Below are 57,671 nucleotides of genomic sequence, written 5' to 3' on the forward strand. Positions count from 1 at the left end.
CCCGAGGGCTGGCTCGCCGCGGCGCAGGCCTCCGACGACGCGGCCTGGGCCGCCGAGGTCGGCGTCGGGCACGACAGGTCGGGCCTGCGCGTGGAGGAGAACACCTTCCGCTACCGCCCGATCGAGCGGCTCACCGTCCGCGTCGGCGAGGGCGCCCTCCCGATCGAGGTGCGGCGCGTGCTCGCGGCGGCGACGCGCGCGGGCGTGCCCGCCGTCGTCGTCCCGGACTCCGACTCCGGCTGGGGCGTGCCGCACGAGGCGCCGATGTCCCACGAGGACTTCGCCGCCGCCGTCGCGGCGGGCCGTGTCGCCGGCCGCGTCCGCGTCGTCGGCCGCGCGCCGGGCCTGCACGAGGCCGCGGCGACCCGCCTCGGCACCGTGACGGTCCTCGACGCGCCGGTGGTCGCCAGCGGCCGCCGCGAGCTGCTCGCGATGGTCCGCGAGCAGGCCGTCAGCCGCACCCGCCACCGGTACGGTCACGTGCACGCCTGACCCGTCGCTGGCATCGAGCGTGCTGACATGATCCTCGAACTCGCCGTGTGAGGATCACGTCAGCACGCTCGATGTCGTTTCGGCAGGAGGTGCGCGGCCTGCCGTGGCACGATCGCGCCCATGACGGTGGCGTTCGTGCTCGGCGGGGGCGGGGTGCGCGGCGCCGTCCAGGTCGGGATGCTGCAGGCCCTGTTCGAGGCGGGGGTGGTCCCCGACCTCGTGGTGGGCACGTCGATCGGCGCCATCAACGGCGCGGCCGTGGCCGCGGAGCCGAGCCTCGACGTCGTCGACCTGCTCGGCGAGGCGTGGGCGTCGCCGACGGCCTCCGAGGTGTACGGGGAGCCCTGGTACCGGCAGCTCGGCCGGCTGGCGCGCTCCCGCACCCACCTGTACGACCCGGCGGCGCTGCGGCGCCTCATCGCGGGCACGCTCGGCGACCGCACGACCTTCGAGGACCTGCGGGTGCCGCTCGTCGTCGTCGCGGCGAGCATCGAGCGTGCGTCGGAGCGCTGGTTCGACTCCGGCCCGCTGGTGGAGGCCGTGCTGGCGTCGGCGTCCGTGCCCGGCGCGCTGCCGCCCACCGAGATCGACGGGGAGCACTACGTCGACGGCGGGATGGTGAACTCGATCCCGCTCGGCGAGGCGGTGCGGCGCGGGGCCACGACCGTCTACGTGCTGCAGGTCGGCCGCGTGGAGGAGCCGCTGACCGTCCCGACCAAGCCGTCGGACGTGGCGCGCGTGAGCTTCGAGATCGCCCGCCGGCACCGGTACTTCCGCGAGCTGGAGGAGGCGCGCGCCGTCGCGACCGTGCACGTGCTGCCTACCGGCGGGTCGCTGCCCGGCGACGACAGGCTGGGCGCGTTCCGCAAGCTCGACGCCACGCGCCGCCGCGTCGCGCAGTCCTACGCGGCGGCCAGGGAGTACCTCGCGTCGGTGCCTGACCTGCCGTCCCGCCCCGGTGCGACGGACGCCACCGACGACGCGGGGGAGCCGTGATCGCGCCCCCGCCCAAGGTCGTGCGCCGGCTGGTCCTGGCGCCGCTGGTCGTGGCGCTGGCGGTGCTGCTGGTGCCGACGTCGATCATGCTCGCGCTGGTGGTCGGCGCCGCGCTGACGTGGGTGCTGCCCGGGCGGCTGCGGGTGGTGCGGCTGCTGTGGATGCTGTCGTTCTACGTGCTGTGGGACGCCCTCGCGCTGGTCGTGCTGCTGGGACTCTGGATCGCGTCCGGGTTCGGGCTCGCGATGCACAGGCCCTGGATGCAGCGGGCCCACGTGGCCGTCGCCCGCTGGGCGCTCGCGGTGCTGTTCTGGCAGGTGCGCTGGACGCTGCGGCTGAAGATCGTCGTCGAGGCACCGACGGGCGCGAGCGTGCCCGACGTCCCCGTCCTCGTGCTGAGCCGGCACGCCGGGCCGGGGGACTCGTTCATCCTCGTCGACACGCTCCTCGGCCGCGGGGGCCGCACGCCCGCCGTCGTCCTCAAGGACACGCTGCAGTGGGACCCGGCGATCGACGTCCTCCTTGGCCGGCTCCCCGCCGCCTTCGTCACGCCCCGCTCGCGCCGCCGGCCCGGGCGGCCGGGCGCCACCGCGACCGTCGCGCGGATCGCCGGGGACCTCGGGTCGGACGGCGCGCTCGTGCTCTTCCCCGAGGGTGGCAACGTCACGCCGCGCCGGCGCGCCGCACGCATCGAGGCCCTGCGCGCCGCCGGCCAGGAGTCCCTCGCCGAGCGGGCCGAGCGGATGCCGCACGTGATGGCGCCCCACACCGGCGGGTTCCTCGCCGCGCTCGGCGCCGTGCGGCCCGACGCGGCCGTCCTCGTCGTCGCGCACAGCGGGCTCGAGCGGCTCGTCACCGCCCGCGACATCTGGCGCGAGCTGCCCATGGACAAGGAGATCGTGCTGGGTGGGCAGCTCACCCGCGTCGCGGACCTCCCGGCCGACGCGGAGGGGCGCGAGCTGTGGCTGTTCGACCAGTGGGAGCGGGTGGACGCCTGGATCACCGCGCGCGACGTCGACCGGCCGGTCGAGGACCTGCCGAGGGATCACTCGGGCTGAACGCCCCCTTCACTTGGGCGTAGCGTCGGGTAGGGTCGCCCAGCCGCCGAGACCCGGCGGCTGGTACGGACCAGTAAGGAGCCCCCAACGATGCAGCTCATGCGGAGACGTTCGATCGAAGCGACGATCGCGGCGTCCGACGAGCCCCAGCGCCAGCTCAAGCGCACCCTCGGAGCCTGGGACCTCATGGTCCTCGGGATCTCCGTGGTCATCGGCGCCGGCATCTTCTCGAAGGCCGCGCAGGTGTCGGCGACGCAGACCGGCCCGTCCGTCGTGATCTCGTTCGTCATCGCCGGCATCGTGTGCGCGCTGGCCGCCCTGTGCTACGCGGAGTTCGCGTCGTACATGCCCGTGGCGGGCTCGGCCTACACGTTCTCCTACGCCTCGATGGGCGAGCTGCTCGCCTGGATCATCGGCTGGGACCTCATCCTCGAGATGTTCTTCGCCGCGTCCGTCGTGGCGAAGGCCTGGGGCCTGTACTTCGACAACTTCCTCAACGTGTTCGGCCTCGGCGGGGTCGACTCGGACGGCGTCGCGTCCGGGATCCACAACACGATCCACATCGGGGGCGTGTCCTTCGACTGGGGCACCGCGATCCTCATCGTCGTCCTCGCGACCCTGCTCGCCGTCGGCACCAAGCTCTCGACGCGCATCACCGGCGTCCTCACGGCCATCAAGGTCGCCATCGTGCTGCTGATCATCGTGGTCGGCTTCGCGTTCTTCAGCGCGTCCAACCTCAGCCCGTTCGTGCCCAGCGCGGAGTCGTTCGGCGAGTCCACGACGCACAGCACCACGATGACCCAGACGCTCTTCTCCTGGATGGCCGGGGCCGAGCTCTCCGTGGGCGGCGTCATGGGCATCCTCGCCGGCGCCGGCACCGTGTTCTTCGCGTTCATCGGGTTCGACGTCGTGGCCACCGCGGCCGAGGAGACCAAGAACCCGCGCCGCAACGTGCCCCGCGGCATCCTCGGCGGCCTGGTCATCTGCACCGTGCTCTACATCGCGGTCTCCCTGGCGCTGTCCGGCATGGCCACCCCGCAGCAGCTGCGCGACGCCACGCCCGACGGCGGCGCGTCCGCGACGATCATCACCGCGTTCCAGCTGCAGGAGAACGCCCCGACGTGGGCCACGCAGGTCATCACCGTCGGCATCCTCGTGGGCCTCACGACCGTGGTCATGGTGCTGATGCTGGGCCTCACCCGCATCGTCTTCGCGATGAGCCGCGACGGCCTGCTGCCGCGCGGCATGTCGAAGACGTCGGAGAAGCGCGGCACCCCGGTGATGATCCAGGTCGGCAGCGCCGTCCTGCTGGTGGTCGTCACCTGCTTCTTCTCGGTCGACGTGCTCGGCAACATGGTGAACATCGGCACCCTGTCGGCGTTCGTGCTGGTGAGCTTCGGCATCCCGATCCTGCGCCGGCGCCAGCTCAAGGCCGGCGGCGGCGAGGCCAAGGCCGACCACTTCCGCGTGCCGTGGTCGCCCGCGCTGCCGATCATCTCCGGCGTGCTGTGCCTGTGGCTGATGTTCCAGCTCGACGTCGAGACGTGGCTGCGGTTCCTCGTGTGGCTCGCCCTCGGGTTCGCCATCTACTTCGGCTACAGCTACCGCAACTCGCAGCTCGGCAAGAACCCGGACCAGATCGCCGCCGACTACCGCGAGGCCATGCAGACGGCCATCGGCGTCGACGACGACACCCCGCGCCGGGGCTGACACCCCGCGCCGGGGCTGACGCCCCGCCGGAGCCCGACCGCCAGATCGGTCCTCCGGTCCGAGACCGGTCCGCATGTCGACCGGTCTCGGACCGGGGACCGATCTCGTGGCGCCGGCGGCCGTCAGGCGGTGAGGGACTCGAGCACCTTGGCGACGCGGCGGTCGCGGGTCTCGTCGGTCTTGGCGCCGTCCACGCTGAGCGCGTGGGCCTTCTGCCTGCTCGCCGAGAGGGCCGCCCAGGCGGCGGCCGCGTCCGGCCGGTCGGCGAGGGCCGCGGCCAGGGCGGGCGGCACGTCCACGGTGCGGGGCGCGTCGTCGAGCTCGAGCCGCACGGCCACCTCGTCGCCGGCGCCTCGGCCGGTGGCCCGGCGCGTCTCGGCGTTGAAGGAGACGAGGAACCGGCCGCCCATCGACGAGACGGTCGTGCGGTAGGTGTACCCGTCGTCGATCGTCACGACGACGGGCACGCGGCGGCCCCGGTCGAACGCCGCGACGACGTCGTCCGGCACGGGGAGCCCCACGTTGTTGCCGCCGGTGGCGAGCAGGGTCGTGGTGAACGTCTGGACCGTGGGTGCCTCGCTCATGCCGCCTCCGTCCGCGGTGCGGCGGCCCGGTGCCGCCGGCTACCGAGCACGGTAGCGACGGCTACGCCGACTCGCCCTCGATCAGCCGGGGGACGAAGATCTGCGGCTGCGGGGGAGCGCCGACGCCGGAGAGCACGTCGAGCAGCGTCGACGTCGCGGCCGTGACCATCTCGACGACGGGCTGCAGCACCGTGGTGAGCCGCGGCGTCGTGCGCTCCGCGCCGAGGGCGTCGAAGCCCACGAGGGCGACGTCGCCGGGCACGGACCGGCCTGACTCGCGCAACACCTGCAGCGCGCCCGTGGCCATGAGGTCCGACGCGGCGAAGACGCCGTCGACGTCCGGGTGCGCGGCCAGGATCCGCTGCATCGCCTCGGCGCCGCCCGTGACGGTGAAGTCGCCGTTCTCGACGGCGACGGCAGGCAGGCCGGCGTCCTCGAGCGTGTGCCGCCAGGCGTCGTGCCGGTCGACGGCCGCGGTCATGTCGAGCGGGCCGGTGATCGTGGCGATCCGCCGGCAGCCGCGGTCCACGAGCCGCTGGGTGGCCGTGCGCCCGCCGGAGGCGTTGTCGACGTCCACGAAGTGCAGCGAGTCGGTGTCGAAGGGGCGCCCCACGAACACGGCCGGCAGCTGGGAGCGCACCAGCTCGGGCTCGAGCTGGTCCTCCTTGTGGTGCGACGCCACGATCACACCGTCCACGTGCCCGGAGCGCAGGTAGCGGGCGATGTGGCCCGGCGGCTCGCCGGGGCGGGCGAGCAGCAGCACGAGCTGCAGCTCCGTGCCGGTCAGGCCCTCGCTGACCCCGCGCAGCACCCCCGCGAGGAACGGGTCGGTGAGGATGCGGGCGTCGGGCTCGGGCACGACCAGCGCGATGGAGTCGGTGCGGCGGGTGACCAGCGAGCGGGCCGCCCGGTTCGGGGCGTACCCGAGCCGGGCGACCGCGTCGTCGACGGCGGACTGGGCCTCCGGCGACACCCGGTCTCCGCCGTTGATGGCGCGCGACGCCGTGGACCGCGAGACTCCCGCGGTCCGGGCGACGTCGTCCAGCGTGGGGCTGGGATGCTCGATGACCACCAGCGGAGACTACTCCGCGTCCGCGCCGGTCACGGCGCGCGCGGGCACGACGCCCGTGCGGGCCACCTCGGCGTACCAGCGGCCGGACGACTTCACCGTGCGCTCCTGCGTGTCGTAGTCCACGTGCACCAGGCCGAAGCGCTTGGAGTAGCCGAGGGCCCACTCGAAGTTGTCCATCAGCGACCAGGCGAAGTAGCCGCGCACGTCGGCGCCGGCGTCGATCGCGTCGCGGACGGCGCGCAGGTGCGCGTCGACGAATGCGAGGCGCTCCTGGTCGTCCACGCTGCCGTCGGCCTGCACGACGTCGGGGTAGGCGGCGCCGTTCTCGGTGATGTACATCGAGGTGCCGCGCGGCCCGGTGTAGTCCTGCTGCAGCCGGGTGAGCAGGCGCGTGAGGCCCTCCGGCTGCACCTCCCAGCCCATGTCGGTGGTGGGCAGGGCGCGGCTGTGGTGGTGGATGCCGTCGGGCACGGGGTTCGGCGACCGGGTCTCCCACACGGGGGCGCCCTCGGTCGTCTCGCGCGCGCCGTCGGGGCCGGCGGTCCCCTCGGGGGTCTCGCCGGCGGGCACCTGCGGCGTGGCCGACACGGCGCCGCCGTTGTAGTAGTTGACGCCCAGCACGTCGATCGGGGTGGAGATCACCTCGAGGTCGCCCGCACGCACGACGTCGGCGAACCCGAGGTGCGCGACGTCGTCGAGCAGGTCCTGCGGGTAGGTGCCGCGCAGGATCGGGTCGAGGAAGAACCGGTTGAACATGCCGTCGTCGCGGCGCGCGACGTCCACGTCCGCCGGGTCCGTCGGGTCGACGGGGTCGGACACGGTGAAGTTGAGCGTGAGCCCCAGCACGGCCTCGGGGTCGCGCTCGCGCAGCGCCTGCACGGCGCCGCCGTGGGCGAGCATGAGGTGGTGCGCGGCGGCGAGGCCGAGCTCCGGCGACTTCTTCCCGGGCGCGTGCGCGCCGGACGTGTAGCCGAGGAAGGCCGAGCACCAGGGCTCGTTGAGCGTGGCCCACACCTTGACCCGGTCGCCCAGGGCCTCGTGCATGGTCACCGCGTAGTCGACGAAGCGGGACGCGGTGTCGCGGTTCGGCCAGCCGCCGAGCTCCTCGAGCGCCTGCGGCAGGTCCCAGTGGTAGAGCGTCAGCCACGGCATGACGTCGGCGGCGAGCAGCTCGTCGACGAGGCGCGAGTAGAAGTCCAGCCCCTCGGCGTTGACCGACTTGCCGTCGGGCATGACCCGCGCCCACGACGTCGAGAACCGGTACGTGTCGAGGTGGAGGCGCTGCATGAGCGCCACGTCCTCGCGGTAGCGGTGGTAGTGGTCGTCGGCCACGGTGCCGTCGTCGCCGTTCTTCACGGCGCCGGGGATGCGGCAGAAGGCGTCCCAGACCGAGTCCTCGCGGCCGCCCTCGGTCGACGCCCCCTCGATCTGGAACGCGGCGGTGGCGGTGCCCCAGAGGAAGCCGTCCGGGAAGGCGACCGCCCCGGCGGCGTGCGGGGAGGTCGTGAGGGGCGCGGAGGGCGTGAACGGCACGGCGGTGCCGGGGGCCGCCCGGCGCGCGCCGGGGGTGGGGAGGGTCATGGATTCGGATCTTTCCATCGGTGCGAGGCTCCCGCAGCGTTGGGCGGGAGGGGGGACGGGTGGGGTCGCCGCCGGGGTCAGCCCTTGACCGCGCCGGCCATGATGCCGGCGACGAGCTGGCGGCCGACGAAGGCGAAGATCACCAGCAGCGGCAGCGTCACGAGGAAGATGCCGCCCATCACGAGCGAGTAGTCCACGAAGTAGTTCGACTGCAGCGACTTCACGACCAGCGGCAGCGTCGGGTTGCTCTGGTTCAGCACGATCGACGGCCAGAAGTAGTTGGTCCACTGCTGCACGAAGGTGAACAGGCCGAGCATCGCGGCGGCCGGGCGGGCGGCGGGGAGCGCCACCGACCAGAACGTACGGATCATGGACGCGCCGTCGACGCGCGCGGCCTCGATGAGCTCGTAGGGCAGCGCCTCGGAGAGGTACTGGGTCATCCAGAAGACGCCGAACGCGGTGACGAGCGCGGGCACGATGACGGCCTGCAGCTTGCCGATCCAGTCGAGGTCGGTCATGAGGATGTACATCGGGATGACGCCGAGCTGGGTCGGCACGGCCATCGTCGCGATGACGAACACCAGCAGCGGCCCGCGCCCGCGGAAGCGGAGCTTGGCGAACGAGTACCCGGCGAGCGTGGAGAACAGGACCACGGAGGCCGACGTGATCACGGCGATGATCACCGAGTTCGCGAGCGCCTTCCAGAAGTTGATCTGGTCGGAGTTGATCACCTCGGCGAACTGCGTGAACAGGCTCGAGTCGGGCAGCCACTGCGGCACGGCGTGCTGGGCGATCGACGTGGGGTCGGAGGACCCGAGCAGCAGCGTGAAGTACAGCGGGAAGACCGAGATCAGCACCACGAGCCCGAGCAGCACGTAGGTGACGCGCCCCGGACGGCGCTGGGCCGTGCGGGTGCCCTTGCCGCGGCGGCGGCGCTTGGCGGCGGCGCGGGCCGCGCGGGGGCCGGCGGTCTGGGCGGTGACGGCGACGGAGCTCATCGGCGGTCCTCCCGGTCGGTGGTGGTGTCGGTGGGCGTGGCCGTCGGGTGCGTCGTCGGCGGGAAGGAAGGCGGTGCGTCCCCGCGGGCCGGCGCGGGCGCGGCGGGAGCGGCGGGAGCGGCGGCCGGGGCGGTGCGGCCGGCGGTCTGCGCCTGGGCGAGCAGCTGCCGGGTGTGCCGGCGGCTGACCTTCGGCGCCTTCGGGCCGGACGTCGCGATGCGGCGGGTGGCGAGGAAGTTGATCAGGCCGATGAGGACGATCAGCAGGAAGAGCAGCCAGGCGACCGCGGACGCGCGGCCGAAGTTCTTCTGGTTGCCCCACGCGACGTCGTACAGGTAGACGACCGTGGTCATCCAGTCCTTGTCGGGGCCGCCGAGACCGTACGCGTCGTACATGCGGACCTCGTCGAAGATCTGCAGGCCGCCGATCGTCGAGGTGATGACGACGAAGATGATGGTGGCGCGGATCTGCGGCACGGTGACGGAGAAGAACTGGCGGGCGCGGCCGGCGCCGTCGATGACGGCGGCCTCGTAGAGCTCGCGCGGCACGGCCTGCATCGCGGCGAGGAAGATCAGCGCGTTGTAGCCCGTCCAGCGGAAGTTCACCATCGACGCGATCGCGATGTGGCTCGCGATCCGGTCGCTGTGCCAGCCGACGGGGTCGATCCCGACCAGCCCGAGCAGCTCGTTGATGAGGCCGTACTGGTCGGCGAACATGCGCCCGAAGATCATCGAGACCGCGACGGGGGCCACGACGTAGGGGATGAGCACGCCCATGCGCCAGAAGGTCGCGGCGCGCAGGTTCTGGTCGAGCAGGGCCGCGATCGTGATCGCGAGGAGCACCTGCGGGATGCTCGAGAAGACGAAGATCGAGAAGGTGTTGACCAGCGACTTCCAGAAGACGGGCTGGTGCAGCACGTCGACGTAGTTCTGCAGGCCGACGAAGTCGCCCTGGCCGCCGAGCAGGTTCCAGTCGTGCATCGACACGAAGGCCGTGTACGCGAGGGGGAACAGGCCGGTGACGGCGAAGATGACGAAGAACGGCGAGATGTACAGGTAGGGCGAGACCTTCACGTCCCAGCGGCCGAGCCGCTGGGAGAAGCCGAGTCGTCGGGGCGGGCGGGGCTCGCGCCCCGCGCGCTGCGAGGGTTGGGTGGGGGAGAGGACGGCCATCTGCTGCTTCCTGTGCGTTGCGCCGAACGAGGGCCTGCGGGGTGCCGGTCGAGCCTGCCGGGACCGGGGAGGGGTTCCGGCAGGCTCGACCAGCGGGGCGACCGGGCGGGACCTGGTGGTCAGGACCCGGTCGGAGGGTCAGAGACCGAGCGAGGCGTACTCGTCGAGCGCGCCCTGCCAGCTCTTCTCTGCGTCGTCACCGTTGAGGTCCACGCGGTTCAGCGCGTTCTGCACGGACTGGTGGATGGCGAAGTAGTTCTTGCCCTTGAACGGCGCGCCCTGGATGGCGGCGGCACGCGTCGAGAAGATCTGGCCCACCGGGGCGTCGTTGAAGAACTCGTTGGTGGAGTTCTGCACGGCGTCCGACGCCTGCGCGTCGACCTGCGACGGGAAGGTGCCGGCGTTCTCGAACGCGGTCGTCTGCTGCGCGGGGTCGGTCAGCCACGCGGCGAGCTCCTTGGCCGCCGCGGTGTTGGCGCCCGAGGCCGGGACGGTGAGGAACGAGCCGCCCCAGTTGCCGCCGCCGCCGGGGAAGACGTCGGCGACGTCCCAGCCGGTGATGCCGCCGGAGTTCTGCTCGATCGGACCGGTCATCCAGGCCGGGCAGAGCATGGTGGCCCAGGCGCCCTTCTGGAAGCCGGCGACCCAGTCCTCGCCCCACTGCTCGAGGCCGGCCGACAGGTCGTCGTCCACCGAGGCGTTGAGGACCTGGTCGTACAGGTCCTTGATCTCGGTGTTCGTCTTGAGGTCCTTGGGCTCGCCCGTGGACGGGTCCTCGTAGGCACCCTCGAGCTGGTTGACCATGCCCTGGTAGGTGGGCACGGCGCCGTCGAACCAGGCGGCGTCCGACTTGGCGACGAACTGCTTGCCGACGTTGAAGTAGTCCTCCCACGTGGCGTCCGCGCCGCCGAGCAGCTCGGCGACCTTCTCGCGGTCCGTGGGCAGGCCGGCCTTCTTGAACAGGTCGGACCGGTAGCAGATGGCCTCCGGGCCGATGTCGGTGCCGTAGCCGATGACCTTGCCCTCGGAGGTGGTGGCCTGCTGGACCTTCCAGTCCAGCCAGCGGCCGTCGAGGGACGGGTCGGCCAGGTCCTCGAACAGGTCGGGGTAGGTCATGAGCTCGGGGAGCCAGTCGACCTCGATGGCCTCGATGTCGGCCAGGCCCTCGCCGCCGGCGGCGAGCTTGGTCGTGAGGTTGTTGCGGGCGTCCTCGGACTTCGCGGCCTTGACCTGCTTGACCGTGACGTTCGGGTGCTCCTCGGTGTACTTGGCGAGCAGCTCGTCGGTGTAGCCGAAGTCGTTGAACGTGGCGACCGTCAGGGTGACCTTGCCGTCGGGGGAGGCCTGGTCGTTGCCGGCGTCGTCGGAGTCGCCGCCGCAGGCGGTCAGGGCGAGAGCGAGGGTCGCGACGCCGGCCGTGGCCGCGACGACGCGGCGGGCTCGGCGGGTGGGTCGGGTGCTGTCCAGCACGGTGACTCCCTTGTCTGGTTCGGGCATGCGAGAGATGGAGTGTTGGTAGCGCTCCCACCTCCATGGTGGTAGCGCTCCCACAGCCAGGAAGATGCTGGCTTCCGGGAGGTGCGGAAGTCAAGCCTGGTGGCGGCGCCGATGCCGCATCGTGACGTCGGCGCCAGCGTCACCGCAGGTCAGCGGCCGCTCAGGACGGCGGCCTTGTCCGGATCGTTACCGGTCTTCACCCGGGGCGGCGCGCTCGGCGAGCCACTCGCGACCGGCGGCGCCCTCGGCCTCGAGGGTCGTGCGGACCGCCTGCGCGGCGGCCTCGGCCACCGCCGCCCCGAAGAGCGGCACCGTGGCGCGGACCTCGCCGTCGTACACCTGCCGGGTGCTGCCGTCGGGGAGCGGCTCGAGCCGCACCGTGCCCGTGACGCGCACCGGCGCGCCCGCGATCTCGACGGCGATCGTCCCCGTGCGCAGGTCGCCCTTCGGGGCCTCCCAGACCTCCGCCTGCCGGATCTCCAGGTGGTCGCCGACGAACGGCCGGACCTGCGCGGGGATCTGGTCGGTGGGCAGCGTGCGCCGCACGACGATGGTGAAGCCGTCGGCGGGGCTCCCGGTCACGTCCGTCTGCTCGACGCGGCCGCCGAGGCCACGGCCGGCGCGCCAGCGCACGAACGCCTCGTCGGCGAGCATCGCCACGACCTCGTCGGTGGCCGCCGCGTAGGTGAGCTCCACGGTCAGGTGCACGAGGTCACCCTACCGACGCCGGGCAAGAGCGGTAGCGCCCGTACTCTGGTGGGCGTGTCCGCCATGAGTGACCTCATCGCCCAGAACACCGACCTCTCCGAGGGAGACGTCGAGTGGTTGCACCTTCTCGTCGGCGACTGGCAGCTCGTGTCAGACCTCGCGTTCGCCGACCTGGTGCTGTGGCTGCCGACCGCCGACGGCGGCTTCGTCGCCCTCGCCCAGTGCCGGCCCTCGACCGGCGCCACGGTGCACTACGACGACATCGTCGGTTCGCTCGCCCCCGACGGGCAGCGCCCGCAGCTCGCCGCGGCGATGACGGAGGGGCGGGCACAGCGCTCCCGCGAGCCGCGCTGGTTCGGCGCGTACGCCGTCCGGGAGGAGGCCGTGCCGGTCGTGCACGAGGGGCGGGCCATCGCCGTCGTCGCACGCCAGACGAACCTCGGGTCGGGCCGCACGCCCAGCCGCCTCGAGCTGAACTACGTGGAGTCGGCCGACGACATCCTCGCGATGATCGCGCGCGGCGAGTACCCCGCGCCCAACGCGGCCACGGGCCCGCGCCGCGGCGCGCCGCGCGTGGGTGACGGGCTGATCCGCCTGAACTCCGAGGGCGAGGTGCTGTACGCCAGCCCGAACGCGCTGTCGTGCTTCCACCGGCTCGGCGTCATCGGCCCGCTGGTCGGGCAGTCGCTGGTCGAGGTGACCGCCGACATCGTGCAGCACCAGGACACGGTCGACGAGTCGCTGCCGCTGGTCGTGATGGGGCGCGCGCCCTGGCGCACCGACATCGAGGCCAAGGGCGTGGCGCTGTCCCTGCGGGCCCTGCCGCTCACCGACCACGGGCAGCGCATCGGCGCCGTCCTGCTCTGCCGCGACGTGTCCGAGCTGCGTCGGCGCGAGCGCGAGCTCATGACCAAGGACGCGACGATCCGCGAGATCCACCACCGCGTGAAGAACAACCTCGCCACCGTCGCCGCCCTGCTGCGCCTCCAGGCGCGCCGCATGGACGTGCCCGAGGCGCGCGCGGCGCTCGAGGAGGCGATGCGCCGGGTCGCGACGATCTCGATGGTGCACGAGTCGCTCTCGCAGACCCTCGACGAGAACGTGGAGCTCGACGACATGCTGAGCCGCGCGCTGCGGCTCGCCGCCGACGTCGCCTCCACGCGCACGCAGGTCCGCACCCGCCAGTCCGGGTCGTTCGGGATGGTGCCCGCGCAGGACGCGACGCCGCTCGCGCTGGTGCTCACCGAGCTGGTGACCAACGCCGTCGAGCACGGGTTCCCGGGGCGCGAGACCGGCACCGTCGAGATCGACGTGCAGCGCGACGGCGCGTCGATGCGGGTGGTCGTGGCGGACGACGGCGTGGGCATGCCGGAGGGCATCGCCACCCTGGGGCGTGCGTCGCGCAGCGGGCTCGGGTCGCAGATCGTGCAGACGCTGGTGACCAACGAGCTGCGCGGCACCATCGACTGGCAGGCGCGCGACGGCGGGGGCACGCAGGTGGTGCTGGAGCTGGAGCTGCGCGACGGTCAGCCCGGCCGGTAGGCCGGGCGCGCCGCCCCGCCGGCGCGAGGGGACCACAGAGGGGACGACAGAGGGGACGGGCCGCGCCTGCGGTCCGTCCCCTCTGTCGTGTGTCGCGGTGGCGTCAGCCGGCGCGGCGGGCGCGCGCGGTGCGGCGCTTGAGCGCCCGGCGCTCGTCCTCGCTCATGCCGCCCCAGACGCCGGCGTCCTGACCGGACTCGATGGCCCACTTGAGGCACGTGTCCACGACGTCGCAGCGACGGCAGACGGCCTTCGCCTCCTCGATCTGCAGGAGGGCGGGGCCGGTGTTGCCGATGGGGAAGAAGAGCTCAGGGTCCTCGTCGAGGCAGGCGGCCTTGTGGCGCCAGTCCATGTCATCTCCTCGGTGCAGGGGGACCTGGTCGATCGGCGGGCGCATGAGGGCGCGCGAAACCGGGTCCGATGGGTGGGGGTTGATCTGCTGACCAGCGTCACACCTCGTGAAGCGCCGCACAAGGGGTTACGTGGAAGTTTCTCGGGCATGAAGCGTGAGTGCTTGATCACACTGTCGTGAAACCGCAGGTCGCACGTATTCTGACGTGTCATGCGCGCTCCTGTCACCCCCTCGTCCGGCACCGACGGCGCTCCCGACGGGTCTCGCCCGCCAGGGCTGCGGGTGGTCGCGGCCGGCGTCGGGATCGAGGTGCTGCTGCTCGTCGCCGCTGCCGCGATGGTCGGCGTCGAGCTGGTGCGCGGTGCCTCCAACAGCGTAGCCGTGAGCGTGTTCCTCGTGCTGTTCTTCCTGGGCCTCGGCTGGCTGCTCGTGGTCGCCTGCCGCGCCCTGTGGGCCGGGCGGCGCGGCGGGCGGGCCCCCGTCGTGGTCTGGCAGATCATGCAGGGCCTCGTCGGCGTCAGCCTGTTCACGGCCGGGGCCGCCTGGGCGGTGCTCGCCGGGATCGGCCTGCTGCTGGTGGCCGCCGCCGTCCTCGTCGCCGTCATGACGCGTCGGGTGGTCGAGGCGACCTCCCGCTGAGCCCGACCGTCGGGCCGCCGGCGGTCCGGCGGGCCGTTCGCCGGACGGGGTGCGGCCCGGTCGGGCGACCTGCACCGCGAGCACCTGCCCGGACTGCACGAGGGCGCCGCGGCCGGGACGTGCCGGGCCCGGGTCGACGGCGTCGGCCAGCGCCACCCCGAGGACCTCGTCGGCCCCGCGCTCACCGGGGTGCAGGACCACGGCGGTGCGCCGGGCGCGCAGCTCCGCCAGCGCGCCGCGGTGGGCCAGGACGGTCCCGGTCGTCGTCGACGCCGCCACGAGGGCTCGATCGTCGGCGTCGAGCAGCGCCGCGAGCCGGTCCGCCTCCAGCGGGTGCTGCTGCGCGAGCGCGTCCAGGTCGTCGACCACGAGGACGCCCGCGCCCAGGCCGTCGAGCAGCGGGCCGAGGGCCCCGGGCGACGGGGGCGCAGCCGGCGCCGTCCCCGCGTCCCCGCGCAGCGCGGCGTCGCGGGCGACCACGCCCGCGAGCCGCCCCGTCGCCGCGAGCCACCGGGTGACCAGCCGCAGCACCGTGGTGCGGCCGCTGCCGCGCGGGCCGGTGACCAGGGCGCCCCGCGTGACGTCGAGGGAGACGGGCACCGCGGCGTCGCCACCCACGCCGATCGGGACCCTCAGCGCGTCGCGGGTCGCGGCCCGGTGGCGGCCGACGGGCGCCATGTCGCGCTCGCCGACGACGGCCGGGAGCTCACGCACGACGACGGGCGGCCCGCCCGGGTGCTCCGACCGTGGCGGGTCGGCGGCCGGGCCCTCGAGCGCCGTCTCGGCCGGGAGCAGCACCTGGCACAGGAGCCGGTCGCGCCCGACCCAGGCCGCGCGCCCGGACGGGCCGCCCCGTCCGGCCAGCTCCGGCGGCGCGCCGAGCAGCACGTCGGCGTGCGGCTCGCGCCCGAGCAGCACGAGGCGGGGGCCCACCCGCGCGGCAAGACCGCCGAGCATCGCGCCGTCGGACGCGACGGCGAACGCGACCCCGGGGGCCGCCAGCGCCCGCGCGAGCGGGTCCCACGGGTCGGGCCCGGCCAGCGTGGCGCGCAGCTCCTCCACGCCGTCGACCACCACGAGCGTCGGCACCCGGGGAGGCTGCGCGGCCAGGAGGCGCAGCAGCCGCGCCGAGCGCCGCGGGGACCCGGGGCCGGCGAGCGTGCCGAACCCGGCCCGCCGTTCCAGCCCGGCGAACCGCGGCGACGCCGCGGAGGGCACGAGCGCGTGCACCTGCCAGCCACGGTCCAGGGCGGTGCCGGCCAAGGCCAGGAGCGCCGTGGTCCGGCCCGAGCGCGCCGGTCCCACGACGCCCAGGTGGCCGGCCGCCGGCACCCAGCGCAGCAGCGTGCGGCGCTGGCGTGCCGGGTCGTCGCCGAGGGCGACGGGCAGGCCGGGCGGGTCGGTGCGGCTCGGGTCGGTGCGGCTGGGGTCGGTGCAGCTCTGGTCGGTCCGACGCTGCTCGGCCCGGCGGCGGGGGGCGGCGTCGTCCGCGACGGCGGAACCGACCGGTCCTGGCCGGCCGCCGGGCGCGTCCTCCGGCGCGGGGGCGCGCTCGGCGGCGAGCAGGGCGGGGTCGTCGGCGGTGACGCGGTCCGGCAGCGGGGGCAGCCACGGCGCGGGCCCGGGGCCCAGCCCGCGCTCCGCGGCCGCCGCCCGGCACGCCTCGACGAGCTCCGAGACGGGGTCGGGCAGCGCCTTGCCGGGCGAGGTCTCGGAGCGCGAGGCCTCGGTGCGCAGGGGCTCTGCGCGCGGCGCCCCGGCAGGCACCGCCCCAGCACGCGGCGTCCCGTCGGGACCCGCAAGGTCGCCCCCGGTGACGGCGCCGAGGGCCGGGGCACGCCGGACGGCGGCTCGCGCGGCGGGCCGGCCGGAGGCGTGGGCGCACTGCAGCGCCACGGGGGCCGCGGCCCCGCACCGCAGCACCGCGCGCCCGGGGGTGTGGGGAAGGATCCGGGCGGCCGCCGGCGTCTCGACGACGTCGAGCGAGTCGGCGGCGTCCACCACCCGCAGGGCGAGCCGCGCGGACACGTTGGCCCGGACGTCGGCGCTCACGGCCCCGGCCGGACGCTGCGTCGCGAGGACGAGGTGCACGCCCAGCGACCGGCCCTGCGCGGCCACCCGGAGCAGCCCGGGCAGGAAGTCGGGGAGGTCGTCGGCCAGGGCTCGGAACTCGTCCACGACGACGACCAGCCGGGGCGGCGCGTCGGCCAGCCCCGCCGGCAGGGCGGCGAGGTCGGCGGCGCCGTGGCGGGCGAGCACCCGCTCGCGTCGGTGGAGCTCGGCGCGCAGCCCGGCGAGGGCGCGCCCGGCGAGGCCGGGATCGAGGTCGGTCACCTGGCCCACCACGTGCGGCAGCAGCCCGCACCCGCCGAACGACGCCCCGCCCTTGAAGTCGACGAGGGCCAGCGCGAGGTCGCGCGGCGACCGGCGGGCCGCGAGGCCCAGCACCAGCGACTGCAGCAGCTCCGACTTGCCCGACCCGGTCGTCCCGGCGACGAGCAGGTGGGGACCGTCGGCCATCAGGTCGAACGTCACGGGGCGGCCGCGGGCGTCCCGGCCGATCGGCACCGCCCAGCCGCGCGGGGAGTCCCAGGCGGTGCCGGGGTCGGCGGGGTCGTCGAGCAGCGCGACCAGCGGGACCGCGGCGGGGAGCCGAGGATCGGTGGGGTCGCCGTCGCCGGCCGGGCCCGCCGTGCCGGTGGTGCCGCCCCCGGGGTCCAGGTCGCCGAGCGAGCGGCGCAGACCGGCCAGCCCGGCGACGAGGCGGGCGGCCTGCTCCGCCCGCGCCGCCTCGATCCCGACCAGCGGCCCGGTGGTCGCCGACCCGTCCGGTGCCGTGCGGCGGGTGCGACCGCCGCGCACCCGCCAGACCGTGCGGCACCACGCCGGCACCGGGGCGCCGTCGGGCAGGCACAGGAGCACGGCCCCGCCGCGTGCGAGGACGTCGTCGCGCGGCGCGGTGCCCGCGAGCACCGCCTCGGCGTCGGGCGCGTCGACGACCAGCACCGGCGGCCCGCCGCGCGGTAGCCACCGGCACCACGACCACGTACCGGCGTCACCGCGCACGTCGACGGAGGCGCCCGCCGCCGCGAGCTCCACGACGATCGACCGCGCGGCCGCGAGCACGTCGCGCCGGGGGCCGACGAGCGCGACCGCGCCGTCCGGGACCCGGCGCGCGACCGCGCGCGCCGCGCTGCGACCCGGTCCCGGCCCGCCCCGCCCCGACACGCCCGGCCCGGGACCCGGGGGCCGCGACGGCCGGGGGCCGGGTGCCCGTCTCGTCGCACGCTCGACGGCGGCCCGCCATGCGCCGTCCGACGCCTGGTGCGCCGCGGCGAGCCGCGCGAGCAGGGGTCCCGGCGCGCCGCCCACCGGGGTGTTCCGCTCGGTGCCCGGCCCCCCGTCGTCCTCGGCCCGGGGGGCGACCGCAGAGGTGTCCGCGGGCCGGTCCGCGGCGCGGCGACGCCGTCGCGCCGCGACGAGCTGGGGCACCAGCGCACCCACCCCGAGCAGCGCGAACAGCGCGTAGGCGGGCTGGCGCAGCACGGCCGCGAGGAGCAGCGAGCCGGCCACGGGCAGCGCGGCGGCGGCGAGCACCCCCGCGCCGGGCGTCCCCGGCGGCGGCCCGGCGAGGTCGGCGCCCGCGCCGTCCGCGTCCAGCCACGTCGCGACGGCGCCCGAGCGGTGCAGCGTCCAGGAGGCCGGCCCTGCGCGCCCCGGCAGCTCGAGGCGGGTGCCCGGGCGCCAGCGGCGCGGGGCCCGGCCCACCCGCCGCGGTCGGGGACCTGTCGACTCCGCCGCCCGTCCCGGCCCCGCGGCGACCAGGGACGGGGTGCGCGCCCGTCCTGCCTTCCGCCCGCGCGGCGTCCGCCTGACCGTGACGCGGTCGGGGCGTCGGGGGTCCACGCGCACCACGACACCCGCGGGTGCGGCGCGCGCGTCGGGCCCGGTGCGGCTGCCGCCGCCCCGGTCGTGCCGCTCCCCGTCGCCGTCGTCGGCGGACAGGAACCTCGGGAGACCGGGGGAGAGCGCGGCCGGCGCGCCCGCGGCCACGCCGTCGGCCCGCACGACGAGCCAGGGGCCGTCGAGCACCGCGGCGGCGGGACCGGCGCGGTCCGGTGCCGCCCCGTGCAGCGACAGGACGGCTCCGGGCAGCAGCGGTCGCTCGCCGACGACGTCGCCGTCGCCCACGTGGACGCCGTCGGCCGCGAGCGGGGCGTGCCGCAGCTCCGGTCGGCGCAGCAGCGCGGCGAGCTCCGCCCGGCACGCGCCGAGGGTCGCCCCGGCGGGCAGCAGCACGTCCTCGCCGGGCCGCACGGTGACCCGCACGCCGCCCTCGTCGTCCTGCGCGGGGACGACGAGGGCGGGCACCGCGGAGGTCGACATGACCTCCAGGGTGCCCGCCCCGGGCGGCCGTCACGGACGGCCTGTGGACAACTCGCGCTACTCGCTCGCGAGCGCCTCCACCGGCGAGGTCTTCACCGCGGTGCGGGCGGGGGCGACGGACGCCACGAGCCCGGCCACGGCGGCCACGACGAGCATCACCAGCACGTCGCGCCACGGGACCACGATCACCGGGGAGCCGGCCCAGCCGAGCGCCGCCGCCGCGCCGGCCCAGCCGTAGACCAGGCCGAGCAGCACGCCCAGCACCGCGCCCACCAGGGCGATCAGCACGCCCTCGACGGCGAGCATCCCGCGCAGCTGGCCCTTCGAGAGCCCGATCGCCCGCAGGGTCGCGGACTCCCGGCGCCGCTCGATGACCGACAGCGACAGGGTGTTCGCCACGCCGATCAGCGCGATCACGACGGCCGCCGCGAGCAGGCCCACGACGATCCCCAGCGCGGTGTCGATCACCTGCTGGAACCCGGCGCGCTCCACCGCCGCGCCCACGACGTCCACGGGCGCCTCGGTGTCGGCCACCGCGTCCTGGATCGTCGGGACGACGGCCGCGGCGTCGGACGGGTCGTCGAGACCCACCCAGAGGCTGGTCACCGGGGCGTGGGCGTCGAGGGAGGCGAGGTCGTCGGGCACCACGAGGAGCGCGGAGTCGGCGAGGTCGGTGACCGCCGCCTCGACCTCGAGCGTCCCGTCCGGGCCGGTCAGGGTGAGCGACGACCCGTCGCTGATGTTCCAGACGTCCGCGACGTCCTCGGGCACGACGACCGTGCCCTGGGCGAGCGGCTCCACCAGCTCGGTGCTGCGCAGCACCGACGCGGCGTCCTCGGTCGTCACGCCGCGGACGGTGAGGGCGAGGCCCTCGTCCACGCCGTCTCCCGCGACGGTGGCCGCCGTGGCGGGGGTCTCGACGACGCCGGAGACGCCGTCCAGGTCGCGCACCGACGTCGCCAGGGCCGGGGGCACCGGGGACACGGTGCTGTCGCCGGCCGCGACGGCCGTGGGGTCGCTCGACAGGTCGGTCGAGACGGTGACGTCCACGGGGTAGCGGGAGTCCAGCTCCGAGTCCATGGTGACCCGGGCGCTCGCGGCACCGGTCGACATCATGCCGACGAGGGTGACGCCGATGAGCAGCGCGGTGGACGTGGCGGCGGTGCGGCGCGGGTTGCGCAGCGTGTTCGCGGCCGCGAGGCGCGCCGTCGGGCCGGACATGCCCACGAGGCGGCCGGCGAGCGCCACCACGCGGGGCAGCCAGAACACCGAGCCCACCAGGACGCCGACGAACGACAGGACGCCGCCCGCGACGCCCACCAGGAGGCCCATGCTGGGCTCGCCGCCCATCGTGCTCAGCGCGACGCCGCCGCCCAGCAGGGCGAAGCCGATGACGGTGACGACGAGCGACAGGACGAGACGCACGCGACCGGCGCCGCGAGCGGCCGACGGCGCGTCGGCGGGACGGAGCGCCTCCAGCGGCGCGACGCGGGTCGCGGCGCGGGCGGGGGAGAGCGCCGCGACGAGCGTCACCACGGTGCCCACGACCAGCGGGATGAGGACGACGGCCGGCGTGATGTCGACCGTCGCGGGCAGGGGCACGCCGAGGTCCATGCTCCGGCCGACGGCGAGCGCCGCCTGCGCCAGCCCGACGCCCGCGAGCAGGCCCACGACCGAGGAGATCAGGCCCAGGAACGCGGCCTCGAACAGCACCGACCGCCGCAGCTGGCCCTTGTCGGCGCCCACGCAGCGCAGCAGGGCGAGGGTGCGGGTGCGCTGGGCGACCAGCACCTGGAAGGTGTTGGCGATGACGAGCGCGGCGACCAGCAGCGCGACGGCGGCGAAGACGAGGACGAACGCCGTGAAGATGACGTTGTCGCCGCCGGTCATCTCGTTGGCGACCTTCTCCGCGTGCTCGGTCGGGGTGACGACCTGCAGGTCGGCGGCGTCCGCGCCCTCGGCCGAGGCGGCGTTGGTCACGGCCCCGGTGATGGCGGTGCGGGCCTGCTCGACGTCGGTGCCGTCGTCGAGCGTGACGAGCACCGTGGCGGGCTCGGTCGACGCCTCGCCGGGGGCGTACTGGTCGGCCTCCCAGGCGGTGACGTCGGCGGCGGGCGCCACGGCGGCGCCGCCCATCATCGAGTACGCACCGAACGGGTCGGTGACGGTGCCGGAGACGGTGAGCTGCTCGCGGGCCTCCTTCCAGGTCCCCTCCTGCGGGTCGTCGAGGACGTTGCGCACGAGGGTGACCTTGTCGCCCGGCGCCGCGTCGAGGCGCTCGGCGACGTCGACCGGCAGGGCGATGTCGCCCGACGCCTCGGGCAGCGCGCCCTCGGCGACGTCGAGCGGCAGCACGCTCGTGTCGGTGGGCTCGGCCAGCACGCCCTGGTAGATGGTGCGGCCACCGGACTCGAGCTGCTGGAACGACATGAGCTGCTGGTCGGCCGTCGCGACGCCGTCGGCGCCGCGCACCGCGTCCATGGTGGTGTCGTCGGCGACGACGCCGCGGACCACGAGGTCGGCGCCCGTGTACTGGGCGGCGATCGAGTCGTAGGTGGTGCGGGTGATGACGTTGCCGGCGAGCAGGGTGATCGCGACGAACGCGGTGCCGATGACGATCGCGAGGCCGGCGGCGGCGAGGCGCCCGGCGCTGCGCCGCATCTGCGACAGGGTGAGGCGGATCATCGCGTGGCCACCGTCCGCAGCGCGTCGAGGCCGGCGAGGGCGGACTCGGGGGTCGGGTCCGAGATGTCGCCGGCGATCTTGCCGTCGGCGATGAGGACGACACGGTCCGCGTAGGCGGCGGCCGCCGGGTCGTGGGTGACCATGATGATCGTGCGGCCGAGCTCGCGCACCGAGCGGCGCAGGAAGCTGAGCACCTCCGCGCCGGAGCGGGAGTCGAGGTTGCCGGTCGGCTCGTCCGCGAACACGACGTCCGGCTGGGCGATGAGGGCGCGCGCGATGGCGACCCGCTGCTGCTGGCCGCCGGACAGCTCGCTGGGGCGGTGCGTGAGCCGCTTGGTCAGGCCGAGCGTCTCGACGAGCGTGCCGAACCACTCCTTGTCGACCGTGCCGCCCGCGAGCTCCACCGGGAGCGTGATGTTCTGCTCCGCCGTGAACATGGGGAGCAGGTTGAACTGCTGGAAGACGAAGCCGACGCGCGTGCGGCGCAGGGCCGTCAGCGCCTTGTCGTTGAGGCCGGTCACCTCGGTGGAGCCGATGAACGACTGCCCGCTCGTCGCGCTGTCGAGGCCGGCGAGCAGGTGCATGAGGGTCGACTTGCCCGAGCCGGACGGGCCCATGATCGCCGTGAAGCGGCCGGCCGCGAAGTCGACGTCGACGCCGTCCAGGGCGCGCACCTGCGCCTCGCCGCGGCCGTACGTCTTGGTCAGGGCGCGGGCGCGCACCGCGGGGGTGACGGTCGGGCGGGCGGCGGTGCCCTCGTCGGGGATCGGGACGTACACGGTCGTGTCCACGGAAGCTCTCCGGTGTCTCGGGGTGGTGGCCCGCGAGCTCCGAGGAGCCCGCCGACCAGGACACCACCGACGCTACGGAGCGCCGCGCGGCCCGACATCGGCCCGGGGTCGGGTCCTGCCGGGCACCCAGGTCATCCTCAGGTATGACACCGACCCTGACCCGGACCCTGAACGGCCCCTGACCTGCACCCTCGCGGGTCGTCAGGACGTGCGCACGGTATGCCCGGCGCTCGACCTGACACGTCGGGTCAGGAGCCGGGGCGGACCAGGCCGGCCTCGTAGGCCGTGACGACGGCCTGCACGCGGTCGCGGGCGTCGAGCTTGGCGAGGATGCGACCGACGTGGGTCTTCACGGTGGCCTCGGCGACGAACAGGTCGGCGGCGATCTCCGTGTTGGAGCGGCCCCGGGCCATGAGCACCAGCACCTCGCGCTCGCGGTCGGTGAGGGCGGCGAGCGCGTCGTGCTGCGGCGCGGCCTGGTCGGCCGGCAGCGCGGTGACGAGGTGCTCCAGCAGCCGGCGGGTGGACGAGGGCGCGATGACGGCGTCGCCGGCGTGCACGGTGCGGATGGCCGCGAGCATCTCCTCCGGCGGCGCGTCCTTGAGGAGGAAGCCCGACGCGCCGGAACGGATGGCTTCGAGCACGTACTCGTCGAGGTCGAAGGTGGTGAGCACGATGACGCGCGGCGCGTCCGGGGATGCGGTGAGCCGGGCGGTCGCGGTGAGCCCGTCCAGGTGCGGCATGCGCACGTCCATGAGGACGACGTCGACGCGGTGGTCGGCGAGCAGGCGCAGCGCCTGGGCGCCGTCGCCCGCCTCGAGCGAGACCTCCAGGTCCGGCTGCGAGTCGATGACCATGCGGAAGCCCGCACGCACGAGCTGCTGGTCGTCGACCAGCGCCACGCGCACGACGCCGGCCTGTCCACCGCCGGTCGGGCCGGTCGGGAAGGGGGCGTCGGTGGCGGGCGGGGTCATGCGTCCTCCTGGGTGACCGTCGGGGTGGTCGTCGACGGCCGTTCGGTCGGGGTCGGGGTCGTGGTCGGGATCGTGGTCGGGATCGTGGTCGGGGGCGCGACGGCCAGGGGCGCGCCGGGCAGCGGCAGCTCGAGGTGCACGCGGAACCCGCCGCCGCGGCGGGGGCCTGTCTCGAGCGTGCCGCCGTACAGGTTGGTCCGCTCGCGCATCCCGCGCAGCCCGAACCCGGGGTCGTCGCCGGTGGCGGCGGCGCCGCGGCCGTCGTCGAGCACCTCGAGCTCGACGGTCGACGGCGTCCAGCGCACCGCGACGGTGACGGCCGGGTCGGGCCCGGCGTGCTTGCGCACGTTGGTGAGCGACTCCTGGCACACGCGGTACAGGGTGAGTCCCATGCCGGCGGTGAGCGGGCGCGGCTCGCCGACCCGCACGTGCGAGACGCGCAGCCCGCCCTCGCGGGCCTGGGCGACGAGGTCCTCGATCTCCTCCACGCCGGGCTGCGGGGCGGGCCGGGACCCGCGGTCGTCGCGGGCGGGCCCCGCGATGAGGGCCGGGGGAGCGGCGGTCGTGCCGGGCGGCGGCGCCGGCGACCCGGGGTCGGGGGCGCCGTCGGGGGCCCCGTCCTCGTCGTCCTGGGAGCGCAGCACGCCGAGCAGCCGCCGCATGTCGGTGAGGGCCGTGCGCCCGGTGTCGCTGATGGTGCCGAGCGCGCGGACGGCGGCCTCGGGGTCGGTCGCGGCGGCGTACCGCCCGCCGTCGGCCTGCGCGACGACGATGGAGAGGGAGTGCGCCACGATGTCGTGCATCTCGCGGGCGATGCGGGCGCGCTCGGCGGCGGCGCTGATGCGCGCCTGCTGGTCCCGCTCGATCTCGAGGCGGTGGGCGCGGTCGCGCAGGGCGTCCATGGTGACGCGGCGGGAGCGGCGCACGAGGGCGAAGGCCCAGACGGCGAGCGCGGTGACGAAGCAGAAGATGCCGACGGGCACGATCTCCGCCAGGCCCGCGGCGCCCGTGCCCCCGAGCATCGCGACGGCCACGGGCAGCACGAGGAGGCTGCCGACCGCCGTCGAGCAGATCGCGGTGACGTGCGCCCAGGTGGGCCCGTACACGGTCACGGAGAAGAGGGCGACGAGGATCAGCAGGTCGCCCGGCATGATCATCGGGTACCCGGCGAGGATGTGCGCCAGCGCGACGGCGTAGACGGCCACGGCCGACGGCACCGGGCGCGTGCGGCGCCAGGGGAGGGGCGCGAGGAGCGCGAAGCTCCAGGCGATCGACGCGTTGCGCGAGAGGTACGGCTCGGCGGAGTACAGGTCGGTGGCCGAGCTGAGCACGAGCACGGCGAGCAGCACGGTCGTCGTGAGGTCGACGCCGAACCGGTGGGCCTCGAACCAGCGCCCCAGTCTCTCGATCCAGCTCATGACCGCCAGGGTAGGTGGGCGGCGCCGGCGCCGCGTCCGTCCGGGGGCGGACCGACGCACGACCGGCGTCGGTCCTGGGGAGGACGGCGGCCGGGTGCGCGACTCGGGAAACCGTGGCGGCTCTCACGTCCCAGGACCAGCGATGATGCCGCTAGCATGAGGGAATGACCCACGTACTGCTGGCCGAGGACGACCCGGCTATTGCCGAGCCTTTGGCGCGGGCTCTCACGCGTGAGGGTTACGACGTCATCGTGCAAGGAACTGGTCAAGGAGCCGTAGACAACGCCGGGAACGCGGACATCGTCGTCCTCGACCTGGGCCTGCCCGACATGGACGGCCTGGACGTGGCGCGCGAGATCCGCGGCTCCGGCCTGACCGTGCCGGTGCTGGTGCTCACGGCGCGTGCCGACGAGGTGGACCTGGTGGTCGGCCTCGACGCGGGCGCGGACGACTACGTGACGAAGCCGTTCCGCCTCGCGGAGCTGCTCGCCCGCGTCCGGGCGCTGCTGCGCCGCACGCACGGCGAGACCGGCGAGGACGAGGAGCTGCGCGCGCAGGACGTGCGTGTCGACGTCTCCGCCCACCGGGCCTTCCAGGGCGAGCGGGAGCTGCACCTCACCACCAAGGAGTTCGACCTCCTCAAGGTGCTGGTCGCGAACGCCGGCTCGGTCGTGGTGCGCGACACGCTGATGCGCGACGTCTGGGGCTCCGACCCGGTCGGCTCCACCAAGACTCTCGACATGCACGTGTCGTGGCTGCGCCGCAAGCTCGGCGACGACGCCAACGCCCCGCGCTACGTCTCCACCGTGCGAGGGCTCGGCTTCCGCTTCGAGCTCGGCGCGAGCTGACGCCGACGGGCCAGGGCTGACGTCGTGCGTCGCCGCGTCCTGCTGGCGACCATCTCGGCGGTCGCCGTCGCCGTGCTCCTGCTCGGCGTCCCCCTGGGCATCTTCGGTGCCCGGTACGTCCTCGCCATCGAGGAGCAGCGGATCACCAGCCGCGTCGACACGCTCGCGCGCGGCATCGACAACACGCTCGAGCGCGGCGACATCGTCAGCGAGGCCTCGGTGGAGCGCGCCGCCGAGGGCAACGACGGCGACCTGCCGGCGTACGTCGTCGTGACGCTGCCCGACGGCACCCAGCTGACGGCCGGGGACCCGGTCTCGGCGCCCACCATCGACAAGGCCAAGCTCACGGACCAGAACGTGTCCGTGTCGATGACGGTGTCCGCCGTCGGCGCGTACGTGAAGTCCGCGCAGACCGTGGTCCTGGTGATCATCGCCGGCATCGTCGCGATCGCCGCGGGCATCGCGGTCGCGGTCTGGCAGGCCAACCGGCTCTCCGCGCCGCTCGTGTACCTCGCGGCGTCGGCCGAGCAGCTCGGGTCGGGACAGGTGCGCCCGCGCCTGGAACCGTCGGGGGTCGAGGAGATCGACCTCGTCGCGGCGGAGCTCGCCCGCTCGGCCGACCGGCTCGCGGGCAGGCTCGCGGCCGAGCGGCAGTTCACGCAGGACGCGTCGCACCAGCTCCGCACGCCGCTGACGGCGCTCACCATGCGCCTCGAGGAGATCACGCTCGCCTCCGACGACCCCGAGATCGTCGAGGAGGCCCGCATCTCGCTCGAGCAGGTCGAGCGGCTGGTGACCGTCGTGGACGACCTCCTCGCGGCGTCGCGCCGGTCGCAGGGCGGCACGACCGAGGCCGTCGTCCTCGCGGACGTCGTGCACCAGCAGGAGGAGGAGTGGGCGCCAACGTTCGAGCGGGCGGGGCGCCGGCTGGTCGTCGAGGTCCCGGACGGGATGCAGGTGCTCGCCACGCCGGGCGCGCTGGCGCAGATCATCGCGACCCTGCTGGAGAACTCGCTCAAGTACGGGGACGGCACCACGACGGTGCGCTCGCGCCCGTCGGGCACGACCGGGGCGGTCGCCGTCGAGGTCGCCGACGAGGGCGAGGGCGTGGCGGACGACGTCGCGACCCGCATCTTCGAGCGGGGCACGACGACGGGCGGCAGCACCGGGCTCGGGCTCGCGCTGGCCCGCGACCTGGCGGCCGCCGACGGCGGGCGGCTCGACCTCGTGCAGCGCCGCCCCCCGGTCTTCGCGCTCTTCCTCGCCGGCGTGCCGCGCACGCTCGACCCGCACCTGGTGCTCCCGCCCGGCACGACCATCTCCTCGCGCGGCCGCCGGCGCGGCTGGCTGCACCACCACGGCGACTGACGCCGACCAGGCGGTTGCTCCCGGTACGAGCGCGGATCCGACCGCATCCCGGGAGCAACCGCCTGTTCGGCGAGCGGCGGTCGGCCGGTATCCTCGATGCCCGTGACCGGACCCTCTGCCTCCGCCCCTGTCGTCGCCGTCGTCGGAGGAGGTCAGCTCGCCCGGATGATGGCGCCCGCGGCCGCCGAGCTGGGCGTGGGCCTGCGGGTCCTCGTCGAGGACCCGGCGTCGTCGGCCGCCCAGGTGGTCACGGACGCCCCGGTGGGCGTGGCGAGCGACGACGCGGCGATCCGCGACCTCATCACCCCCGGTGACGGGCGGGACCCGGCCGCGGTGCTGACCTTCGAGCACGAGCACGTGCCGAACGCCCTGCTGCAGGACCTCATCGACCACGGCACGCCCGTGCGGCCCGGCCCGGACGCGCTGGTGCAGGCGCAGGACAAGATCGTCATGCGGCGCCGGCTCACCGACCTCGGCCTGCCGTGCCCGCGCTGGGCGGCCCTGCCGACCGATCCCGCCGAGGCGCGCGACGCGCTCGCCGCGTTCCTCGCGGACGAGGACGGGCACGAGGCGGTCGTGAAGACCTCCCGCGGCGGCTACGACGGCAAGGGCGTGCGCGTCGTCTCGTCGCCGGACGACGTCGCCGACTGGCTGCGTGCCGTCGCCGACGGCGGGCCCGCGCTGCTCGTGGAGCGCAAGGTGCCGTTCGTGCGCGAGCTGGCGGCGCTGGTCGCGCGCCGCCCGTCGGGCGAGGTGCGCACCTGGCCGGTCGTCGAGTCGGTGCAGCGCGACGGCGTGTGCGCGGAGGTCGTGGCGCCCGCGCCCGACCTGGACCCGGCCGTCGACGCGGAGGCCCGCCGGATCGCGGTCGCCGTCGCCGAGGGGCTGGACGTCACCGGCGTCCTGGCCGTCGAGCTGTTCGAGACCCGCGAGGCCGACGGCAGCACCGCCGTGTGGGTCAACGAGCTCGCGATGCGCCCGCACAACTCGGGCCACTGGACCATCGACGGTGCGGTGACGAGCCAGTTCGAGCAGCACCTGCGGGCCGTGCTCGACCTGCCGCTCGGCGACACCTCACCCCGCGCGCCGTGGACCGTCATGGCGAACGTGCTGGGCTCCACCCTCGACGCCCTCACGGACGCCCTGCCCGAGGTGCTCGCGCGCTACCCCGAGGCCCGCGTCAACCTGTACGGCAAGGGCATCCGCCCGGGCCGCAAGCTCGGCCACGTCAACGTCAGCGGCACCGACCTCGACGACGTGCGCCGGCGAGCGCTCGGCGCGGCCGCCCTGCTGCGGGGCGAGCAGCCCGCGCACGAGACCACCTCGCACGAGGACACCACGAGCAAGGAGCACGCATGAGCACGCAGCCCGTCGTCGGGATCGTCATGGGGTCGGACTCGGACTGGCCGGTGATGGAGGCCGCGGCGGACGCGCTCGCCGAGCTGGGCGTCGAGGTCGAGGTGGACGTCGTCTCCGCGCACCGCATGCCGACGGAGATGATCGACTACGGCCGCGCCGCGTCCGAGCGCGGGCTGCGCGTGATCGTCGCCGGCGCGGGCGGCGCCGCCCACCTGCCCGGCATGCTCGCCGCCGTCACGCCGCTGCCGGTGATCGGCGTCCCCGTGCCGCTGCGCTACCTCGACGGCATGGACTCGCTGCTGTCCATCGTGCAGATGCCGGCCGGCGTGCCCGTCGCGACGGTATCGATCGGCGGGGCCCGCAACGCGGGTCTGCTGGCCGCGCGCATCCTCGCGGCGGGGACGGACGACGAGTCCCTCGCCCTGCGCGAGCGGATGGTCGCCTTCCAGGCGGAGCTCGGCGACGTCGCCCGCGCCAAGGGCGACAAGCTCCGCGCGGCCCGCGAGGGCGCGCGGCGCACCGGCTTCTCCGCCTGACCCGGCGGCGTCCCGCCCGGGACGCGCGAAGGCCCCGCGAGGTACGTCCTCGCGGGGCCTTCGTCGTCGCAGGTGCGGGTCCCGTCCGTCAGCCGGGGAGACCGCCCACGGTGCTGCCCGGCTCGAGGTTGCCGTCGCGGACGTCGGCCCAGAACTTCTCGGTCTTGTCGGCGTCGAGCAGCACGGTGGAGCCCACGCCCGTGCCCGGGTTGTAACCCGGGTTCTCGATCGGCGGGGTGCCGGTGACGCCCTTCGGTCCGGTTGCCGCCTTGAAGGCGAGGCCCAGGCGGCCGAGGTCGACGATGCCGGACTTCTCGTCCACGGTGAGGGCGTCGGTGCCGGCGTTGACCAGCTGGACCTGGTCGACCGGGTTGAGCAGGACGCTCGGCTTGACGACCTTCGCGGCGACGGCGGCGATGACCTGCTGCTGCCGCTCGGCCCGGCCGATGTCGCCCTTGGGGTCGGAGTACCGCATGCGGGAGAACGCCAGCGCCGTCTTGCCGTCGGCCATGTGGCAGCCGGCCTCCCACGTGAGCTCGCTCTTGGGGTCGTCGACGTCGCGGTCGTAGCAGAGCCGGACGCCGCCGACGGCGTCGACGATCTCCTCGACGCTGCCGAACCCGACCTCCGCGTAGTGGTCGACGGTCAGGCCCGTGAGGCCCTCGACCGTCTCGACCAGCAGGGGAGCGCCGCCGAAGGAGTACGCGGCGTTGATCTTGTTCGCCTTGTGCCCCGGGATCTCCGTGTACGTGTCGCGGGGGATCGAGATGAGGGCGGCGGGCCCGCTGCGCGGCTTGTGCAGCACCATGATCGTGTCGGTGCGGGCGCCCGACGTCCCGTCCTCGGGCACCGTGCCGGTGCCGCGCTCGTCCGACCCCGCCAGCAGGTAGGTGGTGCCGGGCGTCCCCGCCGCGTCGGACAGGGCGTCGACGTGCTGGATCTTGCCGTTCGCCCAGACGATCAGGCCGATCGGCCACGCGAGCAGGAGCACCAGCAGGAGCACGAGGACCAGGCCGGCGACCCGGCCCTTGCGGATGCGGAAGCCGCCACCGCCCGCCGTGGCCGCCGCGGCCCCGCCCGGACCGGCCGGCGGCGGGGTGCTGCGACGTGCGGGCTGGGCGCTGCGCGCCGAGGCGGGCATCACCCGGGTCCCGGAGCCCTGCCCCGCCGGGGAGGGGCGGGAGGCCGGGGCCGACTGCGAGCCGCGCGGCGCGTACGACCGGGGCTTCTGCGCGCCGGCCCCACGGCGCTCGGGCGGCGTGGTCGGGATCTCGCGGGAGGACTGGCGGCGGACGCGCGGCTCCACGGGGGAGGCGTCGTCGCGGCGGCCCACCCGGCCGCCCGTGGGCGGTGCGGGCGGGCGGGAGGTGCCGCCCACGGGGATGGCGTCGCCCGAGCCCTGGGGGCGGTCGGAGCGGCCGCCCGACGGCGTGAAGCTCGGCGGGATGCGCTGGTCGTCGTTGCTCATCGTGTCCCCGCGCTCAGCCGCACACCGAGGTCACGTCGGCGCCGGTGAACGCCTCCTTGCCCGCCTCGCGCGTCCGCTTCGGGTCGGGCTCCTCGCTGCTCGTGGCGTCCGCGCCGTCCTTGCCGTCGGCGGCGCCCTCGTCCGTCCCGTCGGTGGCCCCGTCGGTCGCGCCCGCGTCGTCGTTCGACACCGGGGTCGCGTCGGAGTCCTCCGCCCCCGCGTCCTTCGTCTTGCCGTCCGACTTCTTCTCGGACTCGATGGCGTCGCTCAGGGGCTTGTCGTGCTTGAGGTTCTTCCAGACCGTCTCGGCCTCGTCCGTGAAGATCACGTTCGCCCCGTTGTTGGGGTCGTACATGTACGGCGCGGTCATGAACGAGATCGTTGCAGGGCGGACGTTCCGGGCGCTGTACGCGAGCCCGGCGAGTCCCTGGATGGACGCGAAGTTGCTGCTCATCGTCATCGAGCCGGTCACGGCGCCGAGGAACTTCAGGGTCTTGGCCGGGTCGGCGAGCGTGCCGGCGCTCATCACCTCGCGGGCGAGCGCGGCCACGAGCTCCTGCTGGCGGCCGATGCGGCCGAGGTCGGAGCCGTCGCCGAGGCCGGCGCCGGTACGGGCCCGCGCGTACTTCAGCGCGGTGTCGCCGTCGAGCTCCTGCATCCCGGCGGACAGCACGAGGTGGTCCGCCTTCGGCGCGTCGATGTCGTTGGGGATGCAGATGCTGACACCGCCCAGGGCGTCGATCATCTTCTCGAACCCGGCGAAGTCGACGACGACGAAGCCGTTCATGCGCACGTCGGTGATCTCTTCGATCGTCTCCATCGCGCACAGCGCGCCCGACTCCACGTCGCCGCCGGCGTTGACGCCCTGGGCGAAGGCCGCGTTGAACTTCACCCCGTGCAGGGGCGACGTCTGGCTGCCGGACGACGTCGGGCACGACGGGACGTCGACGGTCGTGTCGCGGGGGATCGACAGCATCTCCACGCGGGACCGGTCGGACGAGATGTGCATGATCATCGTCGTGTCCGAGCGGGCGCCCAGGGTGCCGTCGCCGACGATGCCGGCGTTGTCGCCGCCGCGGCTGTCCGAGCCCATGAGCACGATGTTCAGCGGCTTCTCGGCGTTCGGGTCCTCGGGCAGGACCTCCTCGGGCCGGTCGTCGCCGAGCAGCTTGTCGGCGTCGACGGCCGTGATGTTGTTCGTGAGCCGGACCGCCGCGGTCGCACCGCCGACGGCGACGAACGCCAGGACGGCGGTCAGCCCCATCCCGAGGGTGCGCGCGAGGGTGTGCTGTCGCAGCGTGCGCGCGTGCGAGGGCCCCTTGACGGAGTCAGGGGCCGAGGCGACGTGGCGGGGGGTGTTGCGGCTCACGGGAAGCGAGCATAGAGGGTCGCTGTTACGCCGCTGCGGTGCCCGAGGACCGGGACGGTAGAGGAAATGTGTGGGTCGGTCACCGATCTCTCCTCGCGGTCGCGGCGGGCCCCGTCACTGGCCGGTCCGGGCGTACTTCGCCTCGACGGCGGCCTTCGCGGGACGCCACCAGTCCTCGTGCTCGCGGTACCACTCGACGGTCGCGGCCAGCCCCGAGCGGAAGTCGGTGTAGCGCGGCGACCAGCCCAGCTCGGTGCGCAGCCTCGACGCGTCGATCGCGTACCGCAGGTCGTGCCCGGGGCGGTCGGTCACGTGGTCGAAGTCGTCCGCGTCGCGCCCGAACAGCTCGTTCAGGGTGCGCACGACCTGCAGGTTGGACGTCTCCCCGTCCGCCCCGATCAGGTACGTCTCCCCGACACGGCCCTTGTCGAGGATCGTCCACACCGCCGCGTTGTGGTCCTCGACGTGGATCCAGTCGCGCACGTTCGCCCCCGCCCCGTACAGCCGGGGCCGCACCCCGTCGACCAGGTTGGTGACCTGGCGCGGGATGAACTTCTCGACGTGCTGGTACGGGCCGTAGTTGTTGGAGCAGTTGGAGATCGTCGCGGCCACCCCGAACGACCGCACCCACGCGCGCACCAGCAGGTCCGATCCGGCCTTCGACGCCGAGTACGGCGACGAGGGGTTGTACGGCGTGGTCGGCGTGAACTTCGCCGGGTCGTCCAGCTCCAGGTCCCCGTACACCTCGTCCGTCGAGACGTGGTGGAACCGCACCCCGTGGCGGCGCACGGCCTCCAGCAGCGTGAACGTGCCCACCACGTTGGTCTGCACGAACGGCGACGGGTCGACCAGCGAGTTGTCGTTGTGCGACTCCGCCGCGAAGTGCACCACCACGTCCGCGTCGGCCACCAGGTCGTCGACGAGCGCGGCGTCCGTGATCGAGCCCTGCACGAACGCGACCCGGTCCGCGACCGGCGCCAGCGACGACCGGTCCCCGGCGTACGTCAGCGCGTCCAGCACCGTCACCACGGCCCCCGGCCGCTCGCGCACCGTCTGCTGCACGAAGTTCGCGCCGATGAACCCGGCGCCGCCCGTGACGAGTACTCGCATGGGGGGCACCCTACCGACGGCCCACCGGCGCGGGGGAGGGGAGGGCGGGGCGAATCCGTGCGTCCGTGACGCCGGTGCGGTGCGCCTCTGGGAGACTGAGGCCGTGACGGACACCACGCGCCACGGACGCCCGGAGCCCGCCCCGCCACCCCTCACGAGCGCCCTGCGCCCGGGCCCGCGCGGCTACCGGCGCGCGGTCGTCGTGATCGCCCTGGCCGTGGCGGCGTGGGCCGCGTTGTGGGCCGTCGTGACCCCGCCGTTCCAGGCGCCCGACGAGCAGAACCACCTCAACAGCGTGCTGCGGATCGCGTACGGCGGGGGATGGCCCGCGCCCGGCGACGCCTACCTCGCCCCCGGCGTCGTCGACGCCGTCCACGAGTCCGGCTACCCGTCGGACCCGCCGGGCCGGTGGGTGCACCGGTCCGACGTGCCGCAGTTCGTCGACCTCGAGCCGGTGCCCCGCGACGAGCGCCTCCGGCTGGACACGACGAACGCGCTCGGCGACGCGTCGTCCGGCACGTCCGTGGACCAGATGACGCAGCACCCGCCGCTGTACTACGCGCTCGGCGCGGCCGCGCTGCGGGTCACCGGCCTGACGGCGGGGCGCTGGGACCTCCAGATGCTCGCGCTGCGCCTGCTCGACGTCGCGCTGCTGGCCCTGTCCGTGCCGCTCGCCGCCGGCGCCGCCCGCCGGATCACGGGCTCGCCGTCGGCGGGCCTGGTCGCGGCGACGTTCCCCCTGTTCCTGCCGCAGCTCGGGCACATCATGGGCGCGGTCAACAACGACGCCCTCGTCGTGCTCACCTGCGCGGCCGCGACGTACCTGGCGGCGCGCGTCGTCACCGGCGACCTGCGGTGGCGGGTCGCGGTGGCGATCGGCGTCGTCGTCGGGCTGGGCCTCCTCACCAAGGTGATGGCGGCGTTCGTGCTCCCGACGGTCGGCGTCGCGTACCTGCTGGCGCGCGGGCGGCGCTGGCCCGGGCGGCTCGCGCGCCTCGTGGTCGCCGGGGTGGTGGCGCTGGCCGTCGGCGGCTGGTGGTGGGTGCGCAACGTGGTCACGCTCGGCGCGGTGCAGCCCGTGGGCCTGCCGCGGGACCCGGCCACGGTGGCTCAGGTGCCCGACGGCGACGTGCCCCGCCTCATCGTGGAGAAGCTGCCGCAGGCGTTCTTCGGGAACCTCTCCTGGCTGGAGGTGCGGCTCCCGGGCGCCTGGGTGGTCCTCGGCTCGGTGGTCCTCGTCGCCGTGGTGCTCGCCGCGGTCGTGCTGCCCGGCGCACGGCGCGCGTCGCTCGCCCTCGCCCTCCTGCCCGCCGGGCTGGCGTTCGGGGTGGCGTACAACAGCTGGTCCGCGCACGCGGACACGGGCGGTCTCGTCGCGGTCCAGGGGCGGTACGTGTTCGGCGGCATCGCCGCGCTCGCGGCGCTGTTCGCCGTCGCGGTGTGGCAGCTCGTGCTCCGCCAGGACCGGCGCCTCGCGCTCGCGCTGCCGGTCGTGACGGCGCTCGCCCTGGCCGCCGCCGTCGGCGGCCTCGTCTGGGGGTTCGGCGCGTTCTACCAGGGTCCCGGCGAGACCTTCGGCGACGCCGTCGAGCGCTGGCTCGCGTGGAGCCCGCTCGCGGAGCCCGCCCTGCTGGTGGTGCTCTCGGCGGGCGTGCTGGCCCCCGTGTCCGCGCTGGTCGTCGCGGTCGGCTGGCCCCGTAGACTCGCGGCGTCCGTGGCCCCCGGCGACACGCCGGCGGCGGCCCCCGGTGCCCCGAAGGATGCGCGATGAAGCTCTTCGTCCAGATCCCGTGCCTCGACGAGGCCGGGACCCTCCCGCTCGTGCTCGCGAACATCCCGCGCGAGGTCGCGGGGTTCGAGAGCGTCGAGATCCTCGTCGTCGACGACGGGTCCACGGACGGCACCGCCGAGGTGGCCCGCCGGCTCGGCGTGCACCACGTGCTGCGCCACACCAGCACGATGGGGCTGGCCCGGTCGTTCCGCGACGGCGTCGACTACGCCCTCGCGCACGGGGCCGACGTCGTGGTGAACACGGACGGCGACAACCAGTACCCGTCGGAGCGCATCGGCGACCTCGTGGCGCCGATCGTCGCGGGGGAGGCCGACATCGTCGTCGCGGACCGGCAGACGGCGACCATCGCCCACTTCTCCCCGTTCAAGAGGCTGATGCAGCGTGTCGGCAGCCGCGTGGTGAGCGCGGCGGCGGGCACGTCGTTGCCGGACGCCGCGAGCGGGTTCCGGGCGTACTCCCGGGGCGCGCTGCTGCGGCTCAACGTGGTGACCGAGTTCAGCTACACCATGGAGACGATCATCCAGGCGGGGAACAAGCGCCTGCGGATCGCGAGCCTGCCGATCAGCACGAACCCGAAGACCCGCGAGTCGCGGCTGTTCTCCAACATCTGGCAGCACATGGGCCGCTCGGGGCGCGCGATCCTGCGCTCCTGGGTCATGTTCCGCCCGCACCTGGTCTTCCTCACCCTGGGCGCCCTGTTCTTCGTCGCCGCGGCCGTGCCCGCCGTGCGGTTCCTCGTCTACCTCGCGCAGGGCGACGCGGGCGGTCACGTGCAGTCCCTCGTCTTCGCGGGGGCGATGCTCGTCGGGGCGCTGCTGTGCCTGGCGCTCCTGGTCATCGCCGACCTGCTGCGCACCAACCGCGCCCTGGCGGAGGAGACCCTCGAGCGGATCAAGGTGCTCCAGTACGGCCGGGGGAACCTCGTGCCCGGACCCGCGGCCGTCGCCGACATCGTGCCCGACGCCGTGCCCGACGCTCTGCCCGACGCCGTGCCCGAGGCCCTGTCCGACGACGAGGACGCGCGCGCGTGATCGTCGCGTTCGGCACGTACGACGCCGCCCGGCACCCGCGCGTCGGCGTCCTCGTGGCGGGGCTGCGGGCCCACGGGTACGCCGTGCACGAGCTCGACCGGCCGCTCGGCCTCAGCACCGCCCAACGCGTGCGGATGCTGCGCCAGCCGTGGCGCCTGCCCGCGCTGCTGGTGCGCCTGCTGCGCTGCTGGGCGCTGCTCGTGGGCGACGTGGCGGCGCACCGTCGCGCGCACGGCCGCCCGGACGCCGTGCTGGTGGGCTACCTGGGGCACTTCGACGTCGTGCTCGCCCGCCTGGTGTTCGGCCGTCGCACGCCGATCCTGCTCGACCACCTCGTCTTCGCCGCCGACACCGCCACCGACCGGGGCGCGCGGGGCGCGCGCGTCGCGCTGCTGCGCGGGCTGGACCGCCTCGCCGTGACGCGCGCCGACGTCGTGCTGCTCGACACCCCCGAGCACGCACGCATGCTCGCCGACGTCGTGCCGTCGCGCGCCGCGCGCGGCCTGGTCGTGCCCGTCGGCGCGCCGCAGGAGTGGTTCGACGCCGCACCCGACGCCCGGGGGAGCGGGAGCGGCGGTGCGCACGACGACCGGCCGCTGCGCCTCGTCTTCTTCGGCCTGTTCACGCCGCTGCAGGGCACCCTCGTGCTCGCCGACGCCCTCGCCGACGCGCTGCCCCGCGCGGCCGCCGCCGGCGGGCGGGCGCTGGAGGTCACGCTCGTCGGCTCCGGGCAGGACCTGCCCGCCGTCCGCGCCCGGCTGGCCGGGGTGCCCGGCGTGACCTGGCGCGACTGGGTGGAGCCCGCCGACCTGCCCGCGCTGGTCGCCGCCCACGACGTCTGCCTCGGGATCTTCTCCGCCACCCCCAAGGGGCTGCGGGTGGTGCCGAACAAGGTCTTCCAGGGGCTGGCCGCCGGGTGCGTGGTCGTCACGTCCGACACCGGGCCGCAGCGCCGGCTGCTGGGCGACCACCTGGAGCTCGTCGCGCCCGCCGACCCCGCCGCGCTCGCCGAGCGGCTCCTCGCCCTGCGGGACCCCGGCGCGCTCGCCGCCGCCCGCGCCCGCGCGGCCACGGGGCGCGACCTCGCCCGGCCCGCGGCCGTCGTCGGCCCCCTGGCACGGCTCCTCGCCTCGCGCGGGGTGCGGCCGTGACCGGGCGCGCCGGGGCGCTGGCGCGCGCGCTCGCGGTGCTTCGCTCCCCGTGGGTGCGGTGGGGCTTCCTGGTGCTCGCGCTCGGGCTCGCCGTCTACGCCGTCGTCGCCGCGCGCGACGACCTGGCCCGCGCCGCCGCCGAGCTCTCCTGGCAGCGCCTCGCCCTGGCCCTCGTGCTGTCCGTCGCGTTCGTGCTGTGCACGTTCGTGTCGTGGCGCGTCGTCCTCGCCGACCTCGGGGCGCCCGCCGGGTTCCGCGTCGCCCTGCGCGTCTTCGGCCTCAGCCAGCTCGGCAAGTACGTGCCCGGCGGGGTCTGGAACGTGGTGGCCGCGGCCGAGCTCGGCGTCGACCACGGCATCGCGCGCCGCACCTCCGTCACGACGACGGCGGTCGCCACGCTGGTCGGCGTCGTCTCCGGCGCGGTCGTGGGCGTCGTGGCGCTGCCGTTCGTCGCCACCGGGGCGCTCGGGTCCGCGGGGCCCCTCCTGTGGCTGCTGCCCGCCGTCGCCGTCGTCCTGCTGCCGCCCGTGCTCAACCGGCTCGTCGCGTGGGCGCTGCGCGTCGCCCGCCGGCCCCCGCTCGAGCGGCCCCTCGGCTGGCGCGGCCTCGGCGCCGCGACCCTGTGGTCCGTCGCCGGGTGGCTGCTCGCGGGCGCGCAGGTCTGGGTGCTGGCCGTCGGCCTCGGCATGCCCGCCGACGCCCGCGGCGTCGCCCTCGCCGTCGGCGGCTACGCCCTCGCCTGGGTGGTCGGGTTCCTCGTCGTCGTGGTGCCCGCCGGCGCGGGCGCGCGCGAGCTGGTGCTGCTCGCGGTCCTCGCGGGGGTGCTGCCGCACGCCGAGGTGCTGCTGCTGGTGCTGGTCAGCCGCGTGCTCGTGACGCTCGCCGACCTGGCGCTCGCGGGCGCCGGAGCGCTGGCGCGCCCCCGGTAGCGGCGGGGTCAGCCGCGCAGCGTCGCGAGGTGGTCCTGGACGGCGTCGTGGGTGGGCAGGAGTCCCTGCTCCCGGGCCTCGGCGAGGCTGGGGGCGGTGGTGTCCTTGTCGGACAGCTGCGGGGTCAGCGGGGAGCCGTCGCGGGCGGTCGTGGGCCAGTCGATGCCGACCTCGGGGTCGAGGGGGTGGATGCCGTGCTCGTGGCCGGGGTCGTAGCCGGTGGAGCACAGGTAGAGCACGGTCGAGCCGTCCTGCAGGGACAGGAAGGCGTGGCCGAGGCCTTCGCCGAGGTAGACGGCGCGGCGGTCGACGTCGTCGAGCAGCACGGAGTCCCACCGCCCGAAGGTCGGTGAGCCGACCCGGAGGTCGACGACGACGTCGAGGACGGCGCCGACGGCGCAGGTGACGTACTTGGCCTGCCCGGGCGGGACGTCGGCGAAGTGGATGCCGCGCAGGACGCCGGCGGCGGAGACGGAGGCGTTGGCCTGCTGCAGGTCCAGCGGGTGGCCGAGGGCGTCGGCGAAGGGTCCGGCCTTGAACCACTCGAGGAAGAGTCCGCGGGGGTCGCCGAACTGCCGGGGGGTGATCTCGTAGGCGCCGGGCACGGCCAGCTCGCGGAACTGCACGGGTGCTCCTTCGGACGATGCGTGGGAGCGGGCCGGTCGGGGCCGCTCACGCCTAGGATCGCAGGCGTGAGCACGGTCGCCACCGACGTCCCCGCCCCGGGCCCCTCCGCCGACGCCCCCGCCGGGTCTCCCGCGCCCCGCTGGCTCGTGGTCGGCGCGGGCGGGATGCTCGCCCGCGACCTCCTGGCCGTCCTGCGCGGCGCGGGTGCGGAGGTCCGCGCCGCCCGTCGCGCGGACCTCGACGTGACCGACGCCGCGGCGGTGGCCGCGCTCGTGCGCGACGTCGACGTGGTGGTCAACTGCGCCGCCTGGACCGCCGTCGACGACGCCGAGTCCCGGGAGGGGGACGCGTTCCGGGTGAACGCCGTCGGCGCGGCCCTCGTGGCCCGGGCCGCGCACGCGGCCGGGGCGCGGACGGTGCACGTCTCGACCGACTACGTCTTCGACGGCGCCGCCACGGCCCCCTACGCCGAGGACGCGCCGCCGGCGCCCGTGTCCGCCTACGGGCGCACCAAGGCCGCGGGGGAGTGGGCCGTGCGCGCGGAGGCTCCGGACCACCTGATCGTCCGTACCGCGTGGCTCTACGGCGCGCACGGGGCCTGCTTCCCGAGGACGATGGCGCGCCTCGCCGCCGATCGTGACGAGCTCGCCGTCGTCGACGACCAGGTCGGCCAGCCCACCTGGACCCGCGACCTCGCCGACCTGATCGTCCGCCTCGTGGCGGCCGGGGCGCCGTCGGGCACGTACCACGGCACGGCCTCGGGGCAGGTGTCGTGGTACGGCTTCACGCGGCGCATCGTGGCGGGCCTCGGTACCGGGACCCGGGTCACCCCGACGACCAGCGACGCCTTCGTGCGTCCCGCGGCCCGCCCGGCCTGGTCCGTGCTCGGTCACGACGCGCTGCGGGCGGCCGGTGTCGAGCCGATCGGCGACTGGGCCGCGCGGTGGGACGCCGCCGCGGCCGACGTGCTGGCAGGCTGACCTCGCCCCGTCAGGGGGCCGCCGCCATGGTCGTCGAGGACGAAGGAGCGCCCGTGCCACCCGTCGCCACCACCCCGCCCCCGCTCACGCTCTACGGCAGCCTGCGGTGGGACGTCGTGGAACCGCTGCTGCCGGGAGCCGCGGGCCGCGTGCTCGAGGTCGGCTGCGGCCAGGGCGCCGTCGGCGTCCGCCTCGCCGCGCGCGCCGCCGCGTACACCGGGGTCGAGCTCGACGCCGACAGCGCCCGCGTGGCCGAGCAGCGCCTCGTCGACGCGGGCGTGCCCGGCACCGTCGTCCAGGGCCCCCTCGACACCCTCCCCGCCGCCGAGCGCTTCGACCTCGTGTGCGCCTTCGAGGTCATCGAGCACATCGACGACGACGCGGCCGCCCTGCGCGAGTGGGCGGCGCGGCTGCGCCCGGGCGGCACGCTGCTGCTCTCCACCCCTGCCTGGCAGCGCCGGTTCGGCCCCATGGACGAGGCCGTCGGCCACTTCCGCCGCTACGACCCCCGCGCCCTGCGCGACCTGCTCGTCGCGGCCGGGCTCACCGACGTCGGCCTGCGCCTGTACGGCGTCCCCCTCGGCTACGCGCTGGAGGCGGCGCGCAACCAGGTCGCCCGCCGCCGTCCCGGGCTGCGCGAGGAGGGCAGCACCGCGGACCGCACCGCGCGCAGCGGACGGCTCTTCCAGCCGACGACGGAGGCGCAGGGCGCGCTCGTGCGCGCCGCGACCTGGCCGTTCCGCGTCGCGCAGCGCGCGTTCCCGCGCACGGGGACCGGACTCGTCGCGTGGGGGCGGGCTCCGCGCGGCTGACGGGCCCGCGCGTCGGCCGGGACGGGCCCGGCGCACGGTGGCGCGGCGCCGGTCAGCGGTCGAGGAGGCCCAGGAGGTAGGTGCCGTACCCGGACTTCACGAGCTTCTCGGCGCGCACCCGCAGCTCGTCGTCGGTGAGGAACCCGCGGCGCCAGGCGACCTCCTCGGGCGCGCCGATCTTGAGGCCCTGCCGCCGCTCGATCGTGCGGACGTAGTCCGACGCCTCGAGGAGCGAGTCGAAGGTGCCCGTGTCGAGCCAGGCGGTGCCGCGGGGCAGCACCTCCACCTGCAGCGTGCCGCGGTCGAGGTACTCCCGGTTGACGTCCGTGATCTCGTACTCGCCGCGCGCGGACGGCTCGAGGCCCCGGGCGATCTCGACCACGTCGTTGTCGTAGAAGTACAGGCCGGGGACGGCGTAGCTGGACCGGGGGTGCACGGGCTTCTCCTCGAGGGAGAGGGCGCGGCCGGCGTCGTCGAACTCGACGACGCCGTAGGCGGTGGGGTCGGCGACGCGGTACGCGAAGACGGCGCCGCCGGTGAGGCCGTGGAAGCGGGTGAGCTGCCGGCCCAGGCCGGGCCCGTAGAAGATGTTGTCGCCGAGCACGAGGGCCACCTCGTCCTGCCCGACGAACTCCGCCCCGAGCACGAACGCCTGGGCGAGGCCGTTCGGCTCCGCCTGGACCGTGTACTCGATCGAGACGCCGAACTCGGAGCCGTCGCCGAGGAGCCGGCGGAACTGCTCCGCGTCGTGCGGGGTGGTGATGACCAGGACGTCCCGGATGCCCGCCAGGATCAACGTGGACAGCGGGTAGTAGATCATCGGCTTGTCGTAGACGGGCACGAGCTGCTTGCTCACGCCGAGCGTGATGGGGTGCAGGCGGGTGCCGCTGCCGCCGGCCAGGATGATGCCGCGCATGGCAGTTCATTGTGCTGCACCCGGGCGCTGCCGGCCGGGTGAACTCGCGTGCGGCTCAGTCGTCGGCGGCGGTGATCCGCTCCGTCTCGCGCAGGCGCGCCAGGCGTGCGGGGTCCGCCGCGAGCTCGGCCGCGGTGGCGGCGGACGCGAGCACCACGGAGCCGTCGGCGGCCCAGGTGGCGAGCAGGTCGCGCAGCAGGCCCTCGAGGGGCCGGGAGCCGTCGACGAGGACGCGCTCGGCGGACGGCCGAGGCGCGGCCAGCAGGTCGGCGAAGGCGGCGGGGTCGGCGCCGGCCGCCTCGAGCGCGGTGGCGGCGGGGTCGGTCTCGGGCGCCCAGCCGATGACGTCGCCGTAGGTCATCACCGCGCCCGCGGCGTCGACGGCGCCGGCGGGGAGGTCGCCGTCGAAGGACCGTGCCAGGGCCGGCAGGGCCACCGCCACGAGGTCCGCCGCCCCCGGCCCGGACAGGACGTCGGACCAGGCCTCGGGGCGGGAGGTGACGACGACGTCGCCGCCCGCCGCCGGCGTGTCGCCCGCGAGGCGCACCGTCGCCCCGCAGCGCCACGCCGCCAGCGCCCACAGCACGCCGCGCCAGTGCGCCGGGACGTCGAGGGTCACGACCGTGCCCGGGGCGGCGTCGAACTCCTCGACGAGAAGGTTGACGGTCTTGTTCACCCAGTTCTGCAGGACGGCACCGGAGAGCTCCACGCGCTCGCCGCCGTCGCCGTACCAGGTGAGCCGCGGGCGGCCCGGGTCCGACACGACAAGATCGAGCATCTGCGAGATCGTCGACGGTGTCCGGTGGGCGGCGGGGAGCGGGTTCACGCAGGTCAGCCTACGAGGGCACCGGAGGGTCGACGGCCGCCGCGCATGTGAATGGGCGGTGGAGATCGAGATCACTAGCACATTTCGACTTGACGCCTTCGAAAGACACGCGTGTAATTCCAGGTATGCAGTTTCCCTAAAGAACGGCATGGAGGGGCACGCCATGTGGAACTTGCTCGATGGGGACCGGGGGGTCTTCCCGTCAGACGTCGGTCGTGAGCCCGAGCGCGTAGCGCCGGTGCTGCCGTTGTTCGGTGACGCCACGGTCGACGACGAGACTCTCCTGGGGTGGCAGGAAAGAGCCCTGTGCGCCCAGACCGACCCGGAGGCCTTCTTTCCCGAGAAGGGCGGGTCCACGCGCGAGGCCAAGAAGGTCTGCACGTCATGTGAGGTCCGGGCCGAGTGCCTGGACTATGCGCTCGCGAACGACGAGCGGTTCGGCATCTGGGGCGGGCTCTCCGAGCGGGAGCGCCGCAAGCTGAAGCGCCGCGCCGTCTGACCGAGCGCTGAACCGGAGGGGATGTCCGGCCCGACACGCACGGGTCGGATATCCCACGACGGGATCGGGGCCCGTCGCATCATGGCGGGCAGGATGACTGCTCCGCACCCGACCCCAGCCCGCCCCGGCGGAGAGGTCGCACCTCCGGGCGCGACCGCCGCCGTCGCGCCCGTTCCCGCCGCCGGTGACCGCATGGACGGCACCGGCGCCGTCCCGCTCGTGGTCACCGTGACGGCCGTGGTCGTCACCCGTGGACGCACGCCGTTCCTCGACGCGACGCTCGACGCGCTCGCGCGCCAGGAGCGCGTCGCCGACGAGGTCGTCGTCGTGGACGTCGGGGCCTCGGAGACCACCGCGCTCCACCCCGACCTGCGCCTGGGCGGCGCCCGCTTCGTCGCCGCTGCCGGCGTCCGCAGCCTGGGCGAGGCCGTCGACCGCGCCAACGAGGCGGTGGGCGTGCCCGAGACCGGGTGGCTGTGGATCCTGCACGACGACTCCGCGCCGGACCCGGACGCCCTCGCCCGCCTGCTGCGCGCGGTGGAGCACTCGAGCGCGGTCGCCGTCGCGGGCTGCAAGCAGCGCCGCTGGCCCGTCGCCGCGGACGGGACCCCCGCCGCCGAGGCCAGCATGCTCGTCGAGGTCGGCAGCACCGTCTCCCCGCTGGGGCGGCGGATGACCGGCATCGACGACACGGAGATCGACCAGGGCCAGCACGACGCCCGCGAGGACGTGCTCGCCGTCGGCCTCGCCGGCGCCCTGGTCCGCGCGCACGTGTGGGCCGAGCTGGGCGGCACCGACCCGGAGCTCGGGCCGTTCGGCGACGGACTGGACCTGTGCCGGCGCGCGCGGCTCGCGGGCCACCGCGTGGTCGTGGTGCCCGACGCGGTGGTGCGGCACGCGCAGGCGTCGCTGCTCGGTCTGCGCGGTCGCCCCGACGCCGCCCCCGACCTGGAGGCGTCTCGCTACGCCCGGCGCCGCAGCCAGCTGTACCTGCGGCTCGTCGACGCCCCGCTGCCGCTGCTCCCGTTCGTGTGGCTCGCCACGCTGGTGTGGGCGCCGTTCGCGGCCATGTACCGCCTGGCGCTGAAGCGGCCCGCGCACGCCCGCGACGAGCTGGTCGCGGCCGTGGTGACGGCCCTGCGCGTGGTGCCGCTGTACCGCGCCCGGCGGCGGGCCGCCCGCACCCGGCGGCTGCCGCGACGGGTGCTGACGCCGCTGCTCGGCACCTGGCGGCAGGTGTTCGGCGAGCGCCGGGACGCGCGCCTGGCGCGGGCCGAGGCCCAGCGCGCGCGGTGGGCGCCCAGCGAGCTCGAGCGCGCGGACCTGCGCCGCCTCGCGGGGACCCGGCGCATCGTCCTGGCCGCCGTCATGGTGGCCGTCGTGGCGCTCGACGTCGCGCTGTTCGGGCCGTGGCAGGGCGTGCTGGCCGACGGCGGCCGGGTCGTGGGCGGCGGGCTGCTGCCCGCGCCCGGCACCGTCGGCGACGTGTGGGAGGCCGCGACCTCCGGGTGGGTGCGCGACGGGCTCGGCGTCCGCGCGGCCGCCGACCCGCTCCTGATGCCCCTGACCGCGTTCGCCGCCGTCGCGGGCGGCGGGCTGCAGACGGCGGTGAACGCCCTCGTGGTCGCCGCGCTGCCCCTGGCCGCGCTCGGCGGCTGGTTCGCCGCGGGATCCCTGACCCGGTCCGTGGCGGTGCGCGCCGTCGCCGCGCTGGCCTGGGCGGCCGCGCCCGGGTTCCTCGCGTCGCTCGGCTCCGGCCGGCTCGGCGCCGTGCTCGTGCACCTCACCCTGCCGTGGCTGCTCGTCGCCGTGCTGCGCACCGTCGGGGCGCACGCGCGCGACGTCGTGCACACGCCCGTGCGGCGGCGCGGCTCGCTCGGGGCGGCCGGTGCCGCCGGCCTGCTCCTCGCCGTCGCCGTCTGCGCGGCCCCGGTGCTGCTGCCGGTGGCCGCGGTGCTCCTCGGCGTCGGGGCCCTCGTCGTGCGGCGCTCGTGGCGGTCGCTGCTGCTCGTGCTGCTGCCGGCCGTCGTCGTCCCGCTGCCGTTCTGGGGCGAGGTGCTCGGCAGCTGGTCGAGCGGCGGGTGGCGGCTGCTGGTCGCGGAACCGGGCGCCCCGGTGGCCGCGCAGGGCACGCCCACCGCCGTCGAGCTGCTGCTCGGCCTGCCGGGGGACACCGCCTGGTTCGAGCCGTGGCTGGGCACCGACGGCGTGCTCGGCCGCCTCGCCGTGGTCGGCCCGGCGCTGCTGGGCGCGGCCGTCCTCGTGCTCGCCGCCGTCGCCCTGGTGCGGCGCCGCGCGGTGCGCGGGGTGCGCCTCGCGTGGCTGGCCGCGGCCGCCGGTCTCGGCACCTCGGTGGTGGCGGTCGCGACCGTCGTCGCGAGCGGGACGACGACGGACGAGGCCGCCGCGGGAGTCACCGGCTGGCCCGGCGTGGGGCTCTCGGTGCTGCTCCTGGCGCTGGGTGCGGCCGCGATCTGCGCGCTCCCGTCGACCGGCCGCGTGCCGACGGCGGCGCCCGTGGTGCGGCCCGAGCGCAGCCGGCTGCAGCGCGTCGGGTCCGCGGGGGTGGTGGCCGTCGGCGTGCTGGCCCTCGCGCTGCCGGCGGCACAGCTCGGCTCGTGGGTGCTCGGCTCCACCGGCGGGGGCGCCGTCGGCGACCTGCGCGCCGCGGAGCAGCCCGTGGTCCCCGCGGTCGGCACGCAGATGCAGGCGCCGCCGCGCTCCGCGCGCGTGCTGCAGGTGGACCGGGTCCAGCCCGGCGGCGACGGCGCGACCCCCGGCGGTGCGTCGGGGGCGGCGGTGGTCGACTACGCCCTGCTGCACGCGGACGGCACGCGGCTGGAGGACTCGTCGACGATCGTGCGGGCACGCGCCGCCGGCGTGGTCGCCGGCCCGGACCGCGCGGACACCGCCCTGCTCGACCAGGTCGTGGCCGAGGTCGCCACGGGTCGGTCCGCCGACGTAACCGACCGGCTCGCGGCGCTGGGGATCGGCGCCGTGCAGGTCCCCGCCGGCGGCGACGCGGACCTCGTCACCACGCTCGACCTCGTGCCCGGGCTCGCCCGGGTCACCGAGGAGGGTGCGCTGGTGTGGCGCGTCACGACCGACGGTCCGGCGCCCGGCTGGGCCACGGTGCTGCGCGGCAGCGGCGACGCCGACGGCACGCCCACCCCGTTCTTCGCGCCGAAGAGCGCCGTGCGGACCCTGCCGTCCGACGGCACCGGCGCGAGCGCACGGCTGGCCCAGGGCGGGGAGGAGCGCACGCTGCGGATCGCCGAGTCGGCGGACCCGGGCTGGCGCGCGACCCTCGACGGGCGGCGGCTGGCCGCCGTGGACGCCGGCGGCACGCAGGCCTTCGCGGTCGGCCCCGAGGCGGGCCGCGTGCAGGTGGTCTACGAGTCGCCCCACCGCACCGCGTGGCTCGCGCTCGCGGGCGTCGTGCTCCTGGTGCACGCGCTGCTGGCGCTGCCCGTCGGACGGCGGCGCGGACGATGACGGCGCGACGGAGCGGAAGGACGGGGGAGGACGTGCGGGACACCCGGGTGCGGCGCGGGGTGCGCGCCACGACGGCGGCGGTCACGGGGCTGGCGGCCGTGGCGGCGCTCGCCGCCGTGGCCGTGCTCGGTGACCAGTGGGCGCAGTCCTGGACGGGGGCGGAGCAGCGGGCCGTCGCGGCCGGGACGCGCACCGTGGGCGTGCAGCCCGCCGACGTCACGCTCGTGTGCCCCCCGCCCGTCGCGCTGCCGAAGGGCGCCGACGTCGGCGACTCCCAGTTCGACGCCACCCCCGTGCCGACCACCAGCCGCCTCGGCGCGGTCGTGCTCGGCGGGGCGGAGGAGGGCGTGCGCACGACGGGGCTCGACGGGAGGTCCGCGGACCCGCTGGCCGTCGGCGACGCCGGCGCCGCGCAGCAGGCCGACGTGACCGGGACCCGCGTGCTGCGGGCGACGCCCGTGGCCGACGAGCCGTTCCGCGCCGCGGGCACGACGGCGTCGGTCACGACGCAGGGCGACCTGCGCGGGCTGGGCGCCGGGTCGTGCGCCGCGCCGTCGACGTCCCTGTGGCTCGTGGGCGGCGGCACCGAGGTGGGCCAGACGGCCACCCTCACCGTGCAGAACCCGTCCGAGCGCCCCGCGACCGTCGCCCTCGACGTGTACGGCCCGAACGGGCCGGTGGCGCTCGGCGGCAGCGGCACGTTCACCGTCGCGCCGCACGACCAGGTGACGACCCGGCTCGAGTCCGCGGCCCCCGAGCAGGACCGGCTCGCGGTGAACGTGCGCGCCTCCGGCGCCCGGGTGACGGCGGCACTGCAGACGCAGGCGATCGACGGGCTGCTGCCCGCCGGCGTCGACCTGCTGACGCCCGGCGCGACGCCGCGCGAGTCCTTCGCGGTGGGCGCCGTGCTGAGCCGCGGCGAGGCGGTGGACGACCCGCACGCGCCGCGCCTGCGCGTGCTCGTGCCGGGGGAGGCCGACGGGACGGCGCGGGTCACGGTGTACGGGCCGTCCGGGCCCGTGGTGCTGCGCGGCGCCGACGAGGTGGACCTGCCGGCCGGCGTCGTGACGGACGTGCCGCTCGGCGGCCTGCCCGAGGGCGCGTACACGGTGGTGGTGGACGCCGACGTGCCCGTGGTGGGCGCGGCCCGGTCGGACCAGCCCGGCGCGCAGCCCGACGACTCGGTGGTGGACGGCACGCCCTACGACGTGGCCTGGTCCGCCGGGCAGCCGGTCGCCGTGACCGGGGCCGCCGGGGCCGCCGGGGCCGCCGGCCAGCTGGGCGTGCCCGGCGGGGTGCGCACGGGGGTCGTGCTGTCGGCGCTGCCCGCGGAGCGCGGCCCCGACACCGACCCGACCGGCGGCGTGCCCGTCACGCTGCGCGTCTACGACGCGTCGGGAGCCGAGATCGGCAGCACGGAGGTCGACCTCACCGCCGGGGCCACGGCCTCGGTGGCGCTGGCGAGCGTCGTCGACGACGGCACCGTGCCCGCCGGCGTGAGCGTGGACCGGGGCGACGCGAAGGGCGGTGACGTGGCGGTGGCGTGGGCGGCGGTGCTGCGCGCCGACGACGGCACGGGGTCCGCGGGCACCCTCGTCGCGTCGGTCGCGCCGACCGCGGCGGTCACCACCCCCGGCGCCGTCGACGTGCGCGCCGTCGACGCCGGCTGACGACCTGACCCGGCGGCGCTCGGCCGGTCAGGAGTCGTAGCCGGGGTCGATCTCCTCGGGCGTGCGGGCCAGGAGGTGCGCCACCTGCTCGACGACGACGTCGCGGACCAGGTCGGCCCGGTCGAGGTCGTCGGCGGCGCGGAAGTCCACGGGACGGCGGTAGACGACGACGCGCGCCGACCGGCCCGACTCGGCGGGGAAGCAGCGGCCCAGCGGCACGCCGTCGGCCTCCCACGGCGCGGGCTCCGACGGCGGCACGTCCTCGACGGCGAACTCCGTGCCCGCGAGCTGGGGCCCCCACCGGCGCTGCAGCGACTCCACGACGTCGAGCACCAGGTCGTCGAACTGCTCGGCGCGGGTGCGGTGCGCGGGCATCCCCGGCGGCAGCAGGGGGCCGCGCACGCCCCGTCCCCGACGGTCGCGACGGCGCACCGGGGGCCCGGGCTCCTGAACGGGCACGGGGTCGCGGTCGGGTGCGGGGTCGGGGGCGTGGTGCACCCGACGAGCCTATGCCGGGCGGGGGCCCGATCACGGGTCACGGTGCGATCACGGCGGCGCCGGCGCGGCGAGCCCCGCGCGCGGGCACCCCGCCTCGGCGTATTGTCCCGGACGTGAGATCGGTGAGGCAGTGCTCGCGCACGGCATGCACGCATGCGGCGGTCGCGACGCTCACGTACGTGTACGCGGACTCCACGGCCGTGCTGGGTCCGCTCGCGCAGCACGCCGAGCCGCACAGCTACGACCTGTGCGCCCAGCACGCCGAAGGGCTGACCGCGCCCCGCGGGTGGGAGGTCGTGCGCCTCACCCCCGCGTTCGAGGAACCGGCGCCGTCGCCCGACGACCTGTCCGCGCTGGCGGAGGCGGTGCGCGAGGCCGGCCGGGTGCGGCAGGAGCCGGCCGGCGAGCCGGCGTCCGTCACCGAGACCGCGCGCCGCGGCCACCTGCGCGTGCTGCGCGAGGCCGACTGACCTCGCGGTCCTGACCGTTCGCCTCCCCGCCCTGGCCGCGGGTCAGGGCACCCAGGCGCACACGGCGTGCCCGGAGCCGGACAGCCGCAGCGGGCCCGCGTCGTGCGGGACGAAGACCGAGGCGCCGCGGCCGAGCGTCGCGGGCGCGGGGCACCCCTCGGCGCCGACCTCGAGGTCGCCCGACAGGCAGAGCACGATGCGCGGCCCCTCCGCGGGCAGCTCGACCTTCTCGTCCGGGCCGACGTCCGCCAGGGTCAGCGCGAACTCCCGCACCGGCGCCCGGTAGGTCGTCACCTGCCCCCGCCCGCCGGCGGCGCGGGTGCGCGGCGGCTGCGGCGGCCGCGGCACGAACGACGCGCACTCGACGAGCGCCTCCTCGTCGACCAGCTTGGTGGTGAGCCCGGCGCGCAGCACGTTGTCCGACGACGCCATGATCTCCACGCCCAGGCCCGACAGGTAGGCGTGCACCTCGCCGGCCGGCAGGAACAGGCCCTGCCCCGGGTCGAGGGTGACGCGGTTGAGCAGCAGGGACGCGAGGGCGGCCGGGTCGCCGGGGTGCTCCGTGGCGAGCTGGAGCACGGTCGCGTCGGCGCGGGACGACGGCGAGCCCGAGGCGAGGCGGGCGGTGACGGCGGCGACCGTCGTCGCGACGTCGTCCGGGGTCCCCGCGTCGTGGCGCGCGACGACGAGGCGGGTGAACGCGGCCTTCACCCCACCGGGCGACCGGTCGGCGGCGAGCAGCGCCCGGACGTCGCCCACCAGGGCGCCGTCGAGCCCGTCCAGCAGGTCGAGCACGGCGCGCGGTGCGCGGAAGCCGGCCAGGCCCTCGAACTCGGTGAGGGCCACCACCATCTCGGGCTTGTGCTGGTCGTCGTGGAAGGAGCGGCACGGGTCGCCCGGCGGCAGCCCCTGCCGGTTCTCGCGGTTGAAGCCGGCACGGGCGGCGTGCGGCTTGGGGTGCACCTGGAGGGAGAGCGAGCGGTCCGCGGCGAGCACCTTGAGCAGGTAGGGCAGGCGGGGGCCGTACTCGTCGGCGACGCGGCGGCCGAGCATGGCGTCCGGGGCGGAGCGCACGAGCTCGAGCAGGGACCCGCCGCCGTCCACCCGGGAGGGTGCGCTGGGATGGGCGCCGAGCCACAGCTCGGCGGCCGGCGTGCCGTCGGGGACGGTGCCCAGCAGCTCCTGGATCCGCGTGCGGGAGCCCCAGTCGTTGTGCTGGACGCTGTTCTCCAGCGGGTAGAGCTCGGGCACGGGCACCACCCTTCCACATGCGTGGCCGTCGGAGCCCGCGGGCGCGGCAGAACCACCCGCCCGGAGCGGGAGGGGGCACGTACGCTGTGGACGTGACGATCGACCTGGCCACCATCATCAAGGCGTACGACGTGCGCGGCACCGTGCCGGACCAGCTCTCGCCGGAGGTGGCCCGCGCGATCGGCGCGGCCTTCGCCCGCGTGGTGGCGGCGCCCGAGGGGGCGAGCCGGGTCGTCGTCGGGCACGACATGCGCGACTCGGGCCCCGAGCTGGTCGAGGCGTTCACCGCGGGCGTCGCCGCCGCCGGGCTCGACGTCGTGCGGATCGGCCTGTGCTCGACCGACGGGCTGTACCACGCGTCCGGCGCCCTGGACGCGCCCGGCGCGATGTTCACCGCGTCGCACAACCCCGCCGTCTACAACGGGATCAAGCTGTGCCGCGCCGGGGCGCGCCCGGTCGGGCAGGACACCGGGCTGACCGAGGTGCGCGAGCTGGCCCAGCGCCTCCTGGACGACCCGGCCGCGGAGGAGACGGCGCCCGCCGCGGGCGCCGTGACCGACGCCGACACCCTCGCCGACTACGCCGCGTTCCTGCGCGGCCTGGTGGACGTCTCCGGCATCCGGCCGCTCAAGGTCGTGGTGGACGCCGGCAACGGCATGGCCGGGCACACCGTGCCCGCGGTGCTCGGGACCGCCGCCGGCCTGCCCGCGCTGCCGCTCGACGTCGTGCCGCTGTACTTCGAGCTGGACGGCAGCTTCCCGAACCACGAGGCCAACCCGCTGGACCCGAAGAACCTCGAGGACCTGCGGGCCGCCGTCGTGGAGCACGACGCCGACCTCGGGCTGGCGTTCGACGGGGACGCCGACCGCTGCTTCGTCGTCGACGAGCACGGCGACCCGGTGTCGCCGTCGGCGGTCACCGCGCTGGTCGGGCTGCGCGAGGTGGCCAAGGAGCTCGAGGCGGGCCGCACCCCCACGGTGATCCACAACCTCATCACCTCCCGCGCCGTGCCCGACCTGCTGCGGGCCGCGGGCGCCACCACCGTGCGCACCCGCGTCGGGCACTCGTTCATCAAGGCGCAGATGGCCTCCCACGACGCCGTGTTCGGCGGCGAGCACAGCGCGCACTACTACTTCCGCGACTTCTTCTTCGCCGACACGGGCATGCTGGCGGCCCTGCACGTGCTGGCCGCCCTGGGCGGGCAGCCGCACCCCCTGTCGGTGCTGGCGGAGATGTACTCCCCGTACGTGGCGTCGGGGGAGATCAACTCGACGGTGCCGGACGCCGCCGCCGCGACGCGGAGGGTGCGCGAGGCGTACGACGCCGCCTACCCGCAGGCCGACGTCGACGAGCTCGACGGGCTCACCGTGGCCCACTGGGACGGCCACCCGCAGTGGTGGTTCAACCTGCGGGCGTCGAACACGGAGCCCCTGCTGCGGCTCAACGTCGAGGCGGCGGACGAGGACATCATGGTCAAGGTGCGCGACGACGTCCTGTCGCTCGTGCGGCGGACGGAGGACGCATGAGCGACGGCACGAACGGCACCGGCGCCCCGGGGGCGGCGACGGTCGACCCGTGGGTGCGCGGCATCCTGCGCTGCCCCGTCACGGGCGCCGAGCTGGTCGACGCCGTCGGCCCGGACGGGGAGCCCGAGCTGCGCTCGACCGACCCGGAGCGCCCGCTCGCGTACCCCGTGCGCGACGGCATCCCCGTGCTCCTGGAGAGCGACGCGCGACCCCTCTGACGGGCCCTCTCGGCGGCCCTCCCGAGGGCCCCGGCGAACACCCACGGAGCGCACCGTGGCGCGCAGATGAACACTCGATGAGCAGCCGGTGATCCCGCCGGTTTCCGGCCTTGCGGCGGCCATCCGGTGCCTACGCTCGCGCCGTGCCGACTCACGCCGCCGCCGTACGCCCCGCCCGGCCGGGCCCGTCCCGTGACGCCTCCCGCGCCGCCCGGCCGGAGCGCCGCCTGCGCCTGTTCCACTTCGACATCAAGACGTACGGGAACTACGGCGACACCCTGCTGTTCGAGGCCGTCCGCGAGACCTTCGAGGGGTTCGCCGGCGGGGCGTGCTTCGAGGTGGCCGGCAGCCGGTCCCTGCGCGACCCGGTGGGGCCGAAGCTGGTCGACCACATCAACGAGCACTTCGACGCGGTGGTCGTGGGCGGCGGCGGGCTCTTCCTGCGCGACACCAACGCCAACGCGCGATCCGGCTGGCAGTGGAACATCTCCCTGGAGCAGCTGCGCCGCCTCGAGGTGCCGATCGTCGTCTTCGCCGTCGGCAACAACCGGTTCATCGACCAGGAGGACTTCGCGGAGCCGTTCCGCGAGCACCTCAACCTGACGCTCGACAAGTCCGTGTTCTTCGGGCTGCGCAACCACGGGTCCGTCCGCACGATCCGCGAGTACGTGGACCACGACCCGGAGCGCGTCGAGTACCAGCCGTGCCCCACGACGATCTCGTCGTTCCTGTTCCCGGACCTGTACCGCGAGCACCTCGACGCCGGCGACGGCAAGGTGCTCGCCGTCGAGTCCATCATCGGCAAGCGGCAGATCGCCGCGGGCTTCGACCGGGACCGGATCTACGCCGACCAGGCGGACGTCCTCGCCAGGCTGAAGGGCGAGGGGTGGCGGCTCGTGAGCGTGCCGCACGCGCGCGCCGACATGCTCTTCCACGACGTGCTGACGGAGCGCGGGCTCGTCGACTCCGAGCGGGTGCTGTGGGGCAGCCGTGACGTGCTCTTCCAGGGGGTGGAGGAGTTCGCCGGCCTGCCCGTCATCCTCGGCACCCGGGGGCACGCGCAGATGGTGCCGCTGGGCATGGGCACGATCCCCCTGTCCCTCTACGTGCACCACAAGACGCGCTACTTCGCGACCGACATCGGGCACGCGGAGTGGGCGCTCGACCCGCGGGCCGGGACGTTCACGGACGACCTCTACCGCACGGTGCACGACGTCACGGAGCGGCAGGGGGAGCTGCGCGACGAGCTCGCCGTCACGCGCCGCGGCCTGTACGACACGACGCTGGCGAACCTGGCCACGATCTACGAGCGCCTCACGGGGGTGGCGGTCGAGCCGTCGTTCACGCCGCTGACGCCCAAGGAGCGGCGCCTGGCGGCCCGCACGTACGACGCCGCCCTCGAGAAGGCCAAGGCCGAGGAGCGCCTGCGGGCCAAGGAGCAGGAGCTCGGCGCCAAGGAGCGCCAGCTCGGAGCGAAGGACGCCCAGCTCCGCACCCTCGGTGCGGAGATCGAGCAGGTGCGCGCCACCCTGCGGGCCGCGCGGGCGTCCGTCGCCCGCGGGTCGCTGGTGTCGCGCGCCGCGAACCGTGCGCGCCGGCTCGTCCGGCCGCGCTGAGCAGGAGACCACGCAGATGACCCAGGCACCAGCACTGACGACGGGGCCCGCGGCCACGCCCCAGGGCGCGCCGCTGCGGCGGCTCCCCGGCCGCGGCCTGCGCCACCTGGCGCGTTCCGCGGACCGCCTCACGGGGACGCCCGACCCCGAGCGCGGGCGCCGCCGCGCGCTCGAGGAGCGCGGCCGGGTGCAGGAGCGCGACCTCGCCCGGCAGGCCGAGCGGCTCGCCGCGGCCACGGCGGAGCTCGAGCGGTACCAGCTCGCCTACCGTCGCCTCGTCGCCGCGGTGCGCGGGATCGACGAGGACACGATGCCCGGCCACGCGGGCACGCCGAACCGGCGCTGGAACAGGCTCGCCACCGAGACGCGCGGGGAGGCGGCGCTGGCGGCGGGCCTGCGCGCGGGCCTGGACCTGCCCGCCGCCGTGGTCGCGACCGTCCGCCCGCTCCTGCGGGACCGGCACGTCGACGCGCGGGCGCTGTGCCACGCGCTCTACGCCCGCCCGGAGTCCCGGGTCGCCGGCGCGCTGGGCGGCGCGCTGGTCGCGGCGCGGCAGGACCTGTTCGACCTGGCCGCCGACCTGTTCGCGGAGGTGCCCGCCGACCTGGTCGCGCAGCTCGCGCCCGCGGAGTACGCCCGCGTCGGGGTGCGCGTCGACGACCCGGAGGCCGTGGCGAGGGCGGTGCGCTGGCTGGACGACGCGGCGGTGACCGACGCGCCGACCCTGGTGGAGCTGGCCGAGGTGCTCTTCGCGGCGGACGAGCACGGCCCGGCGGTCCGGGCCCTGGACGCCGCGCGGGCGGCCGGCGGCCTCGACGAGGCCGGCGCACGGCGCGCGGCGCTGCTGCGCACCTGGGCCGCCCGCGGCGCAGCGCCGCAGGAGCCCGCCGCGGTGCCGGCCGGACGGGTGTCGTTCGGCGTCATCGACTACAAGCAGCCGGACGAGTCGACGACGTCGTCCAACCTCGGCGACTACGTGCAGACCATCGCCAGCCTGGGCCACCTGGTGCGGCACACGGGCCTGACGTTCCACGGCGACCCGGAGCTCGCGCAGGTCGTGACGGAGCTGGGGGAGCGGGTCCGCCCGGAGCTGCGGGTCGAGGGGCCCGGCGCGGACGTCGAGCTGACGGTCGTGAACCGGGACGCCTCCAGCCTGGACGCCGTCCCGGAGAACACGTGGGCCATCGCGTTCGGCTGGTACATGCAGAGCGCGTTCGGGCTGCGGTACGACTTCCCGTTCCACGCGAACGTCAACCCGCTGTTCGTCTCGTTCCACGTCAACCGGCCGTCGATGCTCACCGAGGACGCGGTCGCGTACCTCACGGCGCACGGCCCGGTGGGCTGCCGCGACTGGAACACCGTCTTCCTGCTGCTGAACAAGGGCGTGCCGGCCTTCTTCTCGGGCTGCCTCACGACGACGATCGACACCGTCTTCCCGGACCGCACGACCTCCGCGCCGCCCGGGTCGCCCACGGTCTACGTGGACACGGCCGCCCCGTCGCCGGACGACCTCACCATCACGCAGGCGCGCGAGGACGTGCGCTGGACGCCGATGGTGCCCAACGTGCGCGAGGCGCTCGGGCTGCTGGAGGAGTACCGCACGTCGTACGGCGGCATCGTCACGTCGCGCCTGCACTGCTACCTGCCGTCGTGGTCGATCGGCGCGCCCGTCACGTTCACGCCGCGCAACCGGGCGGACGTCCGGTTCGCCGGCCTGCTGGACGCCGACGAGGACGGCCTGCGCGCGATGCGCGAGCGCATCCGCGACCTGCTGGCGCCGAGCGTCGGGCTGCTGCTGTCCGGCGCGCCCGCCGACGAGGTCTACGCCGCCTGGCGCGCCGCGTGCGCGCCGGAGGTCGCCCGGGCCAAGGCCGCGTTCGAGCGGCCGGCCGCCGAGCTGCCGCTGTCGTTCGACGTCGACGCGGCCTGCCGCACGGCCCGCGAGTCGCGCGTCGTCGTGCCGGCGACGACCCCGCGGCCGGGGGAGCCCGTGCACGCCGCCGTGGCCCTCGACGCGAACCTCAAGGCGCAGATGGAGGTCGTGGTGCAGGGCATGGTCGCGGGCACCGCGCGGCCGCTGCACGTGGTGGCGCTCACCCGCGACCACACGGGGGCCGACCACGACCGGCTCGCCGCGCTGTTCCCCGAGGTGACGTTCGAGTGGATCGCCTGCGACGACATCGACTACGGCCCGGTGCTCGGGATGCTGTCGCACATCACCGTCTCGACCATGGACCGGCTGCTCCTGCCCGAGCTGCTGCCCGACGTCGACCGGCTCGTCTACCACGACATCGACGCCCTGACGCTGGTCGACCTCGCGACGCTGCACGACGTCGAGCTGGACGGGGCGCCGCTGGCGGCCCGCGCGTCGGTCGGCCACGGGGTGCGGTCCGGCCTGGGCAACCTGCTGCGCTCGGGACGCCGCCTCAGCGCCTCGCCCGGGGCGGCGAACGAGCTGTTCCGCACCATGTACGCGCGGCACCCGGGGGACTTCGCCGCGTTCAACGCGGGCATCCTGGTGCTCGACCTGGCGCGGATGCGCGCCGACGAGTTCACGCGGCGGTTCGTGCCGTTCGTCGAGCACTACGGGCTCAACGACCAGGAGGTGCTCAACTGCTACGCCGGGTCCGGCTACCGGCGGCTCGACCCGGCCTGGAACATGTGGCCGTCGCAGGAGACGGTGCGCGAGCCGCGGATCCTGCACTGGGCCGGGCACCAGAAGCCGTGGGACGCCGGCCGCTACGTGCTCGAGCGGGAGCGCTGGGACGAGGCCGGCGCCGCCGTCGAGGAGCGCAGGAGGGTCTCCCGTGCCGGCTGACCGGGGCCGGGGCGTCGGGGGAGTCCGTGCGGTGGCGCGCGGCAACGCCCGCGCCCTCGCCGTGCTCGGCGCGGCGGGCGACGGGGCCGCGGCGGCGCTGGCGCCCACGCGCCCCGCGGCGGTGCGCGCGGCGCTGCGGCTGGGCCTGCGCGACTGGACCCGCGTGGACGGGGTGCGACCGGCGGTGCACGACCTGGCCCGCGCCCGCCTCGACGCGTGCCGGGCGGACGACGCCCGCGCGCTGGTCGGGCTGCTGGCCGCCCGCGACGGCGACCGCGCCGCGCAGGAGCTGGCCGCCCGGCTGCACCTGCTCGACGGGGACGACGCCGCGGCCGAGGCCCGGCTCACCGCCGCGGCCGAGGGCACCGAGGAGCGCCGCCGGGACACCGCCCGGGGCCAGGTGGCCGCGGCCCGCCGCGGCCTCGCGCTGCGCGCCGCCGTGGCGGCCGCGCCCGCGACCACCCCGCGCGCCGCCGCCGCGCGCGCCGACGTGCTCGCGGCGCCCTGGTGGGAGCCGGCGGGCACCGGGCCCGGGGCGGTCGCGGCGGAGGCCGCGCGGTACGTGGCCGCCGCGGTCGCGGACGGCGACGCGAGCGGCCTCGACCCCGTCCTCGACCCGCTGCTCGCGGGCCGGCACCTCGCCGCGTCCGGCCTCGACGCCGACGGCGTGAACCAGGTGCTCGCGCGGGCCGCGGCGCGCGCCGCGGATGCGGACCACGACGGCGCCCTGCACGAGCTCACGGCCCTGCCCGCGCGGCCGGAGGCGCTCACCGGCGGGGTGCTGCTCCAGCTCGCCACGAGCCTGACGGCGACCAGCCGGTACGCCGAGGCGCGCACCGTGGCACGGCTCGCCGCCACCGCCGACGACCCGCGGGTGGTGGCCGACGCCCACGTGCTCGCCGCGCGGGCCGCCTGGGTGACGCACGACGGCCCGGCGACGGTCCGCGAGGCGCGGGCCGCGCTGCGCGCCGGCGCGCCCCGGCGGGTGGCCCGCGGCCTGCAGCACCGCGGCGAGCACCCGGTCACGCCGCCCGCGGACGCGGCCCCGGCGGGCGGGATCGGGCACGTGGCGTTCTACGTCCAGGACGGCGAGAACTTCGGCGACGTCGCCCTCCCGCTCGCGGTGCGCGAGGCCGTCGGGTCGGCCGCCGGCCCGACCGCCTGGGTGCCGTTCCACGCGCACCAGCTCTTCGACGCCGAGCGGGTGCGCGTCGCGAACGCGCAGCGCGCGCTGGTCGTCGGCGGTGGCGGGCTGTTCCTGCCCGACACGGCGCCCAACGGGCACAGCGGCTGGCAGTGGAACGTGCCGGCGGCGTCCCTGGCGGCGCTCGACGTGCCCCTGTTCGTGCTCGCGGTGGGGTACAACCTGTTCGACGGGCAGGAGTTCCACGGCACCCGCTTCCGGGACGGCCTCCTGGCGCTGGCGCGCCGCGCCGAGCTCGTGGGGCTGCGCAACCACGGCTCGATGGACCGGGTGCGGGCGCTGCTGCCCGACGACCTGGCCGAGAGGGTGCGCTTCGTGCCCTGCCCCACCACGGTCTACGAGCGGCTGCACCCGGACCTGCCGCCGGCCGAGGTCGGGTCCGGCCGCGTCCTGCTCAACGCGGCGTTCGACCGCTCGGCCCGGCGCTTCAAGGACGGCTATCCCGCGTTCCTCGCGCAGGTCCGCGACCTCGCCGCCCGCGCCGCTGCCGCGGGGGCGGAGGTGCGGGTCGTCGCGCACACCCGCGGGGACGTGCGGCTCGCCGACGACCTGCGCGCGGCCCACGACCTCGACCTCCCCGTCGACGAGCTGCACCTCATGGCGCCCGACGAGGCCTTCGGGGTGTACCG

The 57,671-nt window shown here is 75.7% G+C and carries 45 protein-coding genes (2 of these 45 running past the window's edge); 24 read left to right on the top strand and 21 right to left on the bottom strand.

Annotation, left to right across the window (positions count from 1 at the left end):
- The 4 genes from ACFU9A_RS20230 to ACFU9A_RS20245 all read left to right on the top strand — a co-directional run.
- Positions 1-492, top strand: partial view of a proline dehydrogenase family protein gene (locus tag ACFU9A_RS20230; protein WP_430577101.1) — the 3' end only. 3,042 nt of this gene lie to the left of the window's left edge; 492 of the gene's 3,534 nt are visible here — the last part of the coding sequence; its start codon lies beyond the left edge, outside the window; the stop codon is at positions 490-492.
- A gap of 120 nt (positions 493-612) precedes the next feature.
- Positions 613-1,488, top strand: a complete 876-nt coding sequence (locus ACFU9A_RS20235; RefSeq protein ID WP_430577102.1) for a patatin-like phospholipase family protein — start codon at positions 613-615, stop codon at positions 1,486-1,488.
- Positions 1,485-2,546 (top strand): 1-acyl-sn-glycerol-3-phosphate acyltransferase, encoded by a 1,062-nt coding sequence (locus tag ACFU9A_RS20240; protein ID WP_430577103.1) that lies wholly within the window; start codon positions 1,485-1,487, stop codon positions 2,544-2,546. The genes ACFU9A_RS20235 and ACFU9A_RS20240 overlap by 4 nt, the downstream gene beginning before the upstream one ends.
- 99 nt (positions 2,547-2,645) lie before the next feature.
- A complete protein-coding gene (locus ACFU9A_RS20245) occupies positions 2,646-4,256 on the top strand; it encodes an APC family permease (RefSeq protein WP_430577104.1) in 1,611 nt (536 codons plus the stop codon).
- Positions 4,257-4,378: 122 nt separating this feature from the next.
- On the opposite strand, the gene ACFU9A_RS20250 is transcribed toward ACFU9A_RS20245, so the two are convergent.
- From ACFU9A_RS20250 to ACFU9A_RS20280, 7 genes are all read right to left on the bottom strand, one after another.
- The gene (locus tag ACFU9A_RS20250) at positions 4,379-4,840 is read right to left on the bottom strand and encodes a YdeI/OmpD-associated family protein (RefSeq protein ID WP_430577105.1); all 462 of its coding nucleotides are present in this window, start codon (positions 4,838-4,840) and stop codon (positions 4,379-4,381) included.
- 61 nt (positions 4,841-4,901) lie between these two features.
- Positions 4,902-5,912, bottom strand: a complete 1,011-nt coding sequence (locus tag ACFU9A_RS20255; protein WP_430577106.1) for a LacI family DNA-binding transcriptional regulator — start codon at positions 5,910-5,912, stop codon at positions 4,902-4,904.
- A 9-nt stretch (positions 5,913-5,921) separates the two neighbouring features.
- Positions 5,922-7,493, bottom strand: coding sequence for a glycoside hydrolase family 1 protein (locus ACFU9A_RS20260; protein WP_430577107.1), 1,572 nt, complete (start codon positions 7,491-7,493; stop codon positions 5,922-5,924).
- A 77-nt stretch (positions 7,494-7,570) separates the two neighbouring features.
- Positions 7,571-8,491: a carbohydrate ABC transporter permease gene (locus ACFU9A_RS20265; protein ID WP_430577108.1), complete on the bottom strand. Its 921-nt coding sequence runs from the start codon at positions 8,489-8,491 to the stop codon at positions 7,571-7,573.
- On the bottom strand, positions 8,488-9,663 hold the full coding sequence (locus tag ACFU9A_RS20270; protein WP_430577109.1) for a carbohydrate ABC transporter permease: 1,176 nt from the start codon (positions 9,661-9,663) through the stop codon (positions 8,488-8,490). Before ACFU9A_RS20270 ends, ACFU9A_RS20265 begins: the two co-directional genes overlap by 4 nt.
- A gap of 138 nt (positions 9,664-9,801) precedes the next feature.
- Positions 9,802-11,133, bottom strand: coding sequence for an ABC transporter substrate-binding protein (locus ACFU9A_RS20275; RefSeq protein ID WP_430577110.1), 1,332 nt, complete (start codon positions 11,131-11,133; stop codon positions 9,802-9,804).
- Between the two features lie 213 nt (positions 11,134-11,346).
- Positions 11,347-11,868 carry a DUF2505 domain-containing protein gene (locus tag ACFU9A_RS20280; protein ID WP_430577111.1) on the bottom strand — a complete coding sequence of 174 codons (522 nt, stop codon included), beginning with the start codon at positions 11,866-11,868 and terminating at the stop codon, positions 11,347-11,349.
- A 63-nt stretch (positions 11,869-11,931) separates the two neighbouring features.
- On the opposite strand from ACFU9A_RS20280, the gene ACFU9A_RS20285 reads away from it, so the two are divergent.
- Complete coding sequence (locus tag ACFU9A_RS20285; RefSeq protein ID WP_430577383.1) at positions 11,932-13,410, top strand: sensor histidine kinase; 1,479 nt, start codon at positions 11,932-11,934, stop codon at positions 13,408-13,410.
- A gap of 103 nt (positions 13,411-13,513) precedes the next feature.
- Here the strand turns inward: ACFU9A_RS20285 and ACFU9A_RS20290 are convergent, their stop codons facing one another.
- The 6 genes from ACFU9A_RS20290 to ACFU9A_RS20315 form a co-directional block, all read right to left on the bottom strand.
- The gene (locus ACFU9A_RS20290; RefSeq protein WP_166849954.1) at positions 13,514-13,762 is read right to left on the bottom strand and encodes a WhiB family transcriptional regulator; all 249 of its coding nucleotides are present in this window, start codon (positions 13,760-13,762) and stop codon (positions 13,514-13,516) included.
- Between the two features lie 126 nt (positions 13,763-13,888).
- Positions 13,889-18,787: an FtsK/SpoIIIE domain-containing protein gene (locus ACFU9A_RS20295; protein WP_430577112.1), complete on the bottom strand. Its 4,899-nt coding sequence runs from the start codon at positions 18,785-18,787 to the stop codon at positions 13,889-13,891.
- A gap of 57 nt (positions 18,788-18,844) precedes the next feature.
- Positions 18,845-21,472 (bottom strand): FtsX-like permease family protein, encoded by a 2,628-nt coding sequence (locus ACFU9A_RS20300; protein WP_430577113.1) that lies wholly within the window; start codon positions 21,470-21,472, stop codon positions 18,845-18,847.
- Complete coding sequence (locus tag ACFU9A_RS20305) at positions 21,469-22,263, bottom strand: ABC transporter ATP-binding protein (RefSeq protein ID WP_430577114.1); 795 nt, start codon at positions 22,261-22,263, stop codon at positions 21,469-21,471. The genes ACFU9A_RS20300 and ACFU9A_RS20305 overlap by 4 nt, the downstream gene beginning before the upstream one ends.
- A gap of 248 nt (positions 22,264-22,511) precedes the next feature.
- Positions 22,512-23,237, bottom strand: coding sequence for a response regulator (locus ACFU9A_RS20310; protein WP_430577115.1), 726 nt, complete (start codon positions 23,235-23,237; stop codon positions 22,512-22,514).
- Positions 23,234-24,655 carry a sensor histidine kinase gene (locus ACFU9A_RS20315; RefSeq protein WP_430577116.1) on the bottom strand — a complete coding sequence of 474 codons (1,422 nt, stop codon included), beginning with the start codon at positions 24,653-24,655 and terminating at the stop codon, positions 23,234-23,236. The genes ACFU9A_RS20310 and ACFU9A_RS20315 overlap by 4 nt, the downstream gene beginning before the upstream one ends.
- 164 nt (positions 24,656-24,819) lie before the next feature.
- Between ACFU9A_RS20315 and ACFU9A_RS20320 the strand changes: the two genes are divergently transcribed.
- The 4 genes from ACFU9A_RS20320 to purE all read left to right on the top strand — a co-directional run bounded on the left by ACFU9A_RS20320 (position 24,820) and on the right by purE (position 28,766).
- Positions 24,820-25,503, top strand: coding sequence for a response regulator transcription factor (locus ACFU9A_RS20320; RefSeq protein WP_346456979.1), 684 nt, complete (start codon positions 24,820-24,822; stop codon positions 25,501-25,503).
- Positions 25,504-25,527: 24 nt separating this feature from the next.
- Entirely contained in the window at positions 25,528-26,871 is a 1,344-nt protein-coding gene (locus ACFU9A_RS20325; protein WP_430577117.1) for an ATP-binding protein, read from the top strand.
- Positions 26,872-26,967: 96 nt separating this feature from the next.
- A complete protein-coding gene (locus ACFU9A_RS20330) occupies positions 26,968-28,230 on the top strand; it encodes a 5-(carboxyamino)imidazole ribonucleotide synthase (protein ID WP_430577118.1) in 1,263 nt (420 codons plus the stop codon).
- The gene (gene purE, locus ACFU9A_RS20335; protein ID WP_430577119.1) at positions 28,227-28,766 is read left to right on the top strand and encodes a 5-(carboxyamino)imidazole ribonucleotide mutase; all 540 of its coding nucleotides are present in this window, start codon (positions 28,227-28,229) and stop codon (positions 28,764-28,766) included. The genes ACFU9A_RS20330 and purE overlap by 4 nt, the downstream gene beginning before the upstream one ends.
- Before the next feature lie 88 nt (positions 28,767-28,854).
- On the opposite strand, the gene ACFU9A_RS20340 is transcribed toward purE, so the two are convergent.
- The 3 genes from ACFU9A_RS20340 to rfbB all read right to left on the bottom strand — a co-directional run bounded on the left by ACFU9A_RS20340 (position 28,855) and on the right by rfbB (position 32,713).
- Positions 28,855-30,234 carry an LCP family protein gene (locus tag ACFU9A_RS20340; RefSeq protein ID WP_430577120.1) on the bottom strand — a complete coding sequence of 460 codons (1,380 nt, stop codon included), beginning with the start codon at positions 30,232-30,234 and terminating at the stop codon, positions 28,855-28,857.
- 13 nt (positions 30,235-30,247) lie between these two features.
- Positions 30,248-31,603: an LCP family protein gene (locus tag ACFU9A_RS20345; protein WP_430577121.1), complete on the bottom strand. Its 1,356-nt coding sequence runs from the start codon at positions 31,601-31,603 to the stop codon at positions 30,248-30,250.
- Between the two features lie 114 nt (positions 31,604-31,717).
- Positions 31,718-32,713 (bottom strand): dTDP-glucose 4,6-dehydratase, encoded by a 996-nt coding sequence (gene rfbB / locus ACFU9A_RS20350; protein WP_430577122.1) that lies wholly within the window; start codon positions 32,711-32,713, stop codon positions 31,718-31,720.
- A gap of 103 nt (positions 32,714-32,816) precedes the next feature.
- Here rfbB and ACFU9A_RS20355 point away from each other — a divergent pair, with 103 nt between their 5' ends.
- Genes ACFU9A_RS20355 through ACFU9A_RS20370 form a run of 4 tightly spaced genes read left to right on the top strand, consistent with a single transcriptional unit; the run spans position 32,817 to position 37,616 of the window.
- Positions 32,817-34,484, top strand: coding sequence for a DUF2142 domain-containing protein (locus ACFU9A_RS20355; RefSeq protein ID WP_430577123.1), 1,668 nt, complete (start codon positions 32,817-32,819; stop codon positions 34,482-34,484).
- Positions 34,481-35,536: a glycosyltransferase family 2 protein gene (locus tag ACFU9A_RS20360; RefSeq protein WP_430577124.1), complete on the top strand. Its 1,056-nt coding sequence runs from the start codon at positions 34,481-34,483 to the stop codon at positions 35,534-35,536. Before ACFU9A_RS20355 ends, ACFU9A_RS20360 begins: the two co-directional genes overlap by 4 nt.
- On the top strand, positions 35,533-36,687 hold the full coding sequence (locus tag ACFU9A_RS20365) for a glycosyltransferase (RefSeq protein ID WP_430577125.1): 1,155 nt from the start codon (positions 35,533-35,535) through the stop codon (positions 36,685-36,687). The genes ACFU9A_RS20360 and ACFU9A_RS20365 overlap by 4 nt, the downstream gene beginning before the upstream one ends.
- Entirely contained in the window at positions 36,684-37,616 is a 933-nt protein-coding gene (locus ACFU9A_RS20370) for a lysylphosphatidylglycerol synthase domain-containing protein (protein ID WP_430577126.1), read from the top strand. The genes ACFU9A_RS20365 and ACFU9A_RS20370 overlap by 4 nt, the downstream gene beginning before the upstream one ends.
- Positions 37,617-37,624: 8 nt before the next feature.
- Here ACFU9A_RS20370 and ACFU9A_RS20375 read toward each other — a convergent pair whose 3' ends face one another.
- Complete coding sequence (locus ACFU9A_RS20375; RefSeq protein ID WP_430577127.1) at positions 37,625-38,242, bottom strand: dTDP-4-dehydrorhamnose 3,5-epimerase family protein; 618 nt, start codon at positions 38,240-38,242, stop codon at positions 37,625-37,627.
- Between the two features lie 147 nt (positions 38,243-38,389).
- On the opposite strand from ACFU9A_RS20375, the gene rfbD reads away from it, so the two are divergent.
- Together rfbD and ACFU9A_RS20385 are read left to right on the top strand one after the other, a co-directional pair.
- Positions 38,390-39,223 carry a dTDP-4-dehydrorhamnose reductase gene (rfbD, locus tag ACFU9A_RS20380; protein ID WP_430577384.1) on the top strand — a complete coding sequence of 278 codons (834 nt, stop codon included), beginning with the start codon at positions 38,390-38,392 and terminating at the stop codon, positions 39,221-39,223.
- Positions 39,224-39,276: 53 nt separating this feature from the next.
- Entirely contained in the window at positions 39,277-40,035 is a 759-nt protein-coding gene (locus ACFU9A_RS20385; RefSeq protein WP_430577128.1) for a class I SAM-dependent methyltransferase, read from the top strand.
- 52 nt (positions 40,036-40,087) lie between these two features.
- Here the strand turns inward: ACFU9A_RS20385 and rfbA are convergent, their stop codons facing one another.
- Together rfbA and ACFU9A_RS20395 are read right to left on the bottom strand one after the other, a co-directional pair.
- Positions 40,088-40,951: a glucose-1-phosphate thymidylyltransferase RfbA gene (gene rfbA / locus ACFU9A_RS20390; RefSeq protein WP_430577129.1), complete on the bottom strand. Its 864-nt coding sequence runs from the start codon at positions 40,949-40,951 to the stop codon at positions 40,088-40,090.
- 55 nt (positions 40,952-41,006) lie between these two features.
- Positions 41,007-41,777 carry a TIGR03089 family protein gene (locus ACFU9A_RS20395; protein ID WP_430577130.1) on the bottom strand — a complete coding sequence of 257 codons (771 nt, stop codon included), beginning with the start codon at positions 41,775-41,777 and terminating at the stop codon, positions 41,007-41,009.
- Between the two features lie 163 nt (positions 41,778-41,940).
- Here ACFU9A_RS20395 and ACFU9A_RS20400 point away from each other — a divergent pair, with 163 nt between their 5' ends.
- The 3 genes from ACFU9A_RS20400 to ACFU9A_RS20410 all read left to right on the top strand — a co-directional run bounded on the left by ACFU9A_RS20400 (position 41,941) and on the right by ACFU9A_RS20410 (position 47,441).
- Positions 41,941-42,276 carry a WhiB family transcriptional regulator gene (locus tag ACFU9A_RS20400; protein WP_380244291.1) on the top strand — a complete coding sequence of 112 codons (336 nt, stop codon included), beginning with the start codon at positions 41,941-41,943 and terminating at the stop codon, positions 42,274-42,276.
- A gap of 192 nt (positions 42,277-42,468) precedes the next feature.
- Complete coding sequence (locus tag ACFU9A_RS20405; RefSeq protein ID WP_430577131.1) at positions 42,469-45,771, top strand: glycosyltransferase; 3,303 nt, start codon at positions 42,469-42,471, stop codon at positions 45,769-45,771.
- A gap of 32 nt (positions 45,772-45,803) precedes the next feature.
- A complete protein-coding gene (locus tag ACFU9A_RS20410) occupies positions 45,804-47,441 on the top strand; it encodes a DUF5719 family protein (RefSeq protein WP_430577132.1) in 1,638 nt (545 codons plus the stop codon).
- Between the two features lie 27 nt (positions 47,442-47,468).
- On the opposite strand, the gene ACFU9A_RS20415 is transcribed toward ACFU9A_RS20410, so the two are convergent.
- Positions 47,469-47,843 (bottom strand): metallopeptidase family protein, encoded by a 375-nt coding sequence (locus tag ACFU9A_RS20415; protein ID WP_430577133.1) that lies wholly within the window; start codon positions 47,841-47,843, stop codon positions 47,469-47,471.
- Positions 47,844-48,052: 209 nt separating this feature from the next.
- Here ACFU9A_RS20415 and ACFU9A_RS20420 point away from each other — a divergent pair, with 209 nt between their 5' ends.
- The gene (locus ACFU9A_RS20420; protein WP_430577134.1) at positions 48,053-48,409 is read left to right on the top strand and encodes a DUF3499 domain-containing protein; all 357 of its coding nucleotides are present in this window, start codon (positions 48,053-48,055) and stop codon (positions 48,407-48,409) included.
- 42 nt (positions 48,410-48,451) lie between these two features.
- Here ACFU9A_RS20420 and manA read toward each other — a convergent pair whose 3' ends face one another.
- Positions 48,452-49,660 (bottom strand): mannose-6-phosphate isomerase, class I, encoded by a 1,209-nt coding sequence (manA, locus tag ACFU9A_RS20425; protein ID WP_430577135.1) that lies wholly within the window; start codon positions 49,658-49,660, stop codon positions 48,452-48,454.
- 92 nt (positions 49,661-49,752) lie between these two features.
- Between manA and ACFU9A_RS20430 the strand changes: the two genes are divergently transcribed.
- The 5 genes from ACFU9A_RS20430 to ACFU9A_RS20450 all read left to right on the top strand — a co-directional run.
- Complete coding sequence (locus tag ACFU9A_RS20430; RefSeq protein WP_430577136.1) at positions 49,753-51,186, top strand: phosphomannomutase/phosphoglucomutase; 1,434 nt, start codon at positions 49,753-49,755, stop codon at positions 51,184-51,186.
- Entirely contained in the window at positions 51,183-51,404 is a 222-nt protein-coding gene (locus tag ACFU9A_RS20435) for a Trm112 family protein (protein ID WP_430577137.1), read from the top strand. The genes ACFU9A_RS20430 and ACFU9A_RS20435 overlap by 4 nt, the downstream gene beginning before the upstream one ends.
- Positions 51,405-51,547: 143 nt before the next feature.
- Positions 51,548-53,020: a polysaccharide pyruvyl transferase family protein gene (locus ACFU9A_RS20440; RefSeq protein ID WP_430577138.1), complete on the top strand. Its 1,473-nt coding sequence runs from the start codon at positions 51,548-51,550 to the stop codon at positions 53,018-53,020.
- 16 nt (positions 53,021-53,036) lie between these two features.
- On the top strand, positions 53,037-55,838 hold the full coding sequence (locus tag ACFU9A_RS20445) for a glycosyltransferase (RefSeq protein ID WP_430577139.1): 2,802 nt from the start codon (positions 53,037-53,039) through the stop codon (positions 55,836-55,838).
- Positions 55,828-57,671 carry the 5' portion of a polysaccharide pyruvyl transferase family protein gene (locus ACFU9A_RS20450; RefSeq protein ID WP_430577140.1) on the top strand. 349 nt of this gene lie beyond the right edge of the window, so the window shows 1,844 of its 2,193 coding nt (coding positions 1-1,844); it begins with the start codon at positions 55,828-55,830; its stop codon lies beyond the right edge, outside the window. The genes ACFU9A_RS20445 and ACFU9A_RS20450 overlap by 11 nt, the downstream gene beginning before the upstream one ends.

It is taken from the genome of Isoptericola sp. NPDC057653, from assembly GCF_042799955.1.
In the GTDB taxonomy this organism is placed as follows: Bacteria; Actinomycetota; Actinomycetes; order Actinomycetales; family Cellulomonadaceae; genus Isoptericola.

Excerpts from the sequence above, each read along its gene's own strand:
- ACFU9A_RS20235 (WP_430577102.1), top strand. The coding sequence starts at position 613 with ATGACGGTGGCGTTCGTGCTCGGCGGGGGCGGGGTGCGCGGCGCCGTC.
- ACFU9A_RS20245 (WP_430577104.1), top strand. The coding sequence starts at position 2,646 with ATGCGGAGACGTTCGATCGAAGCGACGATCGCGGCGTCCGACGAGCCC.
- ACFU9A_RS20250 (WP_430577105.1), bottom strand. The coding sequence starts at position 4,840 with ATGAGCGAGGCACCCACGGTCCAGACGTTCACCACGACCCTGCTCGCC.
- ACFU9A_RS20260 (WP_430577107.1), bottom strand. The coding sequence starts at position 7,493 with ATGACCCTCCCCACCCCCGGCGCGCGCCGGGCGGCCCCCGGCACCGCC.
- ACFU9A_RS20265 (WP_430577108.1), bottom strand. The coding sequence starts at position 8,491 with ATGAGCTCCGTCGCCGTCACCGCCCAGACCGCCGGCCCCCGCGCGGCC.
- ACFU9A_RS20270 (WP_430577109.1), bottom strand. The coding sequence starts at position 9,663 with ATGGCCGTCCTCTCCCCCACCCAACCCTCGCAGCGCGCGGGGCGCGAG.
- ACFU9A_RS20285 (WP_430577383.1), top strand. The coding sequence starts at position 11,932 with ATGAGTGACCTCATCGCCCAGAACACCGACCTCTCCGAGGGAGACGTC.
- ACFU9A_RS20290 (WP_166849954.1), bottom strand. The coding sequence starts at position 13,762 with ATGGACTGGCGCCACAAGGCCGCCTGCCTCGACGAGGACCCTGAGCTC.
- ACFU9A_RS20295 (WP_430577112.1), bottom strand. The coding sequence starts at position 18,787 with ATGTCGACCTCCGCGGTGCCCGCCCTCGTCGTCCCCGCGCAGGACGAC.
- ACFU9A_RS20300 (WP_430577113.1), bottom strand. The coding sequence starts at position 21,472 with ATGATCCGCCTCACCCTGTCGCAGATGCGGCGCAGCGCCGGGCGCCTC.
- ACFU9A_RS20310 (WP_430577115.1), bottom strand. The coding sequence starts at position 23,237 with ATGACCCCGCCCGCCACCGACGCCCCCTTCCCGACCGGCCCGACCGGC.
- ACFU9A_RS20315 (WP_430577116.1), bottom strand. The coding sequence starts at position 24,655 with ATGAGCTGGATCGAGAGACTGGGGCGCTGGTTCGAGGCCCACCGGTTC.
- ACFU9A_RS20320 (WP_346456979.1), top strand. The coding sequence starts at position 24,820 with ATGACCCACGTACTGCTGGCCGAGGACGACCCGGCTATTGCCGAGCCT.
- ACFU9A_RS20330 (WP_430577118.1), top strand. The coding sequence starts at position 26,968 with ATGCCCGTGACCGGACCCTCTGCCTCCGCCCCTGTCGTCGCCGTCGTC.
- purE (WP_430577119.1), top strand. The coding sequence starts at position 28,227 with ATGAGCACGCAGCCCGTCGTCGGGATCGTCATGGGGTCGGACTCGGAC.
- ACFU9A_RS20340 (WP_430577120.1), bottom strand. The coding sequence starts at position 30,234 with ATGAGCAACGACGACCAGCGCATCCCGCCGAGCTTCACGCCGTCGGGC.
- rfbB (WP_430577122.1), bottom strand. The coding sequence starts at position 32,713 with ATGCGAGTACTCGTCACGGGCGGCGCCGGGTTCATCGGCGCGAACTTC.
- ACFU9A_RS20360 (WP_430577124.1), top strand. The coding sequence starts at position 34,481 with ATGAAGCTCTTCGTCCAGATCCCGTGCCTCGACGAGGCCGGGACCCTC.
- rfbA (WP_430577129.1), bottom strand. The coding sequence starts at position 40,951 with ATGCGCGGCATCATCCTGGCCGGCGGCAGCGGCACCCGCCTGCACCCC.
- ACFU9A_RS20400 (WP_380244291.1), top strand. The coding sequence starts at position 41,941 with ATGTGGAACTTGCTCGATGGGGACCGGGGGGTCTTCCCGTCAGACGTC.
- ACFU9A_RS20405 (WP_430577131.1), top strand. The coding sequence starts at position 42,469 with ATGGACGGCACCGGCGCCGTCCCGCTCGTGGTCACCGTGACGGCCGTG.
- ACFU9A_RS20435 (WP_430577137.1), top strand. The coding sequence starts at position 51,183 with ATGAGCGACGGCACGAACGGCACCGGCGCCCCGGGGGCGGCGACGGTC.
- ACFU9A_RS20445 (WP_430577139.1), top strand. The coding sequence starts at position 53,037 with ATGACCCAGGCACCAGCACTGACGACGGGGCCCGCGGCCACGCCCCAG.